Genomic DNA, 57,671 nt, shown 5'->3' with positions numbered 1-57,671 from the left:
ATTAACTCCACTCACTTGCTCAAACAAATAGGCTAAATTGCGGGGTTGCAACTGGGTGCCATCATTACGGCAGGTTCCGGTGTAATCCACAGTGATGCCCTCTGGTGTCATTTCAAGCAGAGACAAATCAAGTAACTGTTCCCGTAAATTAAGGTTTACTTTTTTGCCTCGTTTGGTAGTTTTTTCCCACAAGATTTCCTTTCGGACTAGAATCTCTTCCGTCCAGGCTTGCCATTGAGTCAATGTCACCGGGTCTTCAGTTATTAGTTGCACCCGATAACTAGCTTGGATTAAGGATTGGGTTGCTCCTGGAGCCTTAAGATCCACTTCCAAAACCCGATAAAGGGGTAAATCTGCTGGTAAAACAGCGGCTAATCGTTGGCGAAATTCATGGGGATCCAGTCTTTCGGCGAGGTCAAAATCGACAATTTCCCCACTACTGCTGGAACCTAACGGTAAGGCATTGGCAATGGAAATGCGGGGCCCTGGATGAAATCCCCCGGTAAAGGCAATGGGTAAACCAGTACGACGCATGGCCCGGTCAAACAGTCGCACTAAGTCGAGGTGACTAACTAAAGCCATGGAATTTTGTTTACCAAACCAGACCCTCAATCGCTGTACTCGGTCAGTGTTGGGTTTAAAGTCCCCATCAAAAACCGGAATGGGGGGCACTGGGGCAATAATGTTATGGCCAAAATCCACTCCACAAACACCGCAATGGGAACAACCATCAAAGGAACAGTCCGGGACGGTGGCCGCTTCCAGGGCCTTGAATAGGTCATTTTTGAGCCAGGTTTTATCAATGCCCGTATCAAGGTGATCCCAGGGTAGGGGGGCATCATAAACGTTTTCATCGGGGGTATCACCATGGAAAATATTCCACTCCCCATCTTCTACGAGGCGATATTTCCAGGTTAAGTCCGCTTCATCGATCGCCTGGGCCCAGGCCCCATAGGCTTTGTCCAAACTTTCCCACCAGGCATCCATGCCCGCCCCCAATTCCCAGGCCCGACGCACCACTTGCCCCAAACGGCGATCGCCCCGGCCGACGAAATCTTCCATGGCGGAAATGCGGACATCGGTATAGTTTACTTTCACTCCCCTCATCCCTTTAAAAGCCTGTCGCAATAAATCCTGCTTGCGGCGAAACTCACTGGTGGAAACAGAGTGCCATTGGAAAGGGGTGTGGGGTTTAGGGGTGAAATTGGAAATGGTCAGATTGAAATTTAAAGTTCGACGTTGGGGTAAACGACATTCCTGGCGCAACCATTGCACCGTTTCCACAATGCCCAACACGTCCACATCGGTTTCCCCCGGCAGGCCAATCATGAAATAAAGTTTGACCTTATCCCAACCCTGTTCCACCGCCGTTTTAATGCCCCGCAATAATTCTTCGTTAGTCAAGCCTTTATTAATAACATCCCGTAATCTTTGGGTACCTGCTTCCGGAGCAAAAGTTAAACTCCCCTGTCTGGTACCACCAAGAATATTGGCGATGTTTTCATCAAAGCGGTCTACCCTCTGGCTGGGTAAAGTGAGGGCAATGTTTTCATTTTTGAGGCGATTTCTAATTTCCAATCCCACCGCCGGCAAGGCCAAATAATCGGAACAACTGAGGGAAAGCAAAGAAAATTCGTTATAGCCCGTTTGCCGAATGCCGGTTTCAATGGCATCAATCACCGCTTCTGGTTCCACATCCCTGGCCGGACGGGTCAACATCCCTGGCTGACAAAAACGACACCCCCTGGTACAACCCCGACGAATTTCCACCGTTAGGCGATCGTGAACCGTTTCAATAAGTGGCACTAAACCAATGGAGTAGGCGGGAATGGGGGTGGCCACCCGGCGCATAATGCGTTTGGGCACATCTTCCCGATGGGGATGCACAGAACCATCATCAGCCATGTCATAAAAACGGGGCACATAAACCCCCGGCACTTGGGCTAAATCAAGCAATAAATCTTCCTTGCTTAGTCCTTGCAGTTTGCCTTCTTCGAACACCAAACCAATTTCTGGCAATAATTCTTCCCCATCCCCCAGGGCCAGGAAATCGAAAAAGTCGGCGTAGGGTTCGGGATTGGAGGTGGCAGTCTGACCCCCAGCAAAAACCAAGGGATAATCCCCGTCTTTTCTTTCTTGCCAAGTGAGGGGAATTTGGGCCAATTGCAACATTTCTAAGATATTGGTGGCCCCCAACTCATAGCTCAGGCTAAACCCTAAAATGTCAAATTCTGGCAGATAACGGCGGGATTCTAGAGCGAATAAAGGGGTATTAGTCTCCCTCAGTTTTATTGCCAGGTCGGCAGCAGGGAGATAGGTGCGATCGCACAATTGCCTGGGTTGGGCATTGATGATGTTGTAGAGCAAAATATGCCCCAGGTTAGAAGCCCCCAGCTCGTAAACTTCAGGATAGGTCAACACCCAGCGCACCGTGGCACTGTCCCATTCCTTATGCACTGTCCCCAATTCGTTGCCTAGATACCGGGCGGGCTTATGGATCTCGGCATTAATCAAGGTTTCGACGGGCACTGGCATGGTTTTCACTTGGGCGCTGGGCAGTTATCCATTATCGCACGGAGCTTTGGGGGAATAGCCCATTGGTAAGCTCAACCGCCTATGATACTCAAAAAATCTAGCTAGTTCGTTTTTTATAACAAAGATTATTTGACTCGCATTTCAGTAACCATTTTTTTGAGATGTTCGTAATAATGTAAATATGATACTGTTCACAAAATTTGGCGATCGCCGTTGTGTTCAAATCAATAGCTAAAGGTATTCATCGTATAGTTTTGATATTGTCTCCGGTAGACAAACGAAAAATTTCAAGGTTTATCATGGTGTTACTAGCATAATATAGGCAATTATTGTAAAGGGTAAGCTAACGAGCTAGACTGCGTTATGGCAATACTACAACTAAGTCCTAAACTTGAATCGCGGCTGGGAATTAACTCACAGCAACTGGTTGAATTTTGCCAGCGATGGCAGATTGCTGAACTGGCACTTTTTGGCTCAGTTTTACGAAGTGACTTTAATTCTAAAAGTGACATTGATATGCTTATTTCCTATCTACCTACTGCTAAACGGGGATTTTTTGAAAAGATACAAATGCAAGAAGAGTTATCATCTTTACTGAATCGTAATGTTGACTTAGTTAGCAAAAATGCTATTGAAAAAAGTCATAATTGGCTTAGACGTAAAAATATCCTCGATTCCGCTGAGGTGATTTATGTTGCGTGATCAAGAAGCATTAATAGACATAGCAGAATCCACTAAACTTGTTCTTTTTTATACAAAAAATATAGACTTTGAAGACTTTTCGATAAATATTGAAAAACAAGATGCCATTCTACGACGTATTACCATCATAGGCGAAGCAACAAAGCGACTTTCATTAGATTTTCGGGATAGACACTCCGAAATACCATGGAAACAAATAGCCGGAATGCGAGATATCATTACCCACGATTACAACGAGGTTGATATTGATGAGGTTTGGACTGTTATCAAGAAAAATTTGCCGGAACTTTTACGTTATATTGAGCCACTCATTGGGGACTGAACAGAATTTTGTGTAAGGGGATTAGAATCCAAGCAAAACGAGGAAACCCCTTATGGTACGCAAAAAACAAGAACCAAATCGCGTCGATAGCTTACTAGACGAGCTGCTCGAAGAACATCAAACCCCAGAAGAAATTCTGGGAGAGTCAGGACTACTAAAACAGCTAACCAAAAGTTTGAGTGTCATTGGCTCATCAGTGGAACCCTATAATTTTCTACAGGCTAAATTTACTATAGCGCTCGGGTTGACAAAACAGACGACAAGATTGTTAAAGAACTCTGAAGAATTTGGCTGGAGCTTGACCCCGGTCTGGAGAATTGCTTTACCCTGTAGGGAATTGTAATTTTTGTTGTTTTCCGAGAGATAGAGGTTTGCTGTGAAAATTCCCGGTAGTGTCATAACCCTTCTCATCGGTGTTGTGGTCACAGTTGTTAGCTTATGGTACGGACAGAATCATGGTCTGATGCCCGTTGCCGCCTCCGCCGATGCGGAAGAAGTGGATGGCATTTTTAATTACATGATGACCATTGCCACGGGATTATTCCTTTTGGTGGAAGGGGTCTTGGTTTACTGCCTGATCCGCTTTCGCCGTCGCAAGGGCGACCAAACCGATGGCCCTCCAATTGAAGGTAATGTGCCCCTGGAAATTCTCTGGACTGCCATTCCTACGGTAATTGTTTTTACCTTGGCAGTGTATAGCTTTGAGGTGTACAACAACCTGGGCGGATTGGATCCAACCATTTCTAGGGATAATGCCGGTCAGCAGATGGCCCATAACCACATGGGACATATGGGGAGTATGGGTAATATGGTGGCTATGTCTGGGGACGGAGATGTGGCCCTGGGTATTGGTTTGGATAGCGAAGAACAAGGAGTCAAACCCCTGATGGTGGACGTTAAGGGCATTCAGTATGCCTGGATTTTCACCTATCCCGAGACTGGAATTATTTCCGGGGAACTGCACGCCCCCATCGATCGCCCGGTGCAATTGAATATGGAAGCGGGGGATGTGATCCATGCCTTTTGGGTTCCCCAATTGCGATTAAAACAGGATGTGATTCCCGGGCGGGGCAGTACTTTGGTGTTTAATGCCAGTACCCCTGGACGGTATCCGGTGATCTGTGCCGAGTTGTGTGGTGCTTACCATGGAGGCATGAAATCGGTTTTCTACGCCCATACCCCCGAAGAGTATGACGACTGGGTAGCGGCCAATGCTCCGGCTCCGACGGAATCGATGGCAATGACATTGCCTAAAGCAACCACCGCCATGACTCCCGAAGAATACTTGGCCCCCTATGTGAAGGAAATGGGAGTGGAAACCAAGGGATTGGCCCAGTTGAAGGATCAAGTCTCTCCGGTCAAAGATCTGCTTTGATTTGGCTGGAGTACTAACCTTTGGTATGACTGGTCAGTTTTGCCCTAATACTCTGTAAATTTTGACAAATCTAGTAGAAAACTTTTTATGACTACTGCCGCTGAGAATCTAACGGCTAATCATCCCCGCCGCAAATGGACGGATTATTTTACCTTTTGCGTTGACCATAAGGTGATTGGCATTCAATACCTGGTTACATCCTTTCTTTTCTTTTTCATCGGTGGTTCTTTTGCGGAAGCCATGCGGACGGAATTAGCCACTCCCTCCCCGGACTTTGTCCAGCCGGAAATGTATAACCAACTGATGACCCTCCACGGCACGATCATGATCTTTCTCTGGATTGTGCCGGCCGGGGCTGCCTTTGCCAACTATCTCATTCCCCTAATGGTGGGCACAGAGGATATGGCGTTTCCTCGCTTAAATGCCGTCGCTTTTTGGCTCACTCCGCCGGGGGGCATTTTACTCATCTCCAGCTTTTTTGTCGGGGCACCCCAGGCCGGTTGGACTTCCTATCCCCCTTTAAGTTTGCTCAGTGGCAAATGGGGAGAGGAACTCTGGATTTTGAGTCTGCTTTTGGTAGGGACCTCCTCCATCTTGGGGGCAATTAATTTTGTCACCACCATTTTAAAAATGCGCATTAAGGACATGGATTTGCACAGTATGCCCCTGTTTTGCTGGGCAATGCTGGCCACTTCTTCCCTAATTTTGCTTTCCACCCCGGTGTTGGCATCGGCGTTGATTCTGCTTTCCTTTGACCTCATTGCCGGCACTAGTTTCTTTAACCCAGTGGGGGGAGGAGACCCGGTGGTTTACCAGCACTTATTCTGGTTTTACTCCCATCCGGCAGTCTACATCATGATTTTGCCCTTTTTTGGCGTCATTTCTGAGGTCATCCCTGTCCATGCCCGCAAACCCATCTTTGGCTACCGGGCAATCGCCTATTCGAGTTTGGCCATCAGCTTTTTGGGCTTGATTGTTTGGGCCCACCACATGTTTACCAGTGGCACCCCCGGTTGGTTGCGGATGTTCTTCATGGCCACCACCATGTTGATTGCTGTGCCCACGGGAATCAAAATTTTTAGTTGGTGCGGCACCCTCTGGGGAGGAAAAATCCAACTCAATTCCGCCATGCTGTTTGCCTTTGGCTTTCTGTCTAGCTTCATGATTGGCGGGCTAACCGGGGTAATGGTGGCATCTGTTCCCTTCGATATTCATGTCCACGACACCTATTTTGTGGTGGGCCACTTCCATTACGTGCTCTTTGGTGGCAGTGCCTTTGCCCTGTTTTCTGGGGTTTATCACTGGTTCCCTAAAATGACTGGCCGCATGGTCAATGAACCCCTGGGGCGTCTCCACTTCATTCTCACTTTTATTGGCATGAATTTGACCTTTATGCCCATGCATGAACTGGGTCTAATGGGCATGAACCGCCGCATTGCCCTCTACGATGTTGAATTTCAGCCGCTAAACGTGTTGAGCACCATCGGAGCCTACGTTTTAGCTGCTTCCACCATTCCCTTTGTGATTAATGTCTTTTGGAGTTTGTTTAAAGGGGAAAAAGCGGCCCGTAATCCTTGGCGAGCCCTAACTCTAGAATGGCAAACGGCTTCTCCTCCCATCATCGAAAACTTTGAAGAAGAACCGGTGCTCTGGTGTGGTCCCTACGATTTTGGTATTGACACGGAGTTAGTGGACGAGGAAGAAACAGTCCAAACCCTAATTGCCGATGCGGCAGGCAGTTAGCTTCCTGCAACTGCTGTACCTAGGGGGATGTTTAGTTCAATAATTTCCCCCATGGGCTCGTCAGCCAGAAGTTTTCGGCAAAATCCTAGAAATTCAGCAACGATAATTGTCAGTCCTATGCAAACCACTGCTATTAGCTCCGATTTAAACAGCGCCTATACCTCAGGGGAAGCCCATACCCACCACGGCCACCCCGATCTACGGATGTTTGGGGTTGTCCTCTTCCTCGTGGCAGAAAGTGCCATTTTTCTGGGCCTGTTCACCGCCTATTTGATTTACCGCAGTGTGATGCCCGCCTGGCCCCCTGAAGGTACGCCGGAGTTGGAATTACTCTTGCCTGGGGTCAATAGCATTATTTTGATTTCCAGTAGTTTTGTCATGCACAAAGGTCAAGCGGCCATTCGCAATAATGACAATGCTGGGTTGCAAAAGTGGTTTGGCCTCACGGCCATTATGGGCATTATCTTTTTAGCAGGCCAGATGTATGAATATTTCCATCTGGAAATGGGGCTAACCACAAATTTGTTTGCCAGTTGTTTTTATGTTCTCACAGGCTTCCATGGCCTCCACGTTACCTTTGGATTGTTACTAATTCTTTCTGTACTCTGGCGATCGCGCCAACCGGGCCATTATTCCAGCAAATCCCATTTTGGGGTAGAAGCGGCGGAATTGTACTGGCATTTCGTCGATGTGGTTTGGATTGTTCTGTTTATCTTGGTTTACTTGCTTTGATGGAAAGGCCCCCTTGTCCTCCGAGTTTGGGAGAAAATATACAAAAGCAAGTTCTCTGGTATTACCAAATCTGTAGGGGGTCGATGTCGGGGGCAAACTAAAACTATGCAGATCCAGTTCCTAGGAGCCAAAGCAAAACCAGTCTGGTGATAGGTTGATTTCGTGGCATGATGGAGAATCGGACTGGCACTCTCCCCAGTTTCGCGATCGCCTGAAGTCAAATAACCAAGAAAATTCTTGACCACTACCATGAGTTTACTGGAAATCACCGACGCTGAATTTGAGCAAGAAACCCAAGGGCAAACTAAGCCCGTGTTGGTCTATTTTTGGGCTTCTTGGTGTGGGCCCTGTCGGTTGATGGCCCCCGCTATCCAGGCGATTGCCAAGGATTATGGTGATAAGCTCAAAGTGCTCAAGTTGGAAGTGGACCCCAACCCCGCCGCCGTGGCCCAATGCAAAGTGGAAGGGGTGCCGGCCTTGCGTCTGTTCAAAAATAATGAACTAGTGATGGCCCACGAAGGGGCGATCGCCAAACCCAAATTACTGGAATTGCTAAAACAGGAATTAGATTTTATTTAAGACGGTGTTTGATTGCCCAAAGCGCCACCTAATAAATGACCAGAACTATTTCTTTACCATTCTTTTTCCCTAGCCATGGCCGCCGCAATTAAGCCCTTTTACTTCGACATCAGCGACGACGAAATTGAATTTTTTCTGGACGGGGCCAGGCAAATCCTCAAATCCGGCACCCTAATTCTCGGCAACCATACCCAGGAGTTTGAAACTGCCTTCGCAGAGTATGTTGGTACGAAACACGCCATTGCCGTTAATAGTGGCACTTCTGGTCTGGAAATTCTCCTGCGGCTGAAGGGAGCGGAAAATACCACCGTCCTCGTACCCACCAACACCAACTTTGCCACTGTCGCTTCTGTATTACGGGTGAACAGTGACGTGCAGTATTTGGACATGGACCCCAAAACCTTTGCTCCTTCCCTGGCCATGGTTAAGGAAGCGGTGGAGGGCAAAAGTTATCCCAAACCCCTATCTGGAGTCTTTTGGGTGCATATTGGCGGTGTAATTTCCCCAGAATTCCCTGCAGTGGTGGAATACTGCCATAGTCAGGGGCTCCATGTTTGGGAAGATACGGCCCATGCCCACGGCAGTCAATTTCAGGGAAAACAGGCGGGCAACTTGGCCGATGGAGCGTCCTTTTCCTTTTTCCCCACCAAGGTGATGACCACCTTTGAAGGCGGCATGGTCACTCTCAATGATGACGAGGAAGATACCATTGCCCGTTCATTGCGCAATCAGGGCAAACGGGGCATGAACTTTGGTGGCCTACACACAGATTTTGGTAATAGTACCCGCATGACGGAAATCCACGCTCTGCTGGGACAAATTCACCTGGCCAAGTTAACGAAGATGTTGGCCACCAGACAAAAGGCCTACGAACTAATCACAGCTCCCCTGAGGGAAGCGGGCATTGAATTTGTGTCTACTGACCATATGGACAGGGCTAGCCAGTACAAATTAATGGTTCTACTGCCGGAGGGTAAAACCCCAGCCCAAATGAAGCAGGCTCTAGCGGCGGAAGAGATTTATTTGGGGGGTACGGTGTACGAAATTCCCTGTCATTTACAGCCAGTGTTTAAAGATGTGTGTCCCGGCCAATCTTTTCCCAATGCGGAAACTTGGTGTCCCCGTCACATCTGTCCCCCCTTAACCTCTGGCACTACTCCAGAGGAAGCGGCCAGGGTGGGGGAAGCGCTGGTGCGCCATTTAAAGTCATAAGATTAAGCTATAAATTACTGTTTATTGGGCGATCGCCTCTGCCTCCTCAGTGTGACTGCCCCTTAATAAACTGGAAATTTCATCGCTGTATTTAAAAAATTCTGGTTCCCGCTTGATTTTATAGGTGCGATTTTTCGGAGTTTCTTCATCCCCCGGTAGGTTGATAGTCAGTTCCCGTTGAATGGTACCTGGACGAGAGCTCAACACATAGACCCGTTGGGCTAAAAATACGGCCTCTTCCACGTCGTGGGTAATCATCAGAATGCTACATTGCAGTCTTTGCCAAATGTCGATTAGATATTCATGCATCCTTTCCTTGGTTTGAATATCTAGGGCCCCAAAGGGTTCGTCCATTAACAAGACCTTCGGATGGCAGGCCAAAGACCTGGCGATCGCCACCCGTTGCTTCATGCCCCCTGACAATTCCCTTGGATAGGCCTGGGCAAAATTCACTAAACCCACCACGTCTAAATAATAGCTAGCGGTGTCAAACCTTTCCTTTTGGGAACAGCCTTGGAGTTTCAAGCCAAACTCGACATTTTCCTGCACCGTCATCCAGGGAAAAAGACTGTAATGTTGAAAAACCATGCCGCGGTCCGCCCCTGGCCCCGTTACCTTTTGTCCATCAACGTTGATGGTGCCGGAAGTGGGAGTATCTAAGCCAGCAATCAACCTCAAAAGAGTCGATTTGCCGGAACCAGAAGCCCCCACTGCACAAACAAATTCCCCGGTTTCGATGTGCATATTGATATTTTTTAGGGCCACCACTGAACCTCGTTTGCCGACAAAAATCCGATTTAAGTCAGTTATTTCTAGATGCATAATTTTTACTAGTTACAATTAATTTGATGATTGGGCAATGATCGTAAAAAAGCCAAATTACTGTTCCAGAGACCATTTACAAGTGAGTCTGAGGATGAGGCGAAATGATAAATCCAAAGCAAAACCAATTAAGCCCAGAACTATTAGGCAAGCAAAAATTTCATCGGTTTTCAAAAATTTCTGAGCTAGCAAAATACGTTTCCCTAAGCCATTGTCCGCCGCCACCAATTCCGCCACCACCACCAAGTTCCAAGCTGCCGCCATATTGATCCGGAATGCGTCAAGAATATTAGGGATGATGTAGGGGGTAATAACCTTAAATAAAACTTGTTTCCGTAATCCCCCCAGGGTATAGGTAACTTCAATTAACTCCTTGGGGATAAACTTGACCGCATCCATAATCATCAGGGTATTAAAAAATATTGTCCCAATGAAAATCAAGGCAATTTTTGAAGCTTCATCAATGCCGAGATAAATAATTAACAGCGGGATAAAAGCTGGGGCTGGCATATAACGCACCACGCCAATAATTGGCTCCGTTAAGCTGCGTATGCTAGGAAATGTGCCCATTAAAATCCCTAAGGGAATAGCCACCAATCCCCCTAAAAAAAATCCCCCTACCACTCGACCAAAGCTAGTCAGGGAATCTTGGATTAAAAATCCATCATTAAACAATTCTATTAAGGCTTGAACTACTGACTGGGGGGAAGGGAGAAAAACATCACTCACAGTAGGTAAGGATGAAAGCAAGGCCCACAATACCAAGGGAATAATGATCGATAAGGACATTAAGGACCATTTGAGCGATTCCGGTATCTCTCCACCAATGCGCCAAAAAACTGTGGGTTGTAGAGATTTTTTAGGGGAATAATTTGGTAATTTATCTTGGGCAATAGTCATAATATTAGGGAAGTTGATTGGTTAACAGAGTGAACAAATTGTCACAAAGAAAAATCAAAATCCCCCCGATTACTCATTAAAGGAGGCAACTTAAACCAAAGGCTAAGCTTGGCCAGCTAATGTTTTAACAAACTGGGAGTCAAGGATTTTATTTAAGTCAGGAGACTGTTTAATAAAGCCGACTTTAATCATAAAATCTGCCATTTTTTGGGCGGCAAAGGGCATGTGGACCATGCTATCTCCGGGACTAAAAGCTTCTAAGTTTTCCTCCAGAGTTAAAAAGCGGGTGCCATCTTTAAATAGTTGCAGTTCCTCTTGGCTCACCCCTGCCCGTTTAGCCATAATTTCATCGGATTTTTCAGGATTTTCTTCCATGAATTTACGAATATCAAACCAAGTGTTGATTAAAGCTTGAACCTGCTCTGGCTTTTCTTGAATTAATTTTTCCGTCACCACTAAAAGATCGGGAATGGCTCCGGGAAATTCAGCGGAAGTGACTAATTCCTTGGAGCCTTCTCGTTTCAAAGCGGTTAACCAAAAGGGAGGAAATGCCCCCACTGCGTCCACCTGTCCCGCTGCAAAGGCTGCCGCTGCGGCCCCAGTTTCTAGGGGCTTGATCACGACGTCGTCCCTGGTCATACCTTCCCTTTCCAGAGCCAAACTAAGCAGAAAATCATCCACCACCCCTTCTTCGATCGCCACGGTTTTGCCTTTGAGTTCCTGGACGGAGTTAATGTCTGCGGTGACAATAATTTTGTCGTTGCCGGCGGAGTTATCGTTAACCAGTACGGCTACTTCTCCGTTGACTGCTTCCCCCGCAAAGGAAATGGTGTCGTTCAGGGTTTGGCTATTGCCGTCCAATTGTCCCGCCGCCAGGGCCTGCATGGATTCCAGGTAACCGTCAAACCATTTCATTTCTACGTTGACCCCGTTTTTGGCAAATAGGCCTTCTTCTTCGGCGATCGCCCAGGGCCACCAGCCGGCCCAGTTACTATAACCAATAACAATGGGGGGCCCTTCTACTGCGGGGCTAGGGGTCTGGGATTGCTCTGGGGTTTGGGCACAACTAACCGTCAACAATATCGTACTACAAAAAATTAAGATTAAAGAAATTAAACTACGTCTCGGCATCAGAAGTTTCTCCACTAATAACTGCTATTATTTAAAGCTAAAAAGCAAGATTTTACTGTGTTGATTTTGACCTTTTAAATAGGATTTAAACATTAGCTATGACTGGGGTTTTGATTTGCTGTTTAACCCAGCTAAGCCAAGTAGCCAAACCTTCTCCGGTTTTAGCGGACACAGGAATGATGGTCACATGGGGATTCATGGAACGGACATTGGCAGCTAATTTTTCTAAATCAATGTCTAAATGGGGCATTAGATCAATTTTGGTAATTATCAAACAATCTGCTTCCTGAAACATGATGGGATATTTCAGGGGTTTATCCTCTCCCTCCGTGATGCTCAACAGAGCAACTTTGGCATGTTCCCCCACTTCAAATTCCGCTGGGCATACCAAATTTCCGACATTTTCCACCAGCACTAAATCAAATTCCTGGGGATTATAATCCTCTTTAAAACGATGGATCCCCCCCGCCACCATTTTGGAGTCTAAATGACAGGAACGGCCGGTGTTAATGGCAATTACAGGACTACCATATTGCCGCAGACGATCGGCATCTAATTCGGTGGTCATATCCCCTTCAATTACGGCCATTTTTAACTCACCTTGGAGGGCCGCCAGGGTTTTTTCTAACAGGACGGTTTTGCCTGCTCCTGGGCTACTCATTAGGTTCAGACAAGTAATTCCCCAGTCATCGAAATGTGCTCTATTATGGTCTGCCCCAGCCTGGTTGGCATGGAGCAAATTCAGACCGATCACCGTGTCAATGGATTGGTGCATAGTTTCTTGGCAGTAACGGTGGACAAGTTAATAAAAAATTTGGTCTCGGTGGGTTAGGGACTAAACCGGAGTGCACTGATGATGTTCAATCCGGTCAATTTTTAGCTCTCGCCCAGAGCGAATATCCTCCATGGGCGATCGACAGGTTGGGCAAGAATATTGCAAACCAATTTCGGGGCGATATTCCGTTTGACAGGGATGGCAATAAGCAACCAAAGGCACATCTTTAATTACTAATTCCACCCCCTCCAAAAAGGTTTGCTTGGTCTGCACTTCAAAAGCAAATTGTAAACTCACTGGTTCCACGCAGGTGAACTGACCCACAAGAAGGTGGATCTTGGTAATTTGGGGCTTTTCAATTTGTTGATCAAACCAATCCTGAATAGTCATAATCAGGGCTTTGGTCATGTCTGTTTCATGCATTTTTACCTCTCCCAAAGGCGATCGCCGATTATTTTGGAGTCATAAACTCGACAATGATTAGTTAAGTTGCAGTTATTATTGCCAAGGCTCATCTACTTCCATATTGGCTTCAGCATTGATGTAGGAGGGCTTTTCCTTACGGGGTAGTTGTTCTGAGACTACGAGGTGGGCCATGGTGTCGCAAATTACCCTGGTGGCCATCAAGGAAGTCATATCGCTGATGTCGTAGGGAGGGGAAACTTCCACCACTTCCATACCACAAACATTAGTTTCGCGAATAATACGTTTCAATAAGTACAAAGCCTCCCGGGGCAGTAAGCCGCCGGGTTCTGGCCAGCCGGTGCCGGGGACAAAACCTGCATCAATGCAGTCAATGTCAAAACTAATCCAAACGCAGTCGGTGCCATCGGTGGCCCGGGCAATGGCGAAGTCCGCCGCCGCATCTAAGCCCATTTCGGTAATATCGGTGACGGTCAAGATATTGGTGGCCCGCTCTCGACAAACTTTGACCCCCTGCCGGGGTACTTGCCAACCGCCAATGCCCAATTGGACTAAATTCTTGGCTGGGGCGTTGGCCATGTTGGTGGCATGGAACCAGGGACAGGTATGCATCCGCTCGTCTAAATCCGTTTCCTGGGTATCCACATGGCGATCGAAATGGATGATGCCAACTTTTTTATCCCCCAGGTGGCGGCAGATGCCCCGCACGGTGGGAAAACCAATGGAATGGTCACCGCCCAGAATAATCGGAAAGGCCCCAGAGCTGAAAATGTGGGCAATACCTTTGGAAATTTGGTCAAAGGATTTTTCGTTGTTGGCGGGAATGGTGAAAATATCCCCCACGTCACAGAGGCTAATTTGCTCCCGCAAATCCACCCCCATTTCAAAGTTGTAAGGGGTATAAAGGGCGGAAATACGACGAATACCCTGGGGACCAAAACGGGTACCTGGTCGATAGGTGGTGCCGGAATCATGGGGAACTCCGACGATCGCCACATCGTAATTGCCGACGTTACGGACATCTTCCAGATAGGGCGCTTTCATGAAAGTGTTGATGCCCGCATAGTGGGGCAATTCCCCCCGGGAGAAGGTGGGAATGGAGCGGTCCTTAATGCTGGCAGCGGCTTCTAAGCCATAGGTTAGCCCTTGATCCACTTCTTGTTGCCAACCGGTTAGGGGTAACCGAGTTTCCTTCACTAGGGCTTCTTCGGCTTCAGAAGGGGGACGGAATGGGGTGGCATCGCTCATAGGTAATTACTAGCTAAACAACAAAATTTGCCCAGGAGTTATTAATGACACCTAAGCGCTGGTCATTAAAGTCTCCCGGGCTTTTGTCCCGCCGTGTAGCTAGTGGCAAAAATCTTTACAAAACCTAGCCTGTTTCTCTCGGACCAGCCATTCCCCACATCCGGGAATCGGAACCCTAGAAACAATATCCCCTACCCTAGCTAGGGATGCTCAACTTGACTGTGTTCTGTGCTACTTTTTGCCGGCGATCGCCAAACCGCAGTGTAAAGTTTTGCATCAGCTTTTGCCCCATGGCCAGGGATTGGTCATAACTTTGCGATAACCTGAATAGGGAGAAAAATCAGAAGTCTAACACCAGCGGTGTGGTTGCCAATTAACCTAACTACCCAGCAACACGAACTCAATCAAAATTGCCTAGCCAATGCAAGAAGCTGCCATCCCATCCAATGAACAGCAGCGCTTAGCCCATCTACAGAATCTCAACATTCTTGATACGCCAAGCGATGAGAAGTTTGAGCGCATTACTCGGCTATTGTGTCGGGTATTGGATATGCCAGTGGCCGCCATTTCTTTAGTTGACGAAAATCGCCAATGGTTTAAATCCATTCGAGGCTCGGACCTAACCGAAACTCCCCGCGGTATTTCCTTTTGTGCCCACACAATTTTGGAGGATCGCACCCTAATTATCCCCGATGCCCTATCCGATCCCCGTTTTGCCGATAACCCCCTGGTGATAGATCCGCCCCACATCCGATTTTATGCTGGTCATCCCCTGAAAATGCTGGATAACATTCATGTGGGCACCCTCTGTGTCTATGACACCAAGCCCAGGGAAATGTCCGACGACGATATTCAGTTTTTAGAAGACCTGTCAGTTACCGTAGCCAATGAGCTAAAGGCCTACATGCTTAAGAGCTTCTTTACGGTTTAGTAGGGTACAAATTCAGTCATAGCAAAAAAGTTAGGAACTGTAGGGATGGAAGCTAAATTACCGCAAAATGAGGAGCAACGCCTGACCGTTTTAAGGCAACTCAACATTCTGGATACTCCAATCGAAGAGAGATTTGAGCGCATTACCCGTATGGTCTGCCGGTCCCTCAAAGTACCCATCGCCGCTGTATCGATGGTTGATGAATCACGCCAGTGGTTTAAATCCATTCAAGGACTAAGCGCTGCCGAAACTCCCCGGGAAATTGCCTTTTGCGCCCACGCCATTCTGAAGGATGAATTGCTCTTGGTCAAAGATGCCACCCAGGATGAACGTTTTGCTGACAATCCCTTGGTAACCGATGAGCCTTTCATCCGGTTTTATGCTGGTTATCCCCTCAACTTGGGTCAAGACTTCCATGTGGGTACCCTCTGTGCCATTGATCGAGTACCCAGGGATTTGTCAACGGAAGAACAGGAAATCCTCTACGACCTCTCCAAAATGGTGGAGTCCGAACTAGCAGCGATCGCCCTGTCCGAGGCTCAAATGCAGTTAATTCAAGAATTGGACGAACTTGAAAGGGTGGCCATGCTCGATAGCCTGACCAGACTATGGAATCGCTTGGGTATCGAAACCCTACTACAACGGGAGTGGGACTACGCCACCCGCAAAGATTCCCCCATTGCCATTGTCATGATTGATTTTGACAACTTCAAACAGATCAATGATCAATACGGTCATCTAGTGGGCGATGAGGTTCTACAGGGTAGTTCACGTTTAATCATTTCTGCACTGCGTTCCTATGATGCTTTGGGAAGATGGGGAGGAGATGAATTTATGCTGATCCTGCCTGGTTCCAGCCGAGAACAAACCGCCCTACTCCTAGAAAGAATTCAAGCCGCCATTGCCCAAAACCCAGTGCCCACGTCCGCAGGGCCAATGACAATCAGTTTGAGTATGGGGGGAGTCAGTGTGTTTGCTAAGCAGAGTGACGAACTCAAGCATTGGGTGGAACAGGCAGATAATCAGTTGATGAAGGTCAAGCGCCTTGGTAAGGGCAATTTTCGGTTGGCAGAATAATAAATTACAACTAATTTGATGGAGAGAGGAGATAGATCTAGTCTATTTGTCATTGTTGGTTCAAGGCAATGGTCCAATGCGGGATAGGAGCGATCGCCTGTGCAGACGGAGACTAATCAACTCATCTATCCCCAAACCACCAATGATGAAGGCAGCAAACCAGGAGCCCATTCTGTTGGCCGGTGTGGATAACAGCAGGATGGCGATCGGGTTTGGTATCTAGTTATACTTCGACGCTAACGGACGTTTTTGCAAGCAATAGTAGACAAGAAAATATATTTAAACCAAGGCACAGAGATTGTTAAGATTATTTTCTTGAAGTATAATTTTCCTCAGCAACAATGTACCTTTATGAAAACTTCCTCCTAATCTGAAGCTTAATTCCTCTCAATGAAATTTCTCCATACCTCTGAATGGCATTTAGGGCGACAATTTCACAATGTTTCCCTGATTGATGATCAAAAGCATGTCCTCAATCAGGTACTTGACTACGTTGAAAGGGAAGCAGTTGATGTGGTCATCATTGCCGGAGATGTCTATGATCGGGCGATTCCGCCGACGATCGCCGTTGATTTGTTGGATGAGATTCTGAATAAAATTTGTTTAGAACTCAAGGTTCCGGTGCTTATGATCCCTGGAAACCATGACAGTGGCGATCGCCTCAAGTTTGGAGCCAGTCATTTTCGGCAAGCGGGGTTGCATATTTTGGGAGAGTTAACGCGAATCACTGAACCGATTACATTCGTTGGTGGATTTACAGCAGAGTAGGTGTATGATAGGCATTGTGTCCCATGTGACTGAGCTGAAGGAGTTAATGCCGTATCGTCTGGATGTGATCAGTTCCCGTGGGGGCAGTACGGTTAAGATTCAGGGGGTTTCGGTTCTCTAAATTGATTTTGGCAGCTCATAGCTAAAAAGTTAGAGCATGACAAAATGCAATGTTTTGTTTGATGCATAAATTTAAGATTCTTTCGTGTTTTTTAGAATAGAGGATTGAGATTAAGCATAAAGCCACAAACAAAACAACGAAACTTTGTTATTTGTTCACTATTAGCCGTGCTAGTTTGACTTAAATTTCGTAGCTGCCAATGAAAAATACAAAAGCACGTACATTATTAAATAAGGGGTTCAGTATTACTGGAGCTTCTATCGGAAGTGCTCTAGGTTTTCTAGCGGGAGGACCTGCTGGTGCTGCCGCTGCTGGCGCATTAGGCGTAGTAATTGACCAAACGTTATCTGAAGTAGCAAGCAGGTTACTTTCTGAGCGGGAACAAAGTCGGATTGGCGCAACTGCGCAAAGTGCCATTGTAAAGATTGAAACTCTAAAGAAAGAAGGCCGAAAGGTAAGAGAGGATGGTTTCTTTGACGGTGACAGAAGTAGTGCAGAAGAAGTTTTTGAGGGGTGCTTGCTAGCATCAAAGAACTCACATGAAGAAAAGAAAGCTATTTATTTAGGAAATTTGTTTGCAAGTATCTGTTTTAGCATAGAAATTGATAAACATCAAGCAAATAGATTGATTAGTATTGCCAATGGGCTTACATACAGTCAGCTCTGTCTTTTGAATATTTTTAAGAACAAAAATAAGTACAGACTGAAAGATACTAATTTTAGAGAGGCCAAGCTAACATTCAAGCATGTTGTCATTATTCAAGAAATTTATGCCCTAGACAGAGATGGAATAATCATATTTGAAGGACAACACGTTTTTGGGATTACTGACGTTAAGCCAAATGTAGCTAGAGTTCAGGGTATTGGTTTTGCACTATATGATTTGATGGATCTAGCAAGTATTCCAGATACTGAGCTTGCGGAACTTGTCAGTTTTATTAGTGTGTAACATTTTCCTTATTGGCGTTAAATACCATGGCAGATTAAAAGATAACCTAGTTTGAGATAAGTTTAAAGCTACTCTTCGATAGTATTACTTCTATGCTTATTCCAAATGCCGAAAAAGCTGTGGTGGATATTCGTAACCTACATTCCGCAGGCTCTACCAATAGTTACTAAATTTTCGGGAAAACACTACAGATAGCGTAGTTTTCTAGTATTGATTGACTGGGAGTCAAGAGGCAAACCCCGAAATAGGCTTGCCGTCGTACTCGATTTCAGACGAAGGTGTACTACGTGCGGAATGTAGGTTCGTAAACTTCGTGACTATTGCCTAAATCCGAGACATGAGGATGGAAAACATAAAGCTCGACTTTTTTTGTCAACGCTTGGGATGACTGATGACAATGCCGAAGAATTGCGTCAAATTCTACTGGATGTCGTTAGAAATCAGGAGGCTAAGTTGGGGAGACAAGACACATTTGGTCAACGCTACATTTTAGATTTCAATATTGAATGGCAAAATAGAAGTGGAACCTTGCGGAGTGCATGGATTATCGAAGATGGTTCAGAAATTCCAAGATTAACAACCTGTTATCCGTTATAGGCGGTGGAGATAGCTTAATGAACAGTGCACCAAAGTTATTGGATGTTGTTGCCTTGACGGTGGATCTACCTCAATACAATCTATGGCGAGGACAGGTAGGGACAGTGGTCGAGATCTTAGCCAATGGCAAAGCATTTGAAGTCGAGTTCGGCGATCGCCATGGACGAACCTACGAATCATTAGGATTACGGCCAGAGCAGATAATCGTTTTACATTTCGAGCCAACATCGCCTCATAAATAAGCTGGGATAGTTGTCGCATAGCGTATTGAATTTACCCAAAACCTAGACTGGTTTTTCCCTCAATCTCTTGATTTTCAAGCAAAATAACAGCCTGATCGCAAATATCAGTATAGGGGCAATATTGACAGGCTTTCACCGAAGGCGTTGGCTCAAACTTCTTATTGGCGATCGCCGTTAGTAACTGGTCTGCCTCTTGGGAAATGGCTTGTAAATCAGCCGTTGAGAAGTGACAAAGCTGGTTATGGCGAAGATAAGCGATATAAGCCTGGGATTTTTTCGTTGCCTTGGCATAGGCCCACAACTGAAATCGATGCTCCTGGGGATTTACCTCTTGCTCAGTTTTAATGTCCAAGACAAAATCCTGACCGACTAAATCCGCAAGGCCATTAAAGCGAATCTTACCCAGTTTTAATGATAAAAACCGTTCCCATTGTCCTGACTGGACTGCCGAAAAATTACGGTGATGACGGAATTGTTCTGCTAGGTTAAAAGCCTCTTGCATTTTGTCATCGGATAAGTTTAAATCCAGCGCAGAAACCTTATTAATAGTTGTAATTCCCTGTGCCAAAATACGATGAGTAAGAATACCAATTTCCCGCCCAAATTGTCCAGTCGTAATTGTCTCGCCGGGATGCCCTTTAATGTACTTATAATCAAACTGCTTGGGACAACGGGCATAATCTGTCAAAGCCGTTACAGGTAGCTGTAAGCCCCCAAATACAGGATTAATTAATATTTCCGATGGTAGTTCCGGCAAGGAGGGATCTGAAGGATTGAGATGGCTTAAACTGTCCAGTTGATAAACAATCTCCTGGGGGCTGAACTCTCCTTGCAAACCCACCTGTAACAGTTGCCATAAATGGGATTCATTCTTGCCTTGCCCAGTCGTAAAAATTAGGCGATCGCCAGCCCGAGTTGCAGCCACATAAAGCAGACGTTTCATTTCTTCCAGATCTTGCGCCTGTTGTCGTTGCGCTAGCAGCAAATATAGAGCCGATTTTTGGAGTTCACCGCTTTCATCATCTTGCTTAACAGCAACCCCTAATTGGGGATCAAAACGAATGGAGGAATGATCATTTTGAGATTTACGACTGAGATCGGGAACGATAACCACGGGCCATTCCAAGCCCTTTGCTCCATGAATCGTCATTAACGTAATGGCATTGCCGGCTTCCAGGGGCGGACGCTTAATTTCCACCTTCTTGTCCACCAGACGTTTGAGGCGACGCACCGCAATAAAGGTTTCATTAGACCCACTCTCCAGCCGCCGCACCGTATCCATGAAGCCTTGCCAATCGGCTAAACGACGCTCACAGTTGGGCAAATTGGCGATAACTGCGGTGTAACCCGTTAATCGATCAGCCAATTGTAATAATCGGCTCGGGGGATCAATTTGGCAATGGTGACGTAATTTTTTTAAAATTTCAACGGTTTGGACGGTTATTTGATCATTTGATGCTTGTAGTAGTTGCCACCAGTTTTGATCATCGGTCGCAGCTTGACGGAGGGTTAATAAATGGCGATCGCTCCAGGCAAAAAAGGGACTTCTCAATACAGCAACCAGGGCAATATCATCCCGTGCATCGGCTAAAAATCGCAGTAAAGCCATCCCATCCTTGGCTTCACGGGTATCCAGTAAATTACCGCCCCCCGCCTGTAAAACCGGAATTTGTAAATTGCCGATCGCCTGTCCATAGAGTTCCAGCGGTTCCCAAGTGCGGGCCAGAATGGCAATATCCCGTGGTTCAATGGGGCGGTGTTCCCGTGTTTTTTTATCCCAAACTGGGCGTTTCTCCTGCAACATTTGCTGAACCAAATGGGCAATGTGTTGGGCTTCATATTGGCGCAGTTGCTCAACACTGGGGTTAGTGTCACTGTCGGGATCGGGAATAATGACAAAACTTTCCACATGGGGGGCAGGATGGGGCGGTTCCTGGCGATCGCCATCCAGATCTTGGTGTAAGTCCGCCAAAATTGGCGCAAAGATTTGGTTAATGTTGTTTATTAACGGGGCATGGGTGCGAAAACTGGTGCTGAGGGGAATGGTGTTATTGAGGTGATCGCGCCATTGTTGAAAGACTTGAATATCTGCTCGCCGAAATCCATAAATCGACTGTTTTTCATCCCCCACTAAGGTTAAGGTTTTGCCCTGGGTTAAAATTTCCAACAGTTTGCCTTGGGTGGGGTTAGTATCCTGAAACTCATCAATTAAAAAGGCTTGCCAACGTTGCTGGTAATAATCTCTGATTTGGGAATCTTCTAAGGCTTTGAGAGCATGAATTTCGAGATCATTAAAATCCAAAAGACGCTGGTGATTTTTAGCATTACTGACAAAATCTCTTACAAAAATAAAGGCATCTCGAAGTGCGGGAAGTAGAACTTCAATTTTCTCGTCTAACTCTCCCCATTGCAATGTTACTAAGTCACTATTAGGAAAATACTTCGTAAAGTCTCGCCAGTCAATTAAGGTTCGCCTAAGTGTTTTTAACGTCTCTTCATCTGCCCAATTTTTTTTACTGCCAATGTTACCGACCTTAAACTTAAGCCATGCTTGAAATACCATTTGAAAGTTTTCATTTTGAATATCTTCTTGATGGCTTTCAATCGTTTCAATTAATATTAGTGCCTCTTGCCTAACCGTTTCTAATTTATCCCCCGCTTTCCCTTGATTTTGACTGATAATTTCATGGGCTTCCTGCCAAAAGGGATCATTCAGTAAAGTTTCAATCACCGCTTCTTGAGCTTTCTGAAGGATAGGCCACCAATCCTCTCGGGTGCGTTGCAATGCTTCCTCGGCACTGAGGGGATCTTGTAAAAAGACCTCCATCGCCGCTTTCATCAAGGAATAGGGAATTTGAGCGTAAAGCTGATTGGGTAATTGATCTAAGGCGATCGCCATCTGTTCCGTTTGCCATAACTGCCCTTCCCATTCATCCAGGGGGGTAAAATCTGCTGGCACTCCCGCCGCTTCGGGGTGTTCTCGACAGATCCTGGCCGCCAGGGAATGAAAGGTACAAATGGGAGCCGCTTCTAATTCCGCTAACCAATCAAAATGATCGGTCGCCTGTTGCTTAACCGTTTGCCGAATCCGAGACCGCAACTCGATCGCGGCCTTATCGGTAAAGGTCATGGCGACGATTTGCAATGACGATAGGTCTTGCGTTTGCAGATGGAATAAGTACCGCTCCGCCAGCATATAGGTTTTGCCCGTACCGGCCCCTGCGGTAATGGCGACGCTTGTTGCCGATGTAACTGCTTGTTCTTGTTGGGGGGTTAAAGCCATTTCGTTAATACCTTAATTGCCAATTTTTAGGTTATTTATGGCTGTTCAAAGTATGGAATAGGGGCTAAGGGAGGGCTTATCCAGCGTCCTCTTAGGAAGAGCAATGCTAGAATTGGCTCTATCGCCCAGTTAAGGAATAACTTACAATGTCTATTTCCCTGACCATTCCTGTTGATGCTAAAACAGCAGATGCTTTCGCAAGTTTATCAGTTCAGGAAAAGGAAAAGTTAACATTTTTTCTTAGTCTTCAGATGAAGAACTCGTTAAATTCTGATGTTTCACTATTAGAGATTATGGATGACATCAGCAAGGAAGCCGAAGAAAAAGGATTAACTCCTGCAATTTTAGAGTCGCTGTTAGACGATGAGTAGACGTTATGTTTTTGACACTAACGTTTTAGTCAGTGCGGTTCTTTCGGCCCACTCAGTTCCTAGGCAGGCCTTTAATTCGGCTTTTACTACAGGAACACTTTTGATGTCCTATTCTATCGTAAATGAATTAAACGAAGTGTTAAGTCGCCCTAAGTTTAGGCGCTACTTGTCTGCTGAGAAAAGAGATATTTTTATATGGTCTTTATTTCGTAAGGCAAGGTTTATTGATGTGATTAAGGAGAAAATAGATGTCTGTCGAGATGCTAAGGATAATCAATTTTTAGAATTAGCCGTTAATGGTGAAGCGGATTTTATTATTAGCGGTAATGACGATCTTTTGGTACTAAATCCATTTCGTAACATTCTAATTGTAACGCCAAGAATATTTTTAGACCGCTTCAGTTAAACCCCCTTCCTTTGTAGGCGATCGCCCTGACGGCAAACCAATTCATTTGTGCAATATCGGCAAGCATCCCGGTCTCGATCTGGGGAAACGGGGTAAGTTCCTGTCTGAAAGTGCTGCTTGAACCCTTCAAGAATTTCCCGGAGTTCTGTTTCGGAAATAACCTGTCTGGGAGAAATATCTTTAGCTTTACTGAGGGAGTAATACAGCGTTTTGGCAACGTGCTCACCTGGATATAAAGATGCTCCCCCTACGGCTTTGTAAAGCGGTAATTGCAAATCTATTTTGGCTTTGTCCTCTTGATCTTTGATGCCTTTAGGTAGTGTCCCCCCAGATTTGTAATCAATCAGAACAAGACCCTCCTCACGGCGATCAATTCGGTCAATATAGCCTTTTACTTTTAACGCTTCAATTTCACCAGCAAATTCTTGCTCTAGGGCTAATATTTCCACTGGTTCAGGTAAAAAGTCTGGCTGCAACATTGCTCGTTTGAGAATTTTGATTAATTCCTGACGTTGATGATCCCAAGCCCGAAAGTTCGTCACCTCTATTTTTTTCTCCTCGGCAATATATTTTTCTGCCTGCTGAAACCATTCCATAAGCTTGTCATCATCAATCAGGTTAATCGTCGAATCTTTTTGATAATCACTTAGGGCAATTTCAAGTACTTTGTGATAAAGCGATCCTTTTAAAGCGGAATCAAGCTCTGAGTCCGCCTCTTCAATTTCCCCTAACTTGAGCAATTTATTGGCAAACCATTTAAAGGGACATTGGCCCAATTGGGTTAGTTGGGAGGCACTAAACCAATGATCTTCATAATTAAAGGGCATTCCCACCACGCCGTCATATTCATTCGGTGGCTCACTGCTTTCCCGCTGTTGTTCAACTTGCCAAGCATGAATGGCTTTGGTTAAAACGTCATCTGTCCCAAGCGGATCTCCGTGAGATCGCCGGAGATAAATCTGTCGGGCAATTTCAGGACTGGGAATAATTGGCAAGGAGGTTGGCTCAGGGATAAGACCCAAGCGTTGAAAATAGGAAGATGGCTCAGATTGTTTGTAGGAACCATGACGGGGAAAGGTTTTGGCGTAGGAAAAAATGAAGGATTTTTTAGGGGTTTGGAGCAGGGTATAAAAATCAAACGTTTCGCTTTGAGCCGATTCCATTGCGCTGGCTAAATGAATACCCTGGCTTTGTAACTGCTGACGTTCATAAAAATCTAGGACTGCATCGTTAACAATCGGCTTGGGTAAATTGCCTTCCCGGCCATCAATGACAAAAACATAGTCGTACTGTGCCCCGACAATCGAACGGGGATTATGAAGTTCAATGCCTTCCCGTCCCGGCCCCGCAACGGTCTGCAGCAAATTCAAATGGGTTAACATTTCTTCCCGAAATTGGGCCCAGGTAATCGTCTCCGTTCCCAGTTCGGGCAATTCCTGTAACCCTTCAGTCCAATTTTTATAAGCCAGACTTTCCTTGGCCCAGCGCCTTGCCTGTTGCCGAACCTGAAACAGATCGAAGATGGTTTGAAAATGGGTTAACCACTCAGGGCGGGAAGCCTCCAAAGGCAACTGCATCGGGAAAATATCAATGTCATGTTCAGCCAGAATGAGTGATCGCCAAGTTTCAAAATCCGTGGGTCGAGATTGTTGGAATTGTGCCCACAGATTACTCCCCAAAGTGCGGCTTAACGGATGCTGAAAAAAGCGGGCCGCTAGCTCAAATGTCCATTGCTGATCCAAGACCTCTAACAGTAACTTGACCCAAGCCCCCACTCGGGTTTCCGCAATGGGAATGGTGTAGGGCAACCGCAAGGCAATGCCATATTCCCAGGCAATATCCATCAGGCGATCGCCCCATTCTGTATCATTGGCGGCTACAATCACCATGTCTCGGCTTAATACTCCTTGGTGTAGAAGCTGTTTAACTTGAGCTAAAACTCCCCGAGCTTCTGCCTCTTGGTTCGGATAAACCTGAGCTGATATTTGTGGTTTCTGGTCTGGCTCCGGGGAAATAGCAGACTCTCCGAGAAATACCTGGGAAAGAAATCTGCAAGGTGTGGATAGGTTTTCTTGATCAGTTAACTTTCTTTCTGCCCAACCATTTTGTTTTAGGTGTTGCCTAAACTTTTTCTGGGGCGCAAAAAAGTGTGATTCTCCATCCAGCAGATATAAAACACTATTTTCATCGGCGATCGCCTCGATAAACGCCAATTCATCGAGACGGAGATTAAAGTAACCATAGATCACTAAACGTCGCCGCTGAGATTGTTGTTTAATCGCCTCCCAGAAAAGTTGATTTTGATCAATCCAACCTTCACCACGTAAAAGTTTCTGATAAATCTGGGCAACGTTGAATACTTTCTGTGCTCGTTCAGACCAGTCAGACACTGGGCAAAAATCAGGTTGACTCCGCAGAATAGCTTCAATCGTTGGTTGCCAAGTTCTTGCCATTCCATCCAGATCCTGCAACTCGAGGGTCTGTTGTAACGTTTCCCGTAAATAATGTTGGACAACTAGGCGCGAGGCGACCTTAGCTTGAACTTGTCTAATTTTGAGAATATCCCAGGCCAATTGCTGCAGGGAAAAGGCTGGAACTTCTAAAGTATCGGCAGCATTGCGGTTAGGAGTAACAATTTGCCAGCCGCTATCATCGGTCAAATCCTGACTCAATTCCCAAGCGGCATAAAGCAGTGATTCAACGCTGTAACTGACATAAAGAGTCGACATTGGTTACAAAGACGATCAGGGCAAATTAGTTTGGTAAATATGGCTAATGAAAAATGTAACCCATATTCACATTGCCGATGTCTGCATCAACATCGAAAAAAGACCATCTCGACTAGTATTCAGACAGTCGCCGGGGGGAATTATCCTCAGTTCAAGGTAATGGCCCAATGCGGGATAGGAGCGATCGCCTGTGCAGACGGAGACTAATCAACTCATCTATCCCCAAACCACCGATGATGAAGGCCGCAAATAAGGAGCCCATTCTATTGGCCGGTGTGGATAACACCAGGATGGCGATCGCCAGAGCTACGAAAAACAAGCCAAAAAAAGATCTGATTACCAACTCTTGCTTTGACCTAGTAACTTGCCGGCCAGTACTTTTTTTCATGGTGCAATTCCTCCCCAAAATCAGGTCTAGGTGATAACAAAATTGACCAATTTCCCCGGCACCACAATCACCTTTTTGATGGTTTTGCCGGCCAAATAACGTTGGGCTAAATCGGAATTACGGGCCAATTCCTCCAACTGGGTTTTGTCGGCTCCAGCGGGAACGGTGATGGTACCACGGGTTTTGCCTAGCACCTGGATCACCAAAGTAATTTCGTCCAACACTAGGGCTGTGAAGTCTGCCTGCAACCAGGACTGTTGGTGAATGGAGTCAGTACGACCTAAACGGTGCCACAATTCCTCTGTCAAATGGGGCGCAAAGGGAGCAAGGAGTAACAGCAGGGTTTCAATGCCCTCTTGATAAACGGGGGAAGGGGTTAAGTCCGTGGCCGCTATCAGGGCATTACTGAGTTTCATCATTTCAGAAATGGCGGTGTTGAACTGATAATCGTCGTTCAAATCCTCCGCCACTTCTTTGATGGCCCCATGGATAGCTCGCCGTAGATCTTTCTCCGCTTTAGTTAAAGGGTCATTGCTAGTCAATGTTTCTGGGCGATCGCCAATGTAGTCGGTCACTAAGCGCCAAACCCGATTGAGAAAACGAAATTGCCCTTCCACGTCCGCATCATCCCATTCCAAATCCTTTTCTGGAGGGGCTTTAAAGAGGATAAACATCCTGGCCGTATCCGCTCCATACTTAGCCAGCACTTCCTGGGGATCAACACCATTAAATTTGGACTTGGACATCTTTTCGTAGAAAACCTGTAACGGTTCACCACTATCGGGATCTTTGGGATCCTTGGCATCAATTACCTGTCGCCCCGTTTGCAAATCCTTGGCCGGCACGTATTTACCTGTGGTGGGATTTTTGTAGGTAATGCCCTGCACCATGCCCTGGGTTAATAATTTTTGGAACGGTTCTTTGACCGCAATTAATTGGCGATCGGCCAAAACCTTAGTGAAAAAGCGGGAGTAAAGCAAATGCAAAATAGCATGTTCAATGCCCCCCACATATTGGTCCACCGGCAACCAGTGGGCAACTTTTTCCCCATCAAAAGGCAACTCGGTATTTTGGGCATCGGCATAACGCAGGAAATACCAGGAAGAATCAATGAAAGTATCCATGGTGTCCGTTTCCCGCCGGGCTGGTTTACCGCATTTTGGACAGGGCACATTCAGCCAATCCGTCAACTTCGCTAGGGGAGAAGGGCCCCGCCCAGAAAATTTCACATTATCCGGTAACTCCACCGGCAAATCTTGGCTTGGTACAGGCACCGCTCCACAGTCATCGCAATGAATAATGGGAATGGGACAGCCCCAATACCGTTGTCGAGAAATCAACCAATCCCGCAGACGATATTGCACCTTGGCGCGGCCATAATCATGATCTTCCGCGAACTTAATAATGGCTTCTTTTGCTTTGGGGGAAGCCATGCCGGTGAACTGGGCCGAGTTAACCATTACCCCGGCTTCCGTGTAGGCTGCCCCTAGTTCTACATCATTGTTATCAGCATCGTCGGGAACAATCACCACTTGGATGGGGAGATGGTTATCCTGGGCAAATTTAAAGTCCCGTTGGTCATGGGCTGGCACCCCCATCACTGCCCCGGTGCCGTATTCATATAAAACATAATCGGCAATGAGAATGGGAATTTCTTTACCGTTAAAGGGATTAATGGCTACTCCGCCGGTTCTAACGCCCCGTTTTGGTTTATCTTCCGCTGTCCGTTCAATTTCACTTTCCTTGGCCATCAAAGCCACAAAATCTGCCACTGTTTGCTTTTGAGCCGCTGTGGTCACTACTTTAGTTAAAGGGTGTTCTGGCGCTAAAACCACATAGGTGACGCCGTACACCGTATCGGGGCGGGTGGTAAAAACGGCAATTTTTTCATCACTGTCTTTGAGGGGAAATTCCAGATAGGCGCCCACCGATTTACCAATCCAATGGGATTGCATCAGTTTGACCCGTTCCGGCCAGCCATCAAGCTTATCTAAATCATTTAACAGGGCTTCAGCGTAATCGGTAATTTTTAAAAACCATTGCCGTAATAATTTGCGCTCCACCATGGCTCCCGATCGCCAGGATCGCCCTTCCCCATCAACCTGTTCGTTGGCCAACACGGTTTGATCAATGGGGTCCCAATTGACGGTGGCTTCTTTTTGGTAAGCCAGACCAGCCTGGAAAAATTGCAGAAATAACCATTGGGTCCAACGGTAATAGTCCGGGGCACAGGTGGCCACTTCCCGTTCCCAATCGATGGAAAGCCCCAACTGTTGTAATTGGGCCCGCATCTGGGCAATATTTTTTTCCGTCCACTGCTTGGGGGGAATCCCCCGCTCAATGGCAGCATTCTCTGCCGGCAAACCAAAGGCATCCCAACCCATGGGGTGGAGCACCTGATAACCCTGCATCCTTTTCAGCCGGGCAATGACATCGGTGATGGTGTAGTTACGCACATGGCCCATGTGGAGATTCCCGGAAGGATAGGGAAACATGGAGAGGGCATAAAATTTGGGCAAATCGGAGGCGACAGGGGTTTTGTCCAGTCCCCATTCAGCCCAGCTTTGTTGCCATTTTTGCTCGATTTCACCAGCGTTGTATGGGGATGCCACGACGACCAAGATCTCCTAAGCCCAGTTGATTACAGGCTTGTTAGTATACCATTCTGTCCTGGGCCTAGGTTTGGGCCTTTACCCTCCTAGACCAATGGCTTTGTAGAGGTTAAGATGCGCGATTATGGAAACCATTCAACTCAACGTACGCCAAACAATTATTGTCGCAATTTTAGTGCTTTACGTTGGCAAATATCTCACTAAAAAAATCAAATTTTTGCAGAGCTTTAACATCCCCGATGCCGTTTCCGGTGGGGTATTGGCTTCTCTCTTTTTCGGGCTAATTTATGGAATTTTTCGTACAGAAATAGCCTTTGATTTTCCCATTCGGGATGCTTTTTTAATTATTTTCTTTACCTGTATTGGTCTCTCTTCTAAACTCAAAACTTTGCTCCAGGGTGGAAAACCCCTGTTAATTCTGTTGGGGCTGGCGGTGGGCTTTTTAGTGGTGCAGAACTTAGTCGGACTTGCCATGGCTTCGTTGTTGGGACAGGCGTTACCGGTGGGCTTACTCTCCGGCTCCATCTCCCTCAGTGGCGGCCATGGTACGGCGATCGCCTGGTCTCCCCTTTTTTACCAGAGCGGCATTACCAACGCACCGGAAATTGCCATAGCCTGCGCCACTTTTGGTTTGGTGTTTGGGGGCATTGTGGGAGGGCCCATCGCCAAATTTTTAATCATTCGTAACCAATTACAACCGGATGCCAACGGCGAAGATTTAACCATTAGCATCCGGCGGGACCAGGAGAATGTGCAAATTGACTACAACACCATGCTCCAATCCATTTTGGTCATTGGTCTAACCATCGGCTTAGGCTTTGAACTCAACGTGACGATCGCCGGTCTGGGACTGATGTTGCCGGCCTTTGTCTCCTGTTTGCTGGCAGGTATCATTCTCACCAATACCATTCCCCTCGTGTTCAAACAATTTCCTTGGCCAGCGGAAACCCCTTCCCTAGCTTTAATTTCCGACGTTAGTTTGGGACTATTCCTGGCCATTTCCCTGATGAGCTTACAACTCTGGACTTTGGCTGGCATTGGTGGAGTGATTGCCATTATCCTCCTAGTCCAATTTATGGCCACAGTAATTTACACCGTTGTCGTTGTTTTCCCTCTCATGGGCCAGGACTACAACGCGGCGGTGATCTCCTCCGGCTATTCCGGTTTAACCCTGGGGGCTACCCCCACGGCGATCGCCAATATGACCGCAGTGACAGAAAAGTTCGGTGCTGCCCCCCAGGCCTTCATCGTTGTGCCCCTGGTGGGAGCTTTCTTCATTGACATTGCCAACGCCTTTGTCATCCAGCAATTTCTCAATTTCCTTGGCTAGGCCGAACTGTGGCGGCAAGGATGATCAGGATTATTAATGCTTAGCAACAGCCACCCCAACCCGGAGGCTAGAGTGGACTCAGTTGCCAAAACATGACAGGATCTGATCGAGACAGAGCTTTCTGGGTAAGAATGGAAACGAAAACTAACCACTCCTTCCTCCGAATTTAGGCAGAGTTTGTACCCAAAACCTACTTCGGATCTAACCCGCTAAGGAAAGTCAGCCCCAATAAAACCGATTTAGTCTGTTTTTGCCATTGCTTAGAAACCGTTCAGTTAACGGCTCCCAGCACCTACAGGGGTTTTAGTGCTAGGGGTGGGAAGTTGATACTCCCGCAGACTGGGGAACAGAAAATGATTCTCTTCCACATACTGGGCCCCAAACAATCCCTTCTCGGCCCAAAAATATCGATCAGTGGTGTGCTCGTTTCGTTTTACAATGAGCAAGGCCGGGGGCTGAATTTCGTTAGCTTGGATGTAGCGACGAGCGGCCGTGACGGGCTTATCCTCGCCGCTTTCAATATTAAACTGAGGAACAAGCTCCAAAATCTTACGACCTTCTTGACGACGACGACTCTTCCGTTTGCGTTTGCGTGCCAACCCAGTTACCTCCTATTTCAGCGATATGCTGTAATGATAGTTACAAAAGCCGTGTCGATTATATCCGGTCTAATTCTAAATATCAAGCCTCTCCAGCCCTTGCGGTGCTAAGGGGATCGCTGATTCTAAACACCATTTAGGTAGGGTTTCACCCCCAAAACTGCCCCCCAGGGCCATAAATAGACCAATTTAAATCTTAATATTTCTTAACATTTCTTCCGGGGCCTGGCCCCACCATAAGCTCCATGGCTGGTTCCATTTCATCAATGTATTCCCCCAGTGCTGGGTTAATTGCCCTTTGTCAGTCGCAGGTTAGGCTTTTGCAACAGGGATTGCAGGTGGACTGGTGTGGCGTTTATCTAAACCAAGAAGAAACGGAGCAGGGGTTGGTACCGTTGGTGGTTTCCCATAGTCCAACAGTAGCTGAATCGCAAAGTTATGGGTTAATTAGTCTACCACAAGGGGAATCGTCTCCCCCGACAGACGATTTGTCTTTGCCGGCGGTTCCCGTGGGGGTGGGTCAGTTAAGTCGCCGCAGTCGGTTGGAGCCTCCCCCCTTCGATGCGGACAAACGCTTGGTTTTACCTCTGGTTTACGGGGAAGAAATGGTGGGACTGTTGGTAATTCATCGCAGTCAGGGCCAGTGGCATGGGGAGGAAATGGTGCAGTTGGAGGCGATCGCCAAATCCTTAGCGGTGGCCTGCCTATTGGATCAACAACAGGATTGGTACCGCCAGGCCTGGGAGGAGCAAAATCAACAATACCAGTGGGAGCGACAACATTGGGCTGACCTCTTGCACCAACTCCGCAATCCCCTCACTGCCCTAAAAACGTTTAGTAAGCTACTGCTCAAACGTTGGCAGGGGGACGACAAAAGTCAACAGGTGGTGGAAGGCATTGTCCGCCAAGGGGAACATCTCCAGGAGTTGTTACAAAGCTTTGAAGCGAGCCAACATCAAGACCCTGAGACAGTGCCCCTTTTGCCAAGCGATCCAGCGGCCACAATCCAGGTTTTGCCTCCGGCGGATCATGACGAAACTATGTCCCTGGGCAGTTTTTCCCTAACGGAAGTTTTGCCCCCTATTTTGTTGGCCCATCAGGCGATCGCCGCCGAGAGAAATATTACTTTAACGGCCCAAATTGCTTTGATTGATGCCCTGGTGATTGCTAACCGTTTAGCTTTGCGGGAAGTGGTTAATAATCTTTTAGACAATGCCATTAAATACACTCCCAACGGTGGCCGGGTAGAAGTTAATCTTGCCTTAGAAACCGGCCGATCTTCTGGCACGGATTGGGTCACATTGGCGATCGCCGACACGGGTTATGGCATTCCCCAGGAGGATCAAGAAAGGATTTTTGAGCGCAATTATCGGGGAACCCAAGCCCAGGGGCCTATTGGCGGCACAGGTTTAGGCTTGGCGATCGTGGCGGATCTAGTAGCCCAAATGGGGGGCAAAATTACTGTCACTAGCCCCAATGGTTTATCTGCCAATAGGAATCGCCCAGGCTCCACTTTCACTCTTTGGCTAACCCCTGGGGAAGAGCCTAGTTGACATCGAACCCAGTTTTCTTGCCCTCACCCTAGCTCCAGTCCTGACTGGTATCACAAAGGAAATTTTCTTGTAAAACCCTTGCTAATGGATAGGGACAGACTTCAGGAAAGACACGAATAGGCAGGTTGGTCTCCCGTAAAGCTAGATCCACCCCCGCTTCAAAGCCATCCTCCAATGCTTGGGGTAAACGGGACTTTAAGCTAGGGTTCTGGAGTAGATGACGACGAATGGCCCGACGTTGCTCTCGAATAGTAAGAAACCAACTGCGGGAACGCTGTTCCGGCTGTAATTCCCACTTTAATAAATGACCCAGTAAAACGGCCAAACGGCTGACCAATTCACGATATTGTTGCCTTCCCAAAGCTTCTATCTCCTCTTTGAGATGTTGCCAATCCAGTAATGACGGCTGTTGATTATTCAAAGCTTGGGCTTGGCTCTGGGTCCAGGCATAAAAGTCCTGCTCGTACAAACCAGAATGTTCCATAACACATATCAATTCTGTGGTTTTTGGTTTAACACTTTGTCAATCCTACTTGTTCTCTCCAGTAACCCAAGCTCCACTTTCACTCCGTAGTTACCACCTGACAACTACTTCTATCATTTTTTCCAGGTGAGAATAATATTTTCTGATTTACAAATGGACTGGGCATGGCGCAGAGCCATTTTAGCAATAGCTCCAAACAAGTGAATTTTTGGCGTTGCATCCTAGTTAAAAACTGTCTTTCCTGGCAATTTTTGGCCGCATATCTCTACCCGTCACAGATTCGATTATTTTGTTACGGTGAGAAGTGGGTTGATAAAGCACCGTAAAATCAACTTCGACGACAATAATGGCGATCGCCAATGCCCATGTTAGAAAGCAAACTCGAAAATCTGCGGCAATTCTTTCAGGAGTTAGACAGGGCTTTAATTGCCTATTCCGGTGGAGTGGATAGCACCCTAGTGGCGAAAGTAGCCTACGACGTATTGGGGGCCAATGCCGTGGCCATCACCGCCGTTTCCCCTTCCCTATTGCCAGAAGAATTGGAAGATGCCCAGGCCCAGGCCGAATGGATTGGCATTACCCACGAATTGGTGCAAACCAATGAAATGGCCAACCCCAACTACACGGCCAACCCCGAAAACCGCTGTTATTTTTGCAAAAGTGAACTCCACGACACCCTCAAACCCTTAGCTTTGGCTCGGGGTTATAGCTACGTCATTGATGGGGTCAATGGGGATGATCTACGGGATTATCGCCCCGGCATCCAAGCGGCGAAGGAACGGGGAGGGCGATCGCCATTGGCCGAATTGCAAATTAGTAAGTTAGAAGTGCGGCAACTTTCCCAATTATTGGGCTTGCCTTGGTGGGATAAACCAGCCCAGCCTTGCTTGAGTTCCCGTTTTCCCTACGGCGAAGAAATTACAGTGGAAAAACTACAGCGGGTCGGCCGGGCAGAAATTTATCTCCGTCGTCTCGGTTATCCCCAGGTCAGGGTACGCTCAGAGCAAAATTTGGCCCGCATTGAATTGCCCCCAGAACAGATCCAACAGTTTGTGCAAGCTGTGTCCCTAGGGGAATTGGTGCAAACCTTTCAAAACTTAGGTTTCCTGTACGTCACCCTGGACTTGGAAGGCTACCAGAGCGGCAAACTCAATCGAGTTTTAACTAAAACTGATGGAATTCCAGCTTAGTTTTTGGGGGGAGAGCAAAAACCCAAAGCCCATGCTAAGCCCAACCCTGCAGTTTATAAATGACCAACCCTAGGTATTCCTTCAGAGCCATGGTGGTCAGTTGCAAGCTTTTGGCATCGGGCATAAAACCAAGGATAACGTTGGCAAGGTTGAAATTATTTCTGCCCAACGGTTGACTCAAAAAGTCAGTGGCGGCCGGGATGACATTGATACCCAACTTTTCAAACACTCTTTTGGCCCTGGGCATGTGGTAACCAGAGGTAACTAGGATAATGGTGTTTGTGCCCCGTTGCTGGAGGATTTTCTGGGTAAAAACTGCATTTTGCCTGGTATTAAGGGATTTCTCTTCTTTAATAATGGCTTCCCTGGGTACCCCCAGCCGTTGCAGCAGTAGGGCCATATCCTCCGCTTCTGAGCTGGCCACTGTACCCAGCCAAGGAATTCTGCCTCCGGTGGCAATGATGTAGGGTGCTTTGCCCTCTTGGTAAATTTGGGCGCCGTAAATAACCCGATCGCCAGCTTCGGCCACTTCCGGAAATTGGCGGGGATAGGTGGCTTGGTAAAGTCCTCCCCCCAAAACCACAATGACTGGAGCCTCGGGTAAATCCTCCGTCGGTAAATATCGGTACTCCAGGGTTCGTAGGAGGGCATCACTGACCCAGCTATTGGCGCTGACCAGCAAAATTGCCAATGCTGTCAAGGCGAGCCATTGCATCCCCGACTGTTGTCGCCAACTCCAAAAACCGATCCCCAGCAGTAGCAACGAAACCAACCCCAGGGGATAGAGGAATAGGGGCAAAAGTTTAGAGAGAAAAACGAACATAAACATTGAGGAGGACGTTTAAATGCCCATTTTTGCCAGTTTTACTCAATCAATCAGGGAAAAGAGCATTTCACCGCCACAGACCAGTTGTCCATCCACCCGGGCTTCCCCCTGCATTTTGGCAATGCGTTGCATTTTAAAGGATTGCAACTCCACCGTCATGATCAGTTGATCCCCCGGTACCACCGGTCGCCGGAACCGCACCCCGTCAATGCCGGCAAAGGCAAAAAATTTCCCCCGCATCCCCGGCAGTTGGGTTAAAATCACCCCCCCCACCTGGGCCATGGACTCCACAATCAATACCCCAGGCATAATTGGGCGATCGGGAATATGCCCCGGAAAAAACGGTTCGTTAATGGTGACATTTTTCAGACCGACGGCGGATTTACCTGGCTGAAAATCAATGATGCGGTCCACCAGGGCGAAGGGATAGCGGTGGGGCAATAGGTCACTAATTTCTTGGATGGTGAATTGGGTTTGGGCACTGGCTTCATTGCCATTGCTGTCGCTTAAATTGGGAGTCACCTCCGGAGTTGAAATTGCCATGGGAAAATTTTTGCTAAAAATCTAGGACAAACAGAAGTTGTTGGAAAGTTGGGGGAAATCTAGGGTCTGCCCAACAAAGCCTGGTTAATCTCCAGCATTCTGGCCGGGTTTTGCCCTCGATCGCCACCGAACACCAGTTTAAAGCCCATTGGACTCTCCCCTGGGCCCCGACCCCAGAAAAATCGGCCAATTCTTCTGCGGGGTTGGCCTACTACCGATAAGATGGGAAGGTTGTTCATTCCCCAAACAGTCCGCTGAATCCTGTGGAAATTTTTGTTTATCACACGCCGGAATTAACACCAGATCAGCCATTGCCCGATTGCGCAGTGGTTATTGATGTCCTGCGGGCCACCACCACCATTGCCACGGCACTCAAAGTTGGAGCGGAGGCGGTACAGGTTTTCAGTTCCCTGAATGATTTGTTGGCCACCAGTGCGGCTTGGCCAGAGGAAAAACGCCTCCGGGCCGGGGAAAGGGGCGGGGCCATGGTAGAAGGCTATGACCTGGGTAATTCCCCCCTTGATTGTACGCCAGAACTGATGATGGGGAAAAGATTATTTCTATCCACCACCAACGGCACCCGAGCTTTACAACGGGTGGAAAATTGCCCCCAACTCATCACAGCTTCTTTGGTTAATCGGGGTGCAGCGGCAGATTATCTGGTCAAAAACCAGCCCAAAACCTTGTGGCTGCTAGGTTCCGGTTGGGAAGGAGGTTACTCCCTAGAGGATACAGTTTGTGCCGGGGCGATCGCCGCCTACCTCACAGAAAAGGGGGTGGAATTCACCAAAGGCAACGATGAAGTAACGGCAGCTTTAAGTCTTTACCGCCAATGGCAGGACAATCTGTTGGGACTGTTTGAATTGGCTAGCCATGGCCAGCGGTTACTGAAGCTCGATCGCCTGGATGATTTGCGCTACTGTGCCACGGAGGATTTAATTGATATTCTGCCCAAGCAGGTATCCCCAGGGGTATTGACCGCCGCTTAAATCGACGATTGTATTTATATTGAATTTAGTTTTTCCAATTATTTCCCCGCTAAAATTCCATTTCCCAACCACTATGGATACATTTGACGCTATTTACCAACGGCGATCGATTAAGCATTTTGACCCTGACCATCGACTGACCCCAGAAGAAGAAAGAAAATTGCTCGAAGCGGCCATCCAAGCCCCCACTAGTTATAACATCCAACATTGGCGGTTCCTGATTATCCGGGACCCCCAACTACGGCAAACCATTCGGGACAAGTATGGCAACCAAGCCCAAATGACCGATGCCTCCCTGCTAATTTTGGTGGTGGCGGATGTCAATGCCTGGGATAAGGATCCCGCCCGTTACTGGCGCAATGCTCCCCCAGAGGTGGCGGATTATTTAGTCGGGGCGATCAGCTCTTTCTATGGTGGTAAACCACAGTTGCAAAGGGATGAAGCCCAACGGTCCATCGGCATGGCTATGCAAAATTTGATGTTAGCGGCCAAGGCCATGGGCTATGATAGCTGTCCCATGATCGGTTTTGACCTGGAAAAGGTGGCCGAATTGGTCAAGTTACCCGCTGACTACGCCATTGGCCCCATGGTGGCGATCGGTAAGCGCACCGAAGATGCCCGTGCCAAAGGGGGACAACTGCCCCTGGAGGAAGTGGTCAAAGAAAATTCCTTTGCCTAGGCCGATTGCCCGGTAAATGATTAGGAATTTGAGCGGCATCTTCCCTGCACCCAGCTAATCCCTTGATTTTCCCGTTTAACGAAATTTTGCTTGATTAACACCTCTATGCGTACTCATTATTGCGGCGACCTACGGACAACCCATCTGGGGGAAACTGTTACCCTCTACGGTTGGGTCGATCGCCGTCGGGATCATGGTGGCGTAATTTTCCTGGACCTGCGCGATCGCCGGGGCATAGTGCAAATCGCTAGTAGCCCCGACCAAACCCCCGTTTCCTATCCGGTGGCGGAAGGATTACGTAATGAGTATGTGGTGCAAGTTACCGGTGTGGTTAGTAAACGCCCCCCGGAATCGTTAAATGAGAAAATTCCCACCGGGGAGATTGAGATCTATGCGGACAGCATCATCCTGCTCAACGCCGTCAATCAACAATTGCCCTTTGTGGTGTCCAGCCACGAAGCAGAACAGGTGCGGGAAGATGTACGGCTCAAATACCGCTACCTAGACTTGCGGCGGGCCAGGTTAAGCCAAAATCTCCAACTGCGCCATCAAGTGGTGAAAGCCATGCGCCGTTTCCTGGAAGACCAAGAGGACTTTCTGGAAATTGAGACTCCCATTCTCACCCGTTCCACCCCCGAAGGAGCGAGGGATTACCTAGTGCCCTCCCGGGTTAACCCTGGGGAATGGTACGCCCTGCCCCAGTCGCCCCAACTGTTCAAGCAACTGTTGATGGTGGCGGGTATGGACCGCTATTACCAAATTGCCCGCTGTTTTCGGGATGAAGATTTACGGGCCGATCGTCAGCCGGAATTTACCCAGTTGGACATGGAAATGAGCTTCATGGGGCAGGATGAAATTCTCGACCTCAACGAAGCTTTAATTTGCCATATTTTCAAAGTCGTTAAAAATATTGATCTGCCCAGGCCATTTCCCCGGCTGACCTACCAGGACTCCATGGCAAAATACGGTAACGATCGCCCGGATACCCGTTTTGGTCTAGAACTGGTGGATCTATCGGATTTACTGGGCAATTGTGGCTTTAAAGTTTTTGCCGCCGCCGTTAGTAGTGGGGGATCCGTCAAGGCCATCAGGGTGCCCGGTGGCAATGAAAGCATCTCCAATGTGCGGATTAAACCCGGCGGAGATTTATTCAAAGAGGCAACGGAAGCCGGAGCGAAAGGCATTGCCTACATTCGGGTGCGAGATAACGGCGACATTGATACCATTGGTGCCATTAAGGACAACCTGGATGAAGAACAGGTAAAAACCCTGCTGCAACGTACCCAAGCCGAAGCGGGGGATTTGTTACTGTTCGGTGCTGGCGATACGGCCACGGTAAATAAATCCCTATCCCGTCTCCGTTTAGTGCTGGGGGAACAGTTGGATTTAATTGATGCCGATGCTGTTAACTTGCTGTGGATCACCGACTTTCCCATGTTTGAGTGGAATGCCGACGAAAAACGCTTTGAAGCTCTGCACCATCCCTTTACTGCCCCCCACCCGGAAGACTTGGATGACTTAAAATGCGCCCGGGCCCAGGCCTACGATTTGGTCATGAACGGCGTGGAAATTGGCGGTGGCAGTTTGCGTATTTACCAACGGGAAGTGCAGGAAAAAGTTTTTGCCACCATTGGTTTATCACAGGAGGAAGCCCACGAAAAATTTGGCTTCCTACTGGATGCGTTCGAGTATGGCACCCCTCCCCACGGCGGTATTGCCTACGGTTTAGACCGGTTGGTGATGTTGTTGGCTAAGGAAGATTCCATTCGGGATGTGATCGCATTCCCCAAAACCCAACAGGCCAGTTGTCTGCTCACGGAAGCTCCAGCGGCGGTGGATAAAAAGCAACTTAAGGAGCTGGAGGTAGCTTCTACCTACATCCCTAAAGTTAAAGTGGAAGACTAGGTAGCCCTGCTTTTTATTGGCCTCCATGATGGAACGTTTTTCCCCTACTCCAGATTTATGGAAAAAATTGAGCCTCTTTGATCGTACCGTGGGGGCGATCGCCATCATTTTGATTAGTCTAATTGTGGTGGTGCTACTGCGGGGCAATCAAAGCCCCCTGTCGGTGACGCAATACAGTTGGCGTAACACCAATATCGGAGCCCAGACCCAGGCCCTGACCATGACGTTTAATCACCCCGTCGACCCAGGAAAAATTGAGGCGGGTTTGACCATTGATCCCCCCTTGGCGGGCAAAACCATTTGGCAGGGGCGGCGTTGGTTTTATTCCCTAACAGAAATTCCCCGTTACGGCACGAACTATCAGTTGAGCCTACCTTTACCTGCCATGGTAAGGGGTCGAGGGGAACAGGATTTCACCAGTGTCATCACCAGTCGAGCCAGGGCTTTGGTCTATATCGGTGTAGGCGGCGAAGAAAGGGGGAGGTTAATTCTCTACAACATTACCAACCCCCAACAACCGCAAAAAATTATCCTTACCCCCAGGGATCTCACCGTTCGTCAATTTCAAATTTATCCCCAAGGCGATCGCCTGGTTTTTACCGCCACCGATCCCACCCGCCGGAGTGGACAACAGAATATTTTCACTGTCACCACCGGCATCAATAACCTCAATACCCAAACCAAGATTCTACCGGGAAAGTTGGAACGGCTTTGGGAAAATCAGGATTACGATAATCAGCGCATTGCCCTGGCCACCAATGGCAGCACCTTAGTGATTGCTAGGCAGAATGTCCAAAATCCTGCCGATGCTGGTTTATGGGTAGCTCCCAAGGGAGACAGCCCCCGGCCCTTAGGCATTAAAGCTGACCAGTTCATTGTCGGCCCCAATGGAAATTTCCTGGCGGTCACCCAGGAAGGCGGAGTGGGATTGATTCCCCTCACCCCCAACGCCGGGGCGCCCCAATTTTTGGAGGCCATGGAGCAAGCTTTAGATTTTTCTCCCAATGGCAAGGAACTGCTGTTAACCCAACAAAACCCAGATTTTAGCCATTCCCTGGTAATTTACGATCTGCAAGACCGCACCCAAAGGGAAATTTTACGGGGTCCTTATCCCCTATTAAGCTGTCGTTTTGATCCCCGCTCCCAACCCAGGGCCTATTGTTTGCAGGCGGATTTTATTCAACGGGAAGGGGAGCCTGTGCAACCAGAACCCTATCTGGCAGTGATTAATTTAACCGATGGCCAAACCCGCCCTCTGTTGGCCTTGCCCAACTACCCTGAAGTTGACCTCGCCATTGCTCCCGATGGTCTGGGGTTAATGTTTGACCAAGTGGCCACCGGCCCTAGCATGGGTTCCCATGATCTGCTCACCAATTCCCAAAGATCCATTGTGGATGGACGGGTTTGGTTACTCCCCCTACCTGGAGATCTGGCCACCGAAACCGACGCGGATCCCGATCCCCAAGAATTGACCGCCGGTTTTGCTCCCCGTTGGATGCCATAGCCTCTGATCCCCAGTGGATTAGGGTTATTCGGGTGTGGGAACGCACAAAGGGTCAGATTATTTGGTACGCTAATTTAAACAGTTTGGGAATAGTAAGTAAGCGTGAACATTACGATTGGACGGGGAAAAACAGCCCGTCGAGCCTATGGTATCGACGAAATTGCACTGGTTCCCGGAGTGCGGACTTTAGACCCAGCTCTGGCCGATACCCGCTGGCAAGTGGGCGCCATTGAGCGGGAAATCCCCATTATTGCCAGCGCTATGGATGGGGTGGTGGACAGCCGCATGGCAGTACTACTCTCGGAACTGGGCGCTTTGGGGGTAGTGAATTTAGAGGGCATCCAAACCCGTTATGAAGACCCTAATCCGATTTTGGACCGCATCGCTTCGGTGGGCAAAACGGAATTTGTGGGGTTAATGCAGGAACTCTACGCCGAACCCATTAAGCCCGAGTTAATCACCAAGCGTATTCAAGAAATTCAAGCTGCTGGGGGCATTGCGGCGGTGAGTCTGACTCCGGTGGGGGCGGCCAAATATGCCAGTACAGTGGCCGAAGCGGGGGCTGATTTGTTATTTATTCAGGCTACGGTGGTGTCCACAGCCCATCTCTCCCCTGAGTCGGTGGAGAGTTTGGATCTGGTCAAGCTGTGCCAGGAAATGCCCATGCCGGTGGTGTTGGGGAACTGCGTCACCTACGAAGTCAGCTTGGAATTGATGCGGGCCGGGGCAGCGGCAGTGCTGGTGGGCATTGGCCCCGGAGCGGCCTGTACCTCCCGGGGAGTGCTGGGAGTGGGGGTTCCTCAACCAACGGCGATCGCCGATTGTGCTGGGGCCAGGGATGACTATTTCCAAGAAAGTGGCCGTTACGTTCCTGTCATTGCCGATGGCGGCATCATTACCGGTGGTGACATCTGTAAATGCATTGCCTGCGGCGCCGATGCAGTGATGATCGGTTCCCCCATTGCCAGGGCAGCGGAAGCTCCCGGCCGTGGTTTCCATTGGGGGATGGCCACCCCCAGTCCCGTATTACCCCGGGGGACTCGCATTAATGTTGGTACCACTGGCACCATTCGGGAGATTTTGGTGGGGCCCGCCAAATTGGATGATGGCACCCATAACCTGCTGGGGGCATTGAAAACCAGCATGGGCACCCTGGGAGCCAAAGATATGAGAGAAATGCAACAGGTGGATGTGGTCATTGCCCCTTCCCTGCTCACGGAAGGTAAGGTTTACCAAAAAGCCCAACAGTTGGGCATGGGTAAGTAATACTTGCCATTGCAATTATTAATCCCCTCGGATCATTTCATTCTGGGGGGATTTTTATTTGGTCTGTTTGTTATCCTGGGCTGAACTTTGTTGACCAATCCCCAGTCGCTACCCCCTAGTCTCCTACTGTCGTGAAACACTGGAAAACTTATCTGGTTTTAGTCTTATTGGCGATCGCCATGTTGTTGCCGTTACTGTGGTTGGTAGCTACGGCGTTGAAGGCCCCGACGGAGGATGTCTTTGGTGGTTTGGGGCAATTGTTACCCCGACAACCCAACCTGGGCAATTTTATTAAGGTTTGGCAAGACTATCCCTTTGGCCGTTACTTATTTAACAGCGTGGTGGTTTCCAGCATCACTGTGGCCATCAATTTATTTTTTTGTGCCTTGGCCGCCTATCCCCTGGCCCGTTTGAACTTTGTCGGTCGAGACGTGACCCTAGCGGCGATCGTTGCTACGTTGATGATCCCTTTCCAGTTGATCATGATTCCCCTCTACATTCTGGCAGTGAATTTGGGACTCAGAAATAGTTACGTGGGCATTATCTTCCCCAGCCTGGCTTCTGCCTTTGGTATTTTTCTGCTCCGACAGGCTTTCCAAGGGGTGCCTAAGGAATTGGAAGAGGCTGCTCGCATCGATGGTTGTCGAGAATTGGGCATTTGGTGGCACATCATGATTCCAGCCATCCGCCCCGCCCTAGTCACCCTGGCTATTTTTGTTTTTATCGGTTCCTGGAGCGATTTTCTTTGGCCCCTGATTGTGCTCGATCAACCAGAATATTACACATTGCCTTTGGGCGTTGCCCAGTTGTCTAGCGCTTTGGATTTTGACTGGCGGCTAATTGCAGCGGCTTCCGTGATTGCCATTGCTCCCATTATTGTGCTGTTTCTGTTTGTGCAACGTTACATTATCCCCTCCGAAGCCAGCAGTGGGGTCAAAGGGTAAAGCCATTTTTCTACTGCCCACCGCAACCAGTCCAGAGTTAGGACAAGGAAAATGGGGAATTGGCCAGGCCGCCGTCATGGTCGTCAGGACTAAAAAAATTGTTATCGGGACGATCTCCAACAATATTTGGTCTGTAGCGGGGGATGGAGACCGCCCCAATGTTAATCAATTACAACATGAAGAACGGTTAGTATTTGCTCAGCTTGCCCGTTATAACCGCCAAATGGGAGGCTTCGGGGGGTAATTAATCAATGGACTCAGCTTCAGTTACTCTTCCCTGAATAAATGAGGATTTAATCGATTATTGACTTCTTTTCTCGCATCTATTTTCGTACCTAGTAAATAAGGCGATCGCCTTTGTCTTGTCACTCCCATCTTGACTGCTATTTAGGCAAAGTTAATTTCAGTAAACTTTTCTTTAATTTACCATAATCATTGCTATCCTAATTAATAATCATTGGAGATGTTTTAGTTATGGCTGTCAACAAAATTTCTATTTTGATGTTGGGAATAATATCCTCTGTTCTATTAGGTTTTTTGGGACAAAAAATTTCCCTAAGTGCTCCTGTTCAAGCCAAGGATGCTAAGCCCGATCAGGATCAAAATGCAGCATTACAGGCCGTTGCCAAAATGATGGAAGGCCAGCGTACCTACTACCAGAAAAATGGGCAATTTCGGGCAACAGTTGACAATATTCAACAAAATTTCGGGATTACTTTACCTCAGAGCTTCGATTATGCGGTGCGAACAACCTCGGAAGCCGCCTATAGTTACGCTATTCCTGCCCAATCTCCTTTCAAAGGCCAGTTGAAAGCCTATGTAGGGGCAGCATTTATCACACCGGATCAAAATCCTAAAATCATCACCATCATTTGTGAAAATAGCCAGCCAGGAACGATACGACCCGCCGATCCCCAACTCGTGCGAGGTACTGACTTGAATAATCCCACCAAGCTTGCTTTAATTTGTGGCGATTTTTCTGTGCAGGTTCCTGAATCTATGGTCAATGAATAGGGTGCAAGGCGTTATTCTCCAAACAATTAGGGATCTTTTATTTGGCGATCGCCCCTTAAAAATTTATCAACAAAAATAATGTCCATTTCAGTTTTTAGCGAATTATTTTTATGCAAATACTTTCTCAAAAAATAAGCTTTTGGCGATTTTTTATCTCCATTTGTTTGTTAAGTTTACCGTTAAATTATGGGCTGTCAGGTAAGGTTAGAGCCGAAAGTTTACCTAATTCTAATCGTCCCAATCCAGTTTTGATTTCGGCCAATCCCCAAACCAATCTGGAACCCAAGGCCATTGAAATTCTTAAGGCGATGAGCGATCGCCTAGCTGTGGCTAAGACCATGAAATTTACGGCGGTTACCACCTACGAAAACCCTAGTCGTTTGGGGCCAGCTTTGGCTTACCACACCCTTTCTAATGTCACTCTACAGCGGCCTAATAAATTGCAAGTGCTTTCTCCTGGAGATGGCCCTGCTTCGGAATTTTATTACAACGGCAAAACCCTACTGGCCTTTGCGCCGACGGAAGATTTAGTGGCGATCGCCGAGGCCCCCGGCACCATTGATGAAGCGTTGAAATTTGCCTATGAAACCGCCGCCATTTATTTTCCATTTACGGATTTTCTGGTGGCCAATCCCTACGGTGATATTGCGGGAGATCTAAAAACCGCTTTTTATATTGGTCAATCCCAAGTCATTGATGGCACAACTACCGACATGGTGGCGATCGCCACTGACAACGTCTTTGCCCAAGTGTGGATTGGGGCAGAGGACAAATTACCCCGCATGATTCGGGCGGTCTATCGGAATGATCCATCCCGGTTACGCCATCAAGTGACCTTTAATAATTGGCAGTTAGATATGCCGATCCCCACTGATACTTTTGGTTCCACCCGGGCCAATGCTGCCAAACCTATTCCCTTCAAACGTCCCGAACCCGAACCAATAGAGTAAAGGTCCATTGTTAAACCCTAATGTTCTACTTTTAAGGTGAATCCGATGAAAAATAAACTGACAAAAAGAACGGCAATTAGTTTTACAGGTCTCTTGCTAACTAGCCTTAGCCTAAATTTAAGTCCTGCCCAAGCATTTTTCCACGGCGGTGGTGGCTCATGGCACGCCAGTGGATTTCGGGGAACGGCTTCAGGAGGGGATGGTTCCTGGAGTGCTAGTGGCTATCGTGGCGGATCGGCCTCTGGGGGCGATGGCTCTTGGAGTGGCACGGGCTTTCGGGGGAGTACGGCATCCGGCGGTGACGGTTCCTGGAGCGCTAATGGTTTTCGAGGTGGATCGGCATCGGGGGGCGACGGTTCTTGGCATGGAACTGGTGCCTATGGAGCAACGGCCTACGGGGGTTATAACCACTATTACGGCGGAGCCTATTACGGGGGCTATCATCCGCCAACGGTTGTCAACACTTATGCAACGGGTTGTTACAGTTGCGGTGGTTGGTATGCTGCTGGAGCTGCTGCTACAGGGGCCGTTATCGGAGCAACAGCCGCTAATGCGAATAATGGCAATGCCTATGCCGAAGGTTACGCCGCCGGGGCTGAAAATACGGCCTATGCGATGGGGGCCATTTATCCGACCTTACCTCCAGGGGCCGCAATACAGACCATTGGAAATGCCACTTATTATCTCTATAACGGGGTTTGGTTTAGTCCGGCCTATGGAGCCAATGGCGTTTATTACCGTGTAGTTCCTACGCCTTAATTACCTTTAGTTAAATAGCAACATATTCAATTCAAGGTGATCGTCTGCTTAATGAATAGTTGAGCGATGATCACTAACTCATTACTGCGGGCTCTCTCAATTGGCAAGTAATTGCTTAAATTTGCCAAGTAATACGGGAAAATTATGCTAAAAAAGTCGACAAATCTTTACATTATTTTAATTATTACAATAATTGGGATTGCGATTGCAATTGTCGGCAAAAATACATTCGAGTTGTTTTTTGTAAATGTGACTTTTCTGGCGACTATCTTATTAATTGCTCTGAGAAATTTTTATTTTCATGATCGTGTTTATTCATATACAAGAGCAAAGCTTGAATTCACCTTAATCTTAATTTCTTTTTTAGCTGATATAATATTCCACTTCCAGTTAATTTCTCGTTTTAGTGTTTTTTTTCTTAGTTACTGCCACCGTCATTAAAATTTTAGTGTTTGGATATGAATGGATCTCAACAGTTAAGGTATTAGCCTATAGACAAAAAGTCACGGGTCATACCATTATGTTAGCAATCATCGCTTATCTTTTTATCGGAATTATCTGGTCATTTATTTATTTTATGATTTGGCAAATAGATCCCTATTCTTTCAAAATCAGTGACATCAGGGAATATCAATTAAAGCCGTGGAATTTGGCAATGTATTTCAGCTTAATTACTTTGACCACTGTAGGATATGGTGGCATTATTCCAACGGGAAGATGGGTGATGTTACTGGCTAATCTTGAGGCTATGGCAGGGGCAATTTTTTTAACCGTAATTGTTGCCCGCTTAGTTTCCTTATATAGTAACTCTGGGTAATTAATTTTGGGGATAATCCAAAATCACCAATGTTCAAAGAGGAACGGACTGAATATTTATTATTTTCATGGTTTCTTAGGTTATTATGATTTTAAATTACCCCGATAAACTTAATTATTTTATCGCTATCAATCACATCGATATTCGACCTCCCTATTTCTTCAAAAAATTATGAATCAGCTACAAAAATGCTTATTAAGCCTGCTGTCTTTTACCATTGCCTCAACCCTGATTCTCGGCTACAACCATCAGGCTAATGTCGTCCTAGCCTCACCCCAAACCCAGACGAAAGGTGATATTAAGATGCCCAGCCTTGAGGAAACAAAGGCGATCGCCGAAGCCGGATTTATCTACGGTTTACCGATTGTCATGAATTATGGCGTCATGTACGAATACGCCGTGGACAAAAATTCTGGACAATTCAAAGCCCCCTTTAACCAAATTAAGAATGAAGCCAGGGTCTTTACCTATAAAGATACGGCGATCATCACTCCCAACAGCGATACCCCCTACTCTCTCGCTTGGCTAGATCTACGAGCAGAGCCGATCATCTTATCCGTCCCCGCTTTTGACAAAGATCGCTACCACTCCATACAACTCGAAGACGGCAATACCTTCATCTTTGGCTATGTCAGTAATCGTGTCACGGGAAATGAAGCTGGGGACTACATGGTTGTCGGCCCCGACTGGAAAGGAGAAAAACCACCGGGTATCAAAAAGGTTTTTCGCTCCACCACCCAATTCGCGTTAGCGGCTTATCGCACTCAACTTTTTAACCCGGAAGATATGCCCAATGTGGTCAAAATCCAGTCTGCATATAAAGTACAGCCCCTTTCGGCCTACCTTAAACAATCACCTCCCCCATCAGCACCAGAGATTGATTTCCCAAAAATTGACAAGGAGTTATCTAAAACAAATTTCTTTGAATATCTCGATTTCTCCTTGCAGTTTGCTCCCCCTGGCCCCGAAGAAAAGGAAATCCGCGCCAAGTTAGCAAAAATCGGCGTCGGCCCCGATAAGACCTTTGAATTCAAAGATCTCTCCCCAGAACATCAAGCCCAAATCGTCCTCGGCATGAAAGCAGGGGAAGCCAAGATTGACCAGTACCTTAAAGATGGACAAAAGGTCATTAATGGCTGGGCAATGTTAGATGTTTTTGGTAACCGGGAGTTTTTTGATGGCGATTGGTTAAAACGGGCTGCTGGTGCCCAGGGCGGAATCTATGGCAATGAGGTGAAGGAAGCGACCTATCCCTTAACAAAGACCCTTGCCAATGGTGAAATTCTTGATGGCAGTAAGCACAAATACACGCTCACTTTTCCTGAGGGGCAGTATCCTCCCGTAAACGCCTTCTGGTCGGTCACAATGTACGATGGCAAGACTCAGTTGTTGATTAAGAATCCAATCAATCGTTACTTGATCAACTCGCCCATGTTGCCGAACCTGAAAAAGAATGCCGACGGTTCGCTGACTTTGTATATCCAGAAAGATTCGCCGGGATCAGACAAGGAAGCTAACTGGCTACCCGCCCCCGATGGCCCCATCTATTTAGTGATGCGCCTCTACTGGCCGAAGGAAAACCCGCCGTCTATTCTGCCCGTTGGTGAAGGAACGTGGAAACCGCCAGCGATTGAGGTGGTGAAATAGCAAATAATTTATGGCTGCAAAAATCTGTTGACTAGCAGCCTATTTGAAGCAATTTTCTTCGGTAAAAGTCAATCCAGCATGGTCAACTAACCGCTGGATTAAATCCTGACCAAAGCTAGATGCCGGAGTCCAGAAACCGCCTTGGAGAGATGATTGTGGTTTATCTTTGGCCAAACATAGTGCAGCTTGGGCTAATATTTTTGCCGTAGAACCATAACCGGGGTCTTGATCGCCTGTAACTTTGACCATGAGGGAATGGCCAGAGGCGGTTTGTCCCCAAAAGCGTAAATCATAAAAGCCTTGCTGTTGCTCTGCTTCGGTGGGGCCTTCCCCTGGTTGAGGTAAAACTTGGGTTAATAACCACCGACTAGGGGCGATCGCCAAAGCAAGGGCCATGAGGTCCAGGGTCCATTTCATGCCCTGGGCCCCTAGCCAACCGGCTATACCTGGCCCTGTCAAGATCCCTTCGTCATACTGAAAGCTTTCACCATAGGCCCCGTTTTGTAAGGCATTGGAACGTAAGACAATGGGGGTGTTAATGCCGGCCATCACAAAGGGCGTAATCCATTCATCAAAGAAGGAATCATTTTGCACGGGGATGAGGGTAGGGGGATGGTCAGACTCGTTATTAGGTTTAAAACAAAGGATATAGGGATTACGGAGGGCCTGGCGGGTGGCAGGATCGGCGATCGCCTCTTGGATCAGGTTGATGCCACTGGCGATCGTGCCCCCAGAAATACCACCCTGGACTGTTTTTACCCTCATTTTGACCCGGATGCAGGGTTCCCCCCAACGCCGTTGACTTTGTCGTTGCAAGTAGTACACACCTAGGTCAGAAGGAATGGAATCGAAACCGCAACAATGGACAATGCGAGCCCCCGACTGCTGGGCGATCGCCTCATATTTCTGAATCATTTGTTGCACCCATTGGACTTCCCCCGTCAGATCGCAGTAATCTGTGCCAGTGGTGGCACAAACCCGGACTAGAGTTTCCCCATAAAGGGCATAGGGACCCACAGTAGAAACCACAACTTTAGTTTGAGAACACAGTGTAATTACAGCGGCTTCATCTTCAACATCAACCACAAAGGTGGTCAAATGGGCAGCTTGAGGACCAAGGGATTGCACCAAATGGTCGAGTTTGGCTTGGGAACGGCCGGCGATCGCCCAGTTTTCCCCTGTCGCAGTTTCCCAGTGGGATAGCAAATATCGACAAACAATCCCGCCGACAAATCCCGTCGCACCCAAGATTATGAGGTCATATTGCAATGGTTTTGTCATGGAATTTAATGACTGTTAACAGTTCAGAATTTTATTATTAATCACAAAATTATTTCTTGGCAAGTTGGTAAATTTATTGCATCTGAAGCAAGCACAATAGGATTAATTTAAGATAACTAACTGACCACTAGCAAAGCTTTTTATAAAAAAGCTATTCGATGCAAGCAAAGTAGTTGTAAATTTAATCCTTGACACATTCTAAAATTGATATGTCCCTCCGGTTTTGTGGTGAGAGAACCCCAGCCATCTTGCCCCTTAAATTGTAAATTAAGCCAGGTTCTCCCCTGGGCATCGGTAGACAAATACATCGGTGAACCATCAATCATAATTTGAGAGCCATTTTCGAGTGTTTCCAGTAAGGTTGCTGCCAAGTTTGGACTGTTTCTGATGTTTATGCCGCCACCAATATTACTCTGAACTGTTAAGCAAGTGGGAAAGGGAAGATTACTCAGCACTGCTGTGCTGAAATGATAGGCAATAATTTCATCATTAATCGTGCACCGGTATTCCACATTGCCCGTGCCAATAGTTTCAACTAAATTATCCAAGCGATACCAAAAAATGGGCTCACTCTGGGCCGCTTGGGCTGCCTGTTCACAGGCGTGGGAATAATCTAAATATCCTCCCAATTCCATATTGGAAAAACCAGATGAAAAAGTTAAATCTTCTGCTGATTCAAGTTTTTGCCATGGGCCCCAGCCCTGATTTTTAGGCTTAGCTAAGTTTTCGTTTGAGGGGACTTCGGTAACATTTTGCCCCAGCGCAGGCGAGTTTAATTCTTTAACTCCCACTGAAAATCCAGACCATATTGCCACTAACATCAGAGAATAATGAAAATGGAAACTTGGCAAGGGCTGGTGGGGCATGGTTTTCCGGGCTGACAGCTTGAATGGTACAAAAAACTAACTATGGGATGGTCTAGATTGATATACTGGCGGTCGAGTCTTAAATTTACCTTGATGTCATTTGCTCATGAGGCTTTCCGCATGATGTGCCCCCAGAAATGGTTTAAACGCTTATTACCCATGCTTTTGGGCCTTTGCTGTTTGCTGACCGGCTGTGTCGATTATGATGTGGGCATTCATTTTCCTGAGCAACATTACGGAGAAATTGTCCAACATATTACCCTGGGAGAACAGCTAACCACCCTGAGCCAAGCGGAAGCTGACCGGTGGCTGAAAAGTTTAGACCAGCGGGCCAAGGATTTAAACGGTCATACCGATCGCCCGTCGGAGGAAACCCTCGTGGTGACCATTCCCTTTGGTAGCGGCCAAGAGTTGGTGGAAAAGTTCAATCGCTTTTTTAATCCCCAACCCCCCAAAGGAAGACGAGCGCCAGAACCTGACCAGTTGGATTTACTGAATTTGAAAGCGGAACTGGCACTAGAGCAAAGCAATTGGCTATTGGTGGATCGCAATCACCTGAAGTTGACCGTTGACCTACGGGCACTGGGAGTTTTATCCAACCAAGGCAACATTATCCTTAGTCCCGGCTCCCTAATTGACCTGAATTTTAATCTGCAAACTCCCCTAACTCTCCAGAGTTCCAATGCTCCAGGGGAAGAATTGGGCACAGAATTACCTGGGCAATGGCAGTTAAAACCTGGACAAATTAACGTTATTGAAACGAGCTTTTTTGTGCCTAGTTATTTGGCGATCGGCACTATTTTGATCGTTGTCCTTTGTCTAGGGGGTTTTTACCTCAAATATGGCCGCTGGCCCGGAGTGATTAATAATAAAGTTGAGGGGGCTTAAAGCCGAAATCCCAATAGCAAACTGCTAGGTAACCATTAGCGCCCTAGGGTTAACTCTTCTTTTTTCCCTAAAATGCCTTGGGGCCGCCATACCATTAACACCATTAAAATTAACCCGATCACCATGACCCGCAAAGCTCCAACCTGGCTTTGATCCAGGAAAGCAATTTGGGGTAACAAAAACCTAGTGAGGGAGTCATAGGCCCAAAAAATAATAGTGCCCAACACTGTGCCCGCATTACTGCCCGCTCCCCCCAGCACCACAATGATCCAAGCATTAAAAGTTAGCAAAGTATCAAAATTACTGGGGTAAATACTGGTTAATTGCCAAGCAAATAAGGCCCCTGCTAAACCGGCGATCGCCCCACCGGCCATGAAAGCTTGCAACTTATACCAAAAAACATTTTTGCCCAGGGCCCGGGGAATTTCTTCGTCTTCCCGAATCGCTTTAAGAATACGACCCCAGGGAGAATGGACCCAAAATTCCAAGCCAGCATAGGTAAGGGCCAGCAAAGTTAAAGCTAATAACATTAACCCAGCTTTACCAGAGTAGTTATACAAAGAAACTACCCCGGGAATATAGGCAGTTAAAATCAGCGCTGTGGTGATAATTCCCCAAACCAGCAAAGCCCAAGGTTTACGGGGCTGATAACTTTTGCCTTGAATTTTCTTGCCTTCTTTCCACTGTCTCAAGAGGCTTTTGATTAAAATACTTTCTGCATAAATAGCCAGAATTGTGAGCCAAATAACAAACACAATCCGGCTCAATAGGGTGGGGTTAAAGTCCATCGGCCAGGGAAAACTCTGAACCCCAAAAGTTCCCTGGGTTAACCATTCCTCGTTGTTGGCTATTAAACGAATTAACTCGGAAACGCCGATGGTGACGATCGCCAGATAATCTTCCCTCAGCCGCAGGGTAGAGGTACCAATGAGCAAGCCCAGCGCCATGGCCAATCCCATCCCCACCAACACAGCCAGGGGAATGGGCCAACCCCGTAAACTCAGCAAAGTGGTGGCATAGGCCCCTAGGGTCATAAAAGCCACATGGCCAAAATTAATTAGCCCAGCAAAGCCCCATTGTAAATTCAAACCCAGGGCGAAAATGCCATAGGTGGCGGCGGAAGTGATCAAAAAAATCAGATAGCCAAAGTTCATAGAATTCAAGGGAGCAATGATGTCCGGCTAATGTGCCTAGGGTTGATTTTGACCACCATTGGGAGCTAGTTCCGAGAGGGTTTACACCGTGGTGATGTCCTTTTCCTTCGCAGCCAACAATTCATCAATGCGCTTAGTGGATTGATCGGTTAATTTTTGGATTTCTTCTTGCAAATCCCTGGCTTCATCTTCGGAAATTTCCGAATTTTTTTCCTGTTTTCTCACTTCATCCACCGCGTCTCTGCGGATGTTACGTATGGCCACTTTGCCTTCCTCAGCCAATTTACCGGCCACTTTGACCAATTCTTTACGGCGCTCCGCCGTGAGGGGGGGAATATTCAAACGAATTACTTTACCATCGTTGTTGGGGGTTAGCCCCAAATCAGACAGGGAAATGGCCTTTTCGATGGTGCCAATACTGCCCATGTCGAAGGGTTGGATGACAATGGTACTGGCGTCGGGGGTACCAATGGTGGCCAAGGATTTTAACGGGGTTTCGGCTCCGTAATATTCCACAGAAATCCGGTCTAGCAGGGAGGCATTGGCCCGGCCGGTGCGGATGGTATTGAAGGACCTCTGGGTCGCTTCAACACTTTTTTGCATGTGGTCTTTGAGTTCAGCTAACTTCACAATTTTCTCCAACTAACGTACCGACTGCTTCGCCCTTGATGGCCCGTACAATGTTACCGGAAACCCCCAGGTCGAAGATCATAATGGGAATATTATTATCTTTGCATAAGGCGATCGCCGTGCTGTCCATGACTTTGAGATCTTCGGCCAAAACATGGCTATAGGTCAAAGTGGTAAAACGGCGGGCTTTGGGATTAGTTTTGGGGTCAGAGTCGTACACCCCATCCACCTTGGTGGCCTTGAAAACCACTTCCGCATCAATTTCCGCGGCCCGGAGAGCGGCGGTGGTATCGGTGGTGAAAAAAGGATTACCGGAACCAGCCCCAAAAATTACTACCCGACCCTTTTCCAAATGACGGATGGCCCGACGACGAATGTAGGGTTCTGCCACTTCCTGCATGGCGATCGCCGTTAGCACCCTGGTGGGAATGCCCATTTGTTCGAGGGCGTCCTGGAGAGTCATGGCGTTCATCACCGTGGCAATCATCCCGATGTAGTCAGCGGTGGCCCGGTCCATACCGGCGGCGGAGGCCTTCACTCCCCGGAAAATGTTGCCTCCCCCTACCACAATGGCCAACTGCACCCCAGCCTGGAGAACATCTTTGATTTCCTGGGCGATCGTCCCCACCACAGCGGGATCAATGCCATAGCCCAGGTCTCCCATGAGGGCTTCACCGCTCAATTTCAACAAAACTCGCTGGTAACTCATGCCGCCATCACCATTGATACATTGATATAAAGACTAAAGAAGAGGGGTTAAACGCAAAATTCCCCCCATACCATAGCACCCAAGGGGAACCTGCAACGACTTTTAAACACCCCCAACCTGCCACCAGCGGTTAGCAAGCCGTTTTATGACCCACTAATAGCCCTTAATTCAACGGGGATCTCTGCCAAAACAAACAGGTACTTCACGCAGCACTTAATGCCTTGATTTTGGCAATTTCTGCCTCCAAACTAGGCAGTTTTTGATTATGGGCTTGGGCGGTTTCTAGCCAAAGATCTTGAACTATCATTAATTCCTGTAGGGTTTCTTCCAGGGTTTCTCCTTGGGCCAGACAACCAGATAAGGCAGGAACTTCAGCAACAAAACCACCTTCTATACAGGGATAAATAACAATTGGATAATTCATTTATTTTTCCTCGATAATTTCAAGAATGCGGCGGATATAAATAGATTTGACTTTTTTATTGCGCACAGGTATGACCAAAATAATATCATTTCTTTTGAAAATATGATGACTACCTGTGATTCTCTCAAGGGAAAAACCGTCTAACTCCAATAACTTACGGACGTCGCCAAACCTAATGTTATTAGGGCTGCTTTTCAACAGGGCAATTAGTTTTTCTCTTTTTGGCACGGCTACAAAGTTTATCGGTTATGTTCTCGAAAAAATTGATGGGGTCTCAGCTACTTTTCAGAATTAAGCCTTGTGTGCAGAAAAACAGTTTTATTAATAACATTTCTGCGTAATCTGTCCAATTATTTAAGAATTTAAAGTCGCCTTTAAAACACTTGTAACCTCTATTGAAATAACTATAAAGGGACGATTGTTAGACAGCTAAATAAAAATTTCAAGGAAAAGAGTTGACCGAATGATAACTGGTAATAGGTTTGAAAAACCATGTCCCCGATAATCCTAATCAAAAATGAAAAGCTTGACAACTAGGAAAATGACTCAAGCCCCCCTTACAATAGATGAGCAGTTTTGCCCATATCCTTAAAGCCAATCTGAATGCAACCTACTGATCCAACCAAATTTACTGAGCAAGCCTGGGACGCCATTGTTAAATCCCAAGAAGTGGCCCGCCGTTATAAGAACACAAATTTGGAAGTGGAACATATTCTGCTGGCGCTCTTGGAACAGGATAAAGGTTTAGCTGCTCGGATTTTCCAGCGGGCAGCGGTGGATGGGGAAGGCCTCCGGCAACAGTTGGAAGTTTTCACCAATAGACAGCCAAAACAAGCCTACGTAGAACAGCTTTACCTGGGGCGTAGTCTGGATGTGATGCTAGACCGGGCCGATGCCGCCCGCAGTAGTTGGGAAGATAAATTTATTTCCGTTGAACATTTATTGGTGGGCTTTGCTGAGGATGACCGGGTGGGGCGCAAAACCCTACGCACGTTTAACCTTGATCCTCAGGATTTGGAATTGGCTATCAAAGCCATTCGGGGTTCCCAAAAGGTGACGGAACCGAACCAAGAAGAGCGCTACGAAGCGTTGGATAAATATGGACGAGATCTGACCGAGCAGGCCCGCCAAGGTAAATTAGACCCTGTAATTGGTCGAGATGAGGAAATTCGCCGAGTTATTCAGGTACTGTCCCGGCGATCCAAAAATAACCCTGTTCTGATTGGTGAACCGGGAGTGGGCAAAACGGCGATCGCCGAAGGCTTGGCCCAACGGATTATCAATGGCGACGTGCCGGAATCGTTAAAAAATCGTCAACTGATTTCCCTGGACATGGGCAGTTTAATTGCCGGGGCCAAATACCGGGGGGAATTTGAAGAAAGACTGCGGTCAGTGATGAAGGAAGTGACCAACTCCGATGGGCAAATCATCTTATTTATTGATGAAGTTCATACCGTGGTGGGGGCCGGGGGTCGGGAAGGTTCTGGGTCCATGGATGCGGGCAATTTGCTTAAACCCATGTTAGCCCGGGGAGAACTGCGCTGTATTGGGGCCACAACGTTGGACGAATACCGTAAAAATATCGAGAAAGATCCTGCTTTAGAAAGAAGATTTCAACAGGTTTATGTTAAGCAACCCAGTGTGGACGATACCATTTCCATCCTACGGGGCTTGAAGGAGAAATATGAAGTGCACCATGGGGTCAAAATCACCGACTCGGCCCTAGTGGCGGCAGCTACCCTTTCCCATCGCTATATCCAAGATCGATTTTTGCCTGACAAGGCGATCGATTTGGTGGACGAAGCGGCCGCCCGATTAAAAATGGAAATTACCTCTAAGCCCGTGGAATTGGAGGATATTGACCGCCGACTCATGCAACTACAAATGGAAAAGGTCTCCCTAGAAGGGGAGGAAAAACGTCCTGGCCTAGGGGCCGACAAATCGTCCAAAGAAAGACTGGAAAAAATTCAGCAGGAAATTACCGAATTAGAGGGCCAGCAACAGGAACTATCAGGACAATGGCTTTCTGAAAAACAAATGTTAGAGGAGATCAACACCCTCAAAGAAAAGGAACAGGAACTACGCCTCCAGGTAGAAAAAGCTGAGCGGGCCACCGATTGGGAAAAGGCAGCCAAAATTAAATATGGAGAATTGGAAGTCCTCCAACATGACATCGAAGAGAAAGAAAGTAAGTTGCTGGAAATTCAAGGATCCGGCAATACCCTGTTGCGGGAACAGGTGACAGAAGCAGACATTGCCGAAATTGTCGCTGGTTGGACGGGCATCCCCATGAATCGTCTGATGGAAACGGAACGGCAAAAGTTATTGCAATTAGAAGGTCATTTACATCAACGGGTAATTGGGCAAACGGAAGCAGTAGCAGCGGTTTCTGCCGCCATTCGACGGGCGAGGGCCGGCATGAAGGACCCCAGTCGTCCCATTGGTTCTTTTCTCTTTATGGGCCCCACTGGGGTAGGAAAAACAGAATTGGCCAGGGCCTTGGCTGGCTTTTTATTCGACAGTGAAGAAGCCATGGTGCGGATTGATATGTCCGAATATATGGAAAAACATGCTGTTTCCCGTCTCATTGGGGCTCCCCCCGGCTATGTGGGCTACGAGGAAGGGGGACAGTTATCGGAAGCAGTGCGCCGACGGCCCTATTCCGTGGTGCTTTTAGATGAAGTGGAGAAGGCCCATTTAGACGTATTTAATATTCTTTTGCAGGTGTTGGACGATGGCCGCATCACCGATTCCCAGGGACGAGTGGTGGATTTTCGCAACACCATCATTGTCATGACCAGTAATATCGGCAGTGACCATATTCTCAGCCTTTCCGCCGACGATGCTGATTACGACAAAATGCAGAAACAGGTGCTCCAATCCCTACGGAAACATTTCCGTCCGGAATTCCTCAACCGCATCGATGACCTAATCATTTTCCATACCCTGAAACGGGAGCAATTGCGGCGCATTGTGGTCCTGCAAATTAAACGCATTGAAAGGCTATTGGACGAGCAGAAAATTACCCTTTTCCTCTCTGATGCGGCCCTTGATCATATTGTTAATGTCGGCTACGACCCCACCTATGGAGCTAGGCCACTAAAGCGAGCCATTCAAAGGCAGTTGGAAAATCCCATTGCTACCAAGATTTTGGAAAATGTGTTTGTGGCTGGGGATAAAATTTTAATTGATTGTGTGGATAATCAATTAGTTTTTGATAAAGAAACAGAGCCGGAAACAGTTTCCCAAGAACCAGAGGAAATTGTCCCGGTAGCGGAAGTCGAGGTTCTTTCTCCGTAATCCCACTTCTTTATATCGTCTACTCTATCGCTCTTCTATTAGTGTAGTCAGGAAGTTTTCAATATCTAAATTTACTTGTCCAATGATAGCTCAAAGGGTTCCTTCTATAGCTAATTAGGATAATTATGAGACGTTAAGCTGTGCAATAATCTTGAATAACTTTATCTATGCTAGTACCCGGAGGTGCGTACATTCTCGCCCTCTTTAATGCACTAAAGTCATGCTCTATATCATTCAAATCTGGAGAATAAGTTGGCAACAATAACACAATGTGTCCTGCAGACTCTACTATTTCCCTAATCCTACTTTTTCTATGAATGGGGGCGTTATCCATAATCAACACCGACGTCATTGTCAATGCTGGTATTAAAAAGAATTCAAGCCATCCTTCAAAACCTGTTGCATTTAAGCTTCCGCTGAATAACATCGGCGCTATTAAGTCTTTTT

Annotated in this window: 55 protein-coding genes, 2 pseudogenes and 1 riboswitch (1 of these 58 running past the window's edge); of the genes and pseudogenes, 33 read left to right on the top strand and 24 right to left on the bottom strand. The window is 47.3% G+C overall.

What is annotated here, in order from left to right; translation table 11 throughout:
- Positions 1–2,535: the 5' portion of a TIGR03960 family B12-binding radical SAM protein gene (locus IQ217_RS04735; RefSeq protein ID WP_194019100.1), read on the bottom strand. 54 nt of this gene lie to the left of the window's left edge; 2,535 of the gene's 2,589 nt are visible here — the first part of the coding sequence; its start codon is at positions 2,533–2,535; its stop codon lies off the left edge, out of view.
- A 363-nt stretch (positions 2,536–2,898) separates the two neighbouring features.
- Here IQ217_RS04735 and IQ217_RS04730 point away from each other — a divergent pair, with 363 nt between their 5' ends.
- From IQ217_RS04730 to IQ217_RS04695, 8 genes and pseudogenes are all read left to right on the top strand, one after another.
- Positions 2,899–3,237, top strand: a complete 339-nt coding sequence (locus tag IQ217_RS04730) for a nucleotidyltransferase family protein (RefSeq protein WP_194019099.1) — start codon at positions 2,899–2,901, stop codon at positions 3,235–3,237.
- On the top strand, positions 3,227–3,559 hold the full coding sequence (locus tag IQ217_RS04725) for a HepT-like ribonuclease domain-containing protein (RefSeq protein ID WP_194019098.1): 333 nt from the start codon (positions 3,227–3,229) through the stop codon (positions 3,557–3,559). The genes IQ217_RS04730 and IQ217_RS04725 overlap by 11 nt, the downstream gene beginning before the upstream one ends.
- Positions 3,560–3,611: 52 nt before the next feature.
- Positions 3,612–3,737 (top strand): annotated as a pseudogene (locus IQ217_RS18805) (IS256 family transposase); the annotation flags it as partial.
- Between the two features lie 198 nt (positions 3,738–3,935).
- Positions 3,936–4,934, top strand: a complete 999-nt coding sequence (locus tag IQ217_RS04715; RefSeq protein WP_194019096.1) for a cytochrome c oxidase subunit II transmembrane domain-containing protein — start codon at positions 3,936–3,938, stop codon at positions 4,932–4,934.
- An 87-nt stretch (positions 4,935–5,021) separates the two neighbouring features.
- Positions 5,022–6,677 (top strand): cytochrome c oxidase subunit I, encoded by a 1,656-nt coding sequence (gene ctaD, locus IQ217_RS04710; RefSeq protein WP_190599773.1) that lies wholly within the window; start codon positions 5,022–5,024, stop codon positions 6,675–6,677.
- A 39-nt stretch (positions 6,678–6,716) separates the two neighbouring features.
- Positions 6,717–7,409, top strand: coding sequence for a cytochrome c oxidase subunit CtaE (ctaE, locus tag IQ217_RS04705; protein WP_190599791.1), 693 nt, complete (start codon positions 6,717–6,719; stop codon positions 7,407–7,409).
- A 249-nt stretch (positions 7,410–7,658) separates the two neighbouring features.
- Positions 7,659–7,988, top strand: a complete 330-nt coding sequence (locus tag IQ217_RS04700) for a thioredoxin family protein (RefSeq protein ID WP_194019095.1) — start codon at positions 7,659–7,661, stop codon at positions 7,986–7,988.
- A 75-nt stretch (positions 7,989–8,063) separates the two neighbouring features.
- Complete coding sequence (locus IQ217_RS04695) at positions 8,064–9,200, top strand: DegT/DnrJ/EryC1/StrS family aminotransferase (RefSeq protein ID WP_194019094.1); 1,137 nt, start codon at positions 8,064–8,066, stop codon at positions 9,198–9,200.
- 21 nt (positions 9,201–9,221) lie between these two features.
- On the opposite strand, the gene IQ217_RS04690 is transcribed toward IQ217_RS04695, so the two are convergent.
- The 6 genes from IQ217_RS04690 to speB all read right to left on the bottom strand — a co-directional run bounded on the left by IQ217_RS04690 (position 9,222) and on the right by speB (position 14,499).
- Complete coding sequence (locus IQ217_RS04690; protein WP_190599776.1) at positions 9,222–10,022, bottom strand: ABC transporter ATP-binding protein; 801 nt, start codon at positions 10,020–10,022, stop codon at positions 9,222–9,224.
- Between the two features lie 57 nt (positions 10,023–10,079).
- Positions 10,080–10,922, bottom strand: a complete 843-nt coding sequence (locus IQ217_RS04685; protein WP_194019093.1) for an ABC transporter permease — start codon at positions 10,920–10,922, stop codon at positions 10,080–10,082.
- Between the two features lie 102 nt (positions 10,923–11,024).
- Positions 11,025–12,053, bottom strand: coding sequence for an aliphatic sulfonate ABC transporter substrate-binding protein (locus IQ217_RS04680; protein WP_190599778.1), 1,029 nt, complete (start codon positions 12,051–12,053; stop codon positions 11,025–11,027).
- An 85-nt stretch (positions 12,054–12,138) separates the two neighbouring features.
- The gene (gene hypB, locus IQ217_RS04675; RefSeq protein WP_194019092.1) at positions 12,139–12,828 is read right to left on the bottom strand and encodes a hydrogenase nickel incorporation protein HypB; all 690 of its coding nucleotides are present in this window, start codon (positions 12,826–12,828) and stop codon (positions 12,139–12,141) included.
- Positions 12,829–12,888: 60 nt separating this feature from the next.
- The gene (gene hypA / locus IQ217_RS04670; protein ID WP_194019091.1) at positions 12,889–13,251 is read right to left on the bottom strand and encodes a hydrogenase maturation nickel metallochaperone HypA; all 363 of its coding nucleotides are present in this window, start codon (positions 13,249–13,251) and stop codon (positions 12,889–12,891) included.
- 75 nt (positions 13,252–13,326) lie between these two features.
- A complete protein-coding gene (gene speB, locus IQ217_RS04665) occupies positions 13,327–14,499 on the bottom strand; it encodes an agmatinase (protein WP_190599781.1) in 1,173 nt (390 codons plus the stop codon).
- 70 nt (positions 14,500–14,569) lie between these two features.
- Positions 14,570–14,689, bottom strand: a riboswitch (guanidine-I (ykkC/yxkD leader).
- Between the two features lie 231 nt (positions 14,690–14,920).
- Here speB and IQ217_RS04660 point away from each other — a divergent pair.
- The 6 genes and pseudogenes from IQ217_RS04660 (at position 14,921) to IQ217_RS04635 (ending at position 19,184) form a co-directional block, all read left to right on the top strand.
- The gene (locus tag IQ217_RS04660; RefSeq protein WP_194019090.1) at positions 14,921–15,430 is read left to right on the top strand and encodes a GAF domain-containing protein; all 510 of its coding nucleotides are present in this window, start codon (positions 14,921–14,923) and stop codon (positions 15,428–15,430) included.
- Positions 15,431–15,475: 45 nt separating this feature from the next.
- Positions 15,476–16,507 carry a GGDEF domain-containing protein gene (locus tag IQ217_RS04655; protein ID WP_194019089.1) on the top strand — a complete coding sequence of 344 codons (1,032 nt, stop codon included), beginning with the start codon at positions 15,476–15,478 and terminating at the stop codon, positions 16,505–16,507.
- 390 nt (positions 16,508–16,897) lie between these two features.
- A complete protein-coding gene (locus tag IQ217_RS04650) occupies positions 16,898–17,275 on the top strand; it encodes a metallophosphoesterase family protein (RefSeq protein ID WP_194019088.1) in 378 nt (125 codons plus the stop codon).
- A 320-nt stretch (positions 17,276–17,595) separates the two neighbouring features.
- Positions 17,596–18,345, top strand: a complete 750-nt coding sequence (locus IQ217_RS04645) for a hypothetical protein (RefSeq protein ID WP_194019087.1) — start codon at positions 17,596–17,598, stop codon at positions 18,343–18,345.
- A 315-nt stretch (positions 18,346–18,660) separates the two neighbouring features.
- Positions 18,661–18,942: pseudogene (locus IQ217_RS04640) on the top strand (DUF6883 domain-containing protein); the annotation flags it as partial.
- Between the two features lie 17 nt (positions 18,943–18,959).
- On the top strand, positions 18,960–19,184 hold the full coding sequence (locus tag IQ217_RS04635) for a DUF4926 domain-containing protein (protein WP_194019086.1): 225 nt from the start codon (positions 18,960–18,962) through the stop codon (positions 19,182–19,184).
- Positions 19,185–19,215: 31 nt separating this feature from the next.
- On the opposite strand, the gene IQ217_RS04630 is transcribed toward IQ217_RS04635, so the two are convergent.
- The gene (locus IQ217_RS04630) at positions 19,216–22,467 is read right to left on the bottom strand and encodes a UvrD-helicase domain-containing protein (protein ID WP_194019085.1); all 3,252 of its coding nucleotides are present in this window, start codon (positions 22,465–22,467) and stop codon (positions 19,216–19,218) included.
- 146 nt (positions 22,468–22,613) lie between these two features.
- On the opposite strand from IQ217_RS04630, the gene IQ217_RS04625 reads away from it, so the two are divergent.
- Both IQ217_RS04625 and IQ217_RS04620 read left to right on the top strand, forming a co-directional pair.
- Positions 22,614–22,838 carry a hypothetical protein gene (locus IQ217_RS04625; protein ID WP_194019084.1) on the top strand — a complete coding sequence of 75 codons (225 nt, stop codon included), beginning with the start codon at positions 22,614–22,616 and terminating at the stop codon, positions 22,836–22,838.
- Positions 22,831–23,244, top strand: a complete 414-nt coding sequence (locus IQ217_RS04620; RefSeq protein ID WP_194019083.1) for a putative toxin-antitoxin system toxin component, PIN family — start codon at positions 22,831–22,833, stop codon at positions 23,242–23,244. The genes IQ217_RS04625 and IQ217_RS04620 overlap by 8 nt, the downstream gene beginning before the upstream one ends.
- On the opposite strand, the gene IQ217_RS04615 is transcribed toward IQ217_RS04620, so the two are convergent.
- The 3 genes from IQ217_RS04615 to leuS form a co-directional block, all read right to left on the bottom strand.
- Entirely contained in the window at positions 23,241–25,973 is a 2,733-nt protein-coding gene (locus IQ217_RS04615; protein ID WP_194019082.1) for a PD-(D/E)XK nuclease family protein, read from the bottom strand. The two genes, IQ217_RS04620 and IQ217_RS04615, sit on opposite strands and share 4 nt — an antisense overlap.
- 151 nt (positions 25,974–26,124) lie before the next feature.
- Positions 26,125–26,361: a hypothetical protein gene (locus tag IQ217_RS04610; protein WP_194019081.1), complete on the bottom strand. Its 237-nt coding sequence runs from the start codon at positions 26,359–26,361 to the stop codon at positions 26,125–26,127.
- Between the two features lie 26 nt (positions 26,362–26,387).
- Positions 26,388–28,973: a leucine--tRNA ligase gene (gene leuS / locus IQ217_RS04605; RefSeq protein ID WP_194019080.1), complete on the bottom strand. Its 2,586-nt coding sequence runs from the start codon at positions 28,971–28,973 to the stop codon at positions 26,388–26,390.
- A 124-nt stretch (positions 28,974–29,097) separates the two neighbouring features.
- Between leuS and gltS the strand changes: the two genes are divergently transcribed.
- Entirely contained in the window at positions 29,098–30,303 is a 1,206-nt protein-coding gene (gene gltS, locus IQ217_RS04600) for a sodium/glutamate symporter (RefSeq protein ID WP_194019079.1), read from the top strand.
- Positions 30,304–30,578: 275 nt separating this feature from the next.
- Here gltS and IQ217_RS04595 read toward each other — a convergent pair whose 3' ends face one another.
- Positions 30,579–30,902 (bottom strand): DUF3155 domain-containing protein, encoded by a 324-nt coding sequence (locus tag IQ217_RS04595; protein WP_190598492.1) that lies wholly within the window; start codon positions 30,900–30,902, stop codon positions 30,579–30,581.
- 245 nt (positions 30,903–31,147) lie between these two features.
- On the opposite strand from IQ217_RS04595, the gene hik2 reads away from it, so the two are divergent.
- Entirely contained in the window at positions 31,148–32,455 is a 1,308-nt protein-coding gene (gene hik2 / locus IQ217_RS04590; protein ID WP_194019078.1) for a two-component system sensor histidine kinase Hik2, read from the top strand.
- Positions 32,456–32,483: 28 nt separating this feature from the next.
- Here the strand turns inward: hik2 and IQ217_RS04585 are convergent, their stop codons facing one another.
- Positions 32,484–32,939 (bottom strand): DUF29 domain-containing protein, encoded by a 456-nt coding sequence (locus tag IQ217_RS04585; RefSeq protein WP_194019077.1) that lies wholly within the window; start codon positions 32,937–32,939, stop codon positions 32,484–32,486.
- A gap of 225 nt (positions 32,940–33,164) precedes the next feature.
- Positions 33,165–33,299, bottom strand: coding sequence for a hypothetical protein (locus IQ217_RS19185; RefSeq protein WP_265583338.1), 135 nt, complete (start codon positions 33,297–33,299; stop codon positions 33,165–33,167).
- A gap of 5 nt (positions 33,300–33,304) precedes the next feature.
- Here IQ217_RS19185 and larE point away from each other — a divergent pair, with 5 nt between their 5' ends.
- Positions 33,305–34,129: an ATP-dependent sacrificial sulfur transferase LarE gene (larE, locus tag IQ217_RS04580; RefSeq protein WP_194019125.1), complete on the top strand. Its 825-nt coding sequence runs from the start codon at positions 33,305–33,307 to the stop codon at positions 34,127–34,129.
- Positions 34,130–34,163: 34 nt separating this feature from the next.
- Here larE and IQ217_RS04575 read toward each other — a convergent pair whose 3' ends face one another.
- Both IQ217_RS04575 and fabZ read right to left on the bottom strand, forming a co-directional pair.
- Complete coding sequence (locus tag IQ217_RS04575; protein WP_194019124.1) at positions 34,164–34,952, bottom strand: YdcF family protein; 789 nt, start codon at positions 34,950–34,952, stop codon at positions 34,164–34,166.
- Positions 34,953–34,997: 45 nt separating this feature from the next.
- Positions 34,998–35,498, bottom strand: a complete 501-nt coding sequence (gene fabZ, locus IQ217_RS04570) for a 3-hydroxyacyl-ACP dehydratase FabZ (protein ID WP_199309713.1) — start codon at positions 35,496–35,498, stop codon at positions 34,998–35,000.
- A gap of 263 nt (positions 35,499–35,761) precedes the next feature.
- Between fabZ and IQ217_RS04565 the strand changes: the two genes are divergently transcribed.
- The 12 genes from IQ217_RS04565 to IQ217_RS04510 all read left to right on the top strand — a co-directional run bounded on the left by IQ217_RS04565 (position 35,762) and on the right by IQ217_RS04510 (position 47,972).
- Entirely contained in the window at positions 35,762–36,487 is a 726-nt protein-coding gene (locus IQ217_RS04565; RefSeq protein WP_194019076.1) for a 2-phosphosulfolactate phosphatase family protein, read from the top strand.
- 73 nt (positions 36,488–36,560) lie between these two features.
- Entirely contained in the window at positions 36,561–37,166 is a 606-nt protein-coding gene (locus IQ217_RS04560; RefSeq protein WP_190598497.1) for a nitroreductase family protein, read from the top strand.
- Positions 37,167–37,271: 105 nt separating this feature from the next.
- Positions 37,272–39,071 carry an aspartate--tRNA ligase gene (gene aspS / locus IQ217_RS04555; RefSeq protein WP_190598498.1) on the top strand — a complete coding sequence of 600 codons (1,800 nt, stop codon included), beginning with the start codon at positions 37,272–37,274 and terminating at the stop codon, positions 39,069–39,071.
- Between the two features lie 25 nt (positions 39,072–39,096).
- Positions 39,097–40,575, top strand: a complete 1,479-nt coding sequence (locus IQ217_RS04550; protein WP_190598499.1) for a hypothetical protein — start codon at positions 39,097–39,099, stop codon at positions 40,573–40,575.
- A 102-nt stretch (positions 40,576–40,677) separates the two neighbouring features.
- A complete protein-coding gene (locus tag IQ217_RS04545; protein WP_190598500.1) occupies positions 40,678–41,841 on the top strand; it encodes a GuaB3 family IMP dehydrogenase-related protein in 1,164 nt (387 codons plus the stop codon).
- A gap of 131 nt (positions 41,842–41,972) precedes the next feature.
- Entirely contained in the window at positions 41,973–42,785 is an 813-nt protein-coding gene (locus tag IQ217_RS04540; RefSeq protein ID WP_194019075.1) for an ABC transporter permease subunit, read from the top strand.
- Complete coding sequence (locus IQ217_RS04535) at positions 42,769–43,029, top strand: hypothetical protein (RefSeq protein WP_194019074.1); 261 nt, start codon at positions 42,769–42,771, stop codon at positions 43,027–43,029. Before IQ217_RS04540 ends, IQ217_RS04535 begins: the two co-directional genes overlap by 17 nt.
- A gap of 230 nt (positions 43,030–43,259) precedes the next feature.
- Positions 43,260–43,799, top strand: coding sequence for a type IV pilin-like G/H family protein (locus tag IQ217_RS04530; protein WP_228023926.1), 540 nt, complete (start codon positions 43,260–43,262; stop codon positions 43,797–43,799).
- A gap of 110 nt (positions 43,800–43,909) precedes the next feature.
- The gene (locus IQ217_RS04525; RefSeq protein ID WP_194019073.1) at positions 43,910–44,749 is read left to right on the top strand and encodes a DUF2092 domain-containing protein; all 840 of its coding nucleotides are present in this window, start codon (positions 43,910–43,912) and stop codon (positions 44,747–44,749) included.
- 45 nt (positions 44,750–44,794) lie between these two features.
- Positions 44,795–45,508: an RNA-binding protein gene (locus IQ217_RS04520; protein ID WP_194019072.1), complete on the top strand. Its 714-nt coding sequence runs from the start codon at positions 44,795–44,797 to the stop codon at positions 45,506–45,508.
- 406 nt (positions 45,509–45,914) lie between these two features.
- Positions 45,915–46,325, top strand: a complete 411-nt coding sequence (locus tag IQ217_RS18800; RefSeq protein WP_338116527.1) for an ion channel — start codon at positions 45,915–45,917, stop codon at positions 46,323–46,325.
- Between the two features lie 171 nt (positions 46,326–46,496).
- Positions 46,497–47,972, top strand: coding sequence for a DUF1254 domain-containing protein (locus IQ217_RS04510; RefSeq protein ID WP_194019071.1), 1,476 nt, complete (start codon positions 46,497–46,499; stop codon positions 47,970–47,972).
- Between the two features lie 39 nt (positions 47,973–48,011).
- Here the strand turns inward: IQ217_RS04510 and IQ217_RS04505 are convergent, their stop codons facing one another.
- Positions 48,012–49,253: a saccharopine dehydrogenase family protein gene (locus IQ217_RS04505; protein WP_194019070.1), complete on the bottom strand. Its 1,242-nt coding sequence runs from the start codon at positions 49,251–49,253 to the stop codon at positions 48,012–48,014.
- A gap of 140 nt (positions 49,254–49,393) precedes the next feature.
- On the bottom strand, positions 49,394–50,104 hold the full coding sequence (locus IQ217_RS04500) for an SH3 domain-containing protein (protein ID WP_194019069.1): 711 nt from the start codon (positions 50,102–50,104) through the stop codon (positions 49,394–49,396).
- A 108-nt stretch (positions 50,105–50,212) separates the two neighbouring features.
- Between IQ217_RS04500 and IQ217_RS04495 the strand changes: the two genes are divergently transcribed.
- Positions 50,213–51,007 (top strand): DUF3153 domain-containing protein, encoded by a 795-nt coding sequence (locus tag IQ217_RS04495; RefSeq protein WP_194019068.1) that lies wholly within the window; start codon positions 50,213–50,215, stop codon positions 51,005–51,007.
- A 35-nt stretch (positions 51,008–51,042) separates the two neighbouring features.
- Here IQ217_RS04495 and IQ217_RS04490 read toward each other — a convergent pair whose 3' ends face one another.
- The 5 genes from IQ217_RS04490 to IQ217_RS04470 all read right to left on the bottom strand — a co-directional run bounded on the left by IQ217_RS04490 (position 51,043) and on the right by IQ217_RS04470 (position 54,152).
- Positions 51,043–52,161: a branched-chain amino acid ABC transporter permease gene (locus IQ217_RS04490; RefSeq protein ID WP_194019067.1), complete on the bottom strand. Its 1,119-nt coding sequence runs from the start codon at positions 52,159–52,161 to the stop codon at positions 51,043–51,045.
- 81 nt (positions 52,162–52,242) lie between these two features.
- Positions 52,243–52,791, bottom strand: a complete 549-nt coding sequence (gene frr, locus IQ217_RS04485; protein ID WP_194019066.1) for a ribosome recycling factor — start codon at positions 52,789–52,791, stop codon at positions 52,243–52,245.
- The gene (gene pyrH / locus IQ217_RS04480) at positions 52,778–53,500 is read right to left on the bottom strand and encodes a UMP kinase (protein WP_190598511.1); all 723 of its coding nucleotides are present in this window, start codon (positions 53,498–53,500) and stop codon (positions 52,778–52,780) included. The genes frr and pyrH overlap by 14 nt, the downstream gene beginning before the upstream one ends.
- Positions 53,501–53,702: 202 nt before the next feature.
- Positions 53,703–53,924 carry a type II toxin-antitoxin system HicB family antitoxin gene (locus IQ217_RS04475; RefSeq protein WP_190598512.1) on the bottom strand — a complete coding sequence of 74 codons (222 nt, stop codon included), beginning with the start codon at positions 53,922–53,924 and terminating at the stop codon, positions 53,703–53,705.
- A complete protein-coding gene (locus IQ217_RS04470) occupies positions 53,925–54,152 on the bottom strand; it encodes a type II toxin-antitoxin system HicA family toxin (protein WP_194019065.1) in 228 nt (75 codons plus the stop codon). It abuts the gene before it with no gap.
- 375 nt (positions 54,153–54,527) lie between these two features.
- Here IQ217_RS04470 and clpB point away from each other — a divergent pair, with 375 nt between their 5' ends.
- Complete coding sequence (gene clpB, locus IQ217_RS04465) at positions 54,528–57,224, top strand: ATP-dependent chaperone ClpB (protein ID WP_194019064.1); 2,697 nt, start codon at positions 54,528–54,530, stop codon at positions 57,222–57,224.
- A 133-nt stretch (positions 57,225–57,357) separates the two neighbouring features.
- Here clpB and IQ217_RS04460 read toward each other — a convergent pair.
- A partial coding sequence (locus IQ217_RS04460) for a transposase (RefSeq protein WP_194019063.1) occupies positions 57,358–57,671 on the bottom strand: 314 nt, incomplete at its 5' end.

This window comes from Synechocystis salina LEGE 00031 (assembly GCF_015207985.1).
Classification (GTDB): domain Bacteria; phylum Cyanobacteriota; class Cyanobacteriia; order Cyanobacteriales; family Microcystaceae; genus Synechocystis; species Synechocystis salina.
Note: the sequence above shows the minus strand (reverse complement) of the source record. Positions and strands in the feature narration are given on the sequence as shown.

Bases quoted from the DNA above. Each gene is read 5' to 3' on its own strand.
- IQ217_RS04730 (WP_194019099.1), top strand. From the start codon at position 2,899: ATGGCAATACTACAACTAAGTCCTAAACTTGAATCGCGGCTGGGAATT.
- IQ217_RS04725 (WP_194019098.1), top strand. From the start codon at position 3,227: ATGTTGCGTGATCAAGAAGCATTAATAGACATAGCAGAATCCACTAAA.
- ctaD (WP_190599773.1), top strand. From the start codon at position 5,022: ATGACTACTGCCGCTGAGAATCTAACGGCTAATCATCCCCGCCGCAAA.
- IQ217_RS04700 (WP_194019095.1), top strand. From the start codon at position 7,659: ATGAGTTTACTGGAAATCACCGACGCTGAATTTGAGCAAGAAACCCAA.
- IQ217_RS04695 (WP_194019094.1), top strand. From the start codon at position 8,064: ATGGCCGCCGCAATTAAGCCCTTTTACTTCGACATCAGCGACGACGAA.
- IQ217_RS04690 (WP_190599776.1), bottom strand. From the start codon at position 10,022: ATGCATCTAGAAATAACTGACTTAAATCGGATTTTTGTCGGCAAACGA.
- IQ217_RS04685 (WP_194019093.1), bottom strand. From the start codon at position 10,922: ATGACTATTGCCCAAGATAAATTACCAAATTATTCCCCTAAAAAATCT.
- IQ217_RS04680 (WP_190599778.1), bottom strand. From the start codon at position 12,053: ATGCCGAGACGTAGTTTAATTTCTTTAATCTTAATTTTTTGTAGTACG.
- hypB (WP_194019092.1), bottom strand. From the start codon at position 12,828: ATGCACCAATCCATTGACACGGTGATCGGTCTGAATTTGCTCCATGCC.
- hypA (WP_194019091.1), bottom strand. From the start codon at position 13,251: ATGCATGAAACAGACATGACCAAAGCCCTGATTATGACTATTCAGGAT.
- speB (WP_190599781.1), bottom strand. From the start codon at position 14,499: ATGAGCGATGCCACCCCATTCCGTCCCCCTTCTGAAGCCGAAGAAGCC.
- IQ217_RS04660 (WP_194019090.1), top strand. From the start codon at position 14,921: ATGCAAGAAGCTGCCATCCCATCCAATGAACAGCAGCGCTTAGCCCAT.
- IQ217_RS04655 (WP_194019089.1), top strand. From the start codon at position 15,476: ATGGAAGCTAAATTACCGCAAAATGAGGAGCAACGCCTGACCGTTTTA.
- IQ217_RS04650 (WP_194019088.1), top strand. From the start codon at position 16,898: ATGAAATTTCTCCATACCTCTGAATGGCATTTAGGGCGACAATTTCAC.
- IQ217_RS04645 (WP_194019087.1), top strand. From the start codon at position 17,596: ATGAAAAATACAAAAGCACGTACATTATTAAATAAGGGGTTCAGTATT.
- IQ217_RS04635 (WP_194019086.1), top strand. From the start codon at position 18,960: ATGAACAGTGCACCAAAGTTATTGGATGTTGTTGCCTTGACGGTGGAT.
- IQ217_RS04630 (WP_194019085.1), bottom strand. From the start codon at position 22,467: ATGGCTTTAACCCCCCAACAAGAACAAGCAGTTACATCGGCAACAAGC.
- IQ217_RS04625 (WP_194019084.1), top strand. From the start codon at position 22,614: ATGTCTATTTCCCTGACCATTCCTGTTGATGCTAAAACAGCAGATGCT.
- IQ217_RS04620 (WP_194019083.1), top strand. From the start codon at position 22,831: ATGAGTAGACGTTATGTTTTTGACACTAACGTTTTAGTCAGTGCGGTT.
- IQ217_RS04615 (WP_194019082.1), bottom strand. From the start codon at position 25,973: ATGTCGACTCTTTATGTCAGTTACAGCGTTGAATCACTGCTTTATGCC.
- IQ217_RS04610 (WP_194019081.1), bottom strand. From the start codon at position 26,361: ATGAAAAAAAGTACTGGCCGGCAAGTTACTAGGTCAAAGCAAGAGTTG.
- gltS (WP_194019079.1), top strand. From the start codon at position 29,098: ATGGAAACCATTCAACTCAACGTACGCCAAACAATTATTGTCGCAATT.
- hik2 (WP_194019078.1), top strand. From the start codon at position 31,148: ATGGCTGGTTCCATTTCATCAATGTATTCCCCCAGTGCTGGGTTAATT.
- IQ217_RS04585 (WP_194019077.1), bottom strand. From the start codon at position 32,939: ATGGAACATTCTGGTTTGTACGAGCAGGACTTTTATGCCTGGACCCAG.
- larE (WP_194019125.1), top strand. From the start codon at position 33,305: ATGTTAGAAAGCAAACTCGAAAATCTGCGGCAATTCTTTCAGGAGTTA.
- IQ217_RS04575 (WP_194019124.1), bottom strand. From the start codon at position 34,952: ATGTTCGTTTTTCTCTCTAAACTTTTGCCCCTATTCCTCTATCCCCTG.
- fabZ (WP_199309713.1), bottom strand. From the start codon at position 35,498: ATGGCAATTTCAACTCCGGAGGTGACTCCCAATTTAAGCGACAGCAAT.
- IQ217_RS04560 (WP_190598497.1), top strand. From the start codon at position 36,561: ATGGATACATTTGACGCTATTTACCAACGGCGATCGATTAAGCATTTT.
- aspS (WP_190598498.1), top strand. From the start codon at position 37,272: ATGCGTACTCATTATTGCGGCGACCTACGGACAACCCATCTGGGGGAA.
- IQ217_RS04550 (WP_190598499.1), top strand. From the start codon at position 39,097: ATGATGGAACGTTTTTCCCCTACTCCAGATTTATGGAAAAAATTGAGC.
- IQ217_RS04530 (WP_228023926.1), top strand. From the start codon at position 43,260: ATGGCTGTCAACAAAATTTCTATTTTGATGTTGGGAATAATATCCTCT.
- IQ217_RS04525 (WP_194019073.1), top strand. From the start codon at position 43,910: ATGCAAATACTTTCTCAAAAAATAAGCTTTTGGCGATTTTTTATCTCC.
- IQ217_RS04520 (WP_194019072.1), top strand. From the start codon at position 44,795: ATGAAAAATAAACTGACAAAAAGAACGGCAATTAGTTTTACAGGTCTC.
- IQ217_RS04510 (WP_194019071.1), top strand. From the start codon at position 46,497: ATGAATCAGCTACAAAAATGCTTATTAAGCCTGCTGTCTTTTACCATT.
- IQ217_RS04505 (WP_194019070.1), bottom strand. From the start codon at position 49,253: ATGACAAAACCATTGCAATATGACCTCATAATCTTGGGTGCGACGGGA.
- IQ217_RS04495 (WP_194019068.1), top strand. From the start codon at position 50,213: ATGTCATTTGCTCATGAGGCTTTCCGCATGATGTGCCCCCAGAAATGG.
- IQ217_RS04490 (WP_194019067.1), bottom strand. From the start codon at position 52,161: ATGAACTTTGGCTATCTGATTTTTTTGATCACTTCCGCCGCCACCTAT.
- pyrH (WP_190598511.1), bottom strand. From the start codon at position 53,500: ATGAGTTACCAGCGAGTTTTGTTGAAATTGAGCGGTGAAGCCCTCATG.
- IQ217_RS04475 (WP_190598512.1), bottom strand. From the start codon at position 53,924: ATGAATTATCCAATTGTTATTTATCCCTGTATAGAAGGTGGTTTTGTT.
- clpB (WP_194019064.1), top strand. From the start codon at position 54,528: ATGCAACCTACTGATCCAACCAAATTTACTGAGCAAGCCTGGGACGCC.